We start from the raw sequence: 57,671 nt of genomic DNA on the forward strand, positions 1-57,671 counted from the left end.
TTTTTAGCAAAGTAATTTTTAAATCAAATTTTATATCACTTCAATTTATTGTAAGGTTTCTTAAGTTGATGACATTGCTTGGGCGGTAGCCCATGTGATTCATGAACTGTATACTATAGATGTGGGGGTAAAACTTATACTAATAAATTGAATTTTACTGCATAAAAAAAGTGCGAATAACCCGCACTTTTTTTATTTAAAACCTATTTTAATTTAATTAATAACTCTCTTGCTTGAACTTGCTTTCCTTCTTTAACAAGTATTGATTCAACAGTACCATCAACACTCGCTACTACATTTGTTTCCATTTTCATAGCCTCTATTATCATTAAGCTCTGACCTTTTTTTACTTCATCGCCTTCACTTACAAGTACCTTAACCACATTCCCGGGAATACTTGCTCCTATTTCCTTTTTATTTTCAGGGTTTGCCATAATAGTTTCTTCAAAGGCCTCTTGTTTAACAGAACTTATTTTATCTTTGATTTTAATTTCTCTTCTATTTCCATTAACTTCAAACACAAGGGTTCTATTGCCTTGCTTATCTAGTTTGCCTATAGCTAAAAGTTGAACAACCATTGTCTTTCCTTCAGCTATTTCAAGTTCACAAATTTCACCTTCAGAAAGTCCATGGAAGAATACATCGCTTCCTATTCTACTTAAATCACCATATTCATCTTTATATTTCAGATAACTTTCAAAGACTTCAGGATACAATGCATAGCTTATTACATCTTTATCTGTAGGTTCAATTTTAGACTCTTCCTTAAGATGAGTTCTTATAGCGTGAAAATCCTCTGGAGGTAAAAGTTCTCCTGGTCTACATGTAATTGGCTCTTCTCCCTTTAGAACAATTTCCTGAAGCTCTTTTGGAAATCCTCCCATAGGCTGCCCCATCATACCTTTAAAGAAAGAAACAACTGAATCAGGGAAAGGCATATCCTTAGCCTTTTCAATTATGTTTTCAGGGGTAAGATTATTTTTAACCATGAATATAGCTAAGTCCCCTACCATTTTTGAAGATGGAGTAACCTTAACTATATCTCCAACCATCAAGTTTACTTTTCTATACATTTCTTTTACCTGCTCAAATCTATGGCCTAAGCCAAAGCTTTCAACTTGAGGTTTTAAATTAGAATATTGACCACCAGGTATTTCGTATTTATATATTTCTGCCGAAACAGCTTTAAGTCCAGATTCAAATTTTCCATATACAGGTCTTACCGTGCTCCAGTAATCCGATATCTGCTGTAAATCTCCTATATCCATTCCTGTATCTCTATCAGTATTTTTAAGTGCTGCAACTACTGAGTTTAAAGCTGGCTGACTTGTAAGTCCTGACATACTGTTAAAGGCAGTATCAGCTATGTCTACTCCTGCATGAGCTGCCATAAGCACTGTAGCCACTCCATTTCCTGTTGTATCATGAGTATGAAGATGGATAGGTATGGATATTTCATTTTTAAGAGCTCTTATGAGCTTTAATGCTGCATATGGTTTTAATAATGCTGACATATCCTTTATTCCAAGTATATGTGCACCAGATTTCTCTATTTCCTTTGCAAATTTCACATAATAGTCTAAAGTATATTTATCCCTATTAGTATCTAATATATCTCCTGTATAGCACATGCATGCTTCTGCTACTTTTCCCTGATTTAAAACTTCATCAATAGCAACTTCCATGCCTTTTAGCCAATTTAAAGAATCAAATATTCTAAATACATCAATTCCAGATTTTGCAGATTGCTTTATAAATTCTCTTACTACATTATCAGGATAGTTTTTATATCCTACTGCATTTGCTCCTCTTAGTAACATTTGAAATAGTATATTAGGGACTCTTTTTCTAAGCCTTTCAAGCCTTTCCCATGGAGATTCCTTTAAAAATCTGTAGGCTGTATCAAAAGTAGCTCCTCCCCACATTTCCATAGAAAATAAATCCTTTGCTAGTGCAGATTCTGCCCTTGCTATTTTAATCATATCCACTGTTCTAAGTCTTGTAGCCATTAAGGATTGATGTGCATCCCTCATAGTTGTATCTGTGAGCAATAATTTATCTTGCTTTTTAATCCATTCAACAAGTCCCTTTGGTCCCTTTTCATCTAATATTTGTTTTGTTCCAACCAAAGGCTCCTTTATTTCATACTTAGGCACTACTGGCACATCAAATTCAGTTTTGTTTCCGTGAGTTTCGTTTACTACCTTTTCTCCTATAAATTTAAGTATTCTAAGTTCATCATCTACCCTAGGAGTTATGGCGAAAAGTTCTGGATTATTAGCTATAAAATTAGTATCGCATAAACCTTTCCTAAAAGTATCATGATTAAGCACATTGATAAGAAAATCTATGTTGGTTTTTACACCAGATATATAAGTTTCCTTTATAGCACGAATTGCCTTTCTTATTGCATCCTCAAATGTTCTTGACCAAGATGTTGATTTTACAAGTAAGCTATCATAATATGGACTAATTACTGCTCCTGTAAAACCATTTCCTCCATCAAGTCTTATTCCAAAACCAGAACCAGTTCTATATACATCAATTCTTCCAGTATCAGGTGCAAAACTGTTAGAAGGATCCTCTGTAGTTATTCTACATTGCACGGCATATCCGTTTAGATGTATATCCTTTTGACTCTCTATTCCAACCTCGTCGGAAGCAAGTTTGTATCCCTCTGCAACTAAAATTTGGCTTTGAACTATATCTATCCCTGTAACCATTTCTGTTATTGTATGTTCTACCTGTATTCTTGGATTCATTTCAATAAAATAATGATTACCATTCTTATCTAATAAAAACTCTAAAGTTCCAGCACTTCTATATCCTATAGATCCAGCTATTTTAAGTGCATCCTCGCATATTTCAAGCCTCTTTTCCTCTGAAAGGGCTACTGCTGGAGTAATTTCAATTACCTTTTGATGCCTTCTTTGAACGGAGCAATCTCTTTCATACAAGTGAACTATATTTCCATATTTATCACCAAGCACTTGAACTTCTATATGCTTTGGATTTTCAAGATACTTTTCTATAAAAATATCATCTATTCCAAAAGCCTTCTTAGCCTCATTTTTAGCACTTCTGCAGGCTGCTATAAGATCTTCTTCTGATGCAACTATTCTCATGCCTCTTCCGCCGCCGCCTGCTGCTGCTTTAACCATAACTGGATATCCGCAGCTTCTTGCAAATTCTAAAGCCTGCTCCTCTGATTCTATGGGTTTTTCAACTCCTGGTATAGTTGCAACTCCTGCTGCTTTAGCAGTTATCTTGGAATTTATCTTGTCTCCAAGTTTATCCATCATATCACCAGTTGGCCCTATAAACTCTATACCAGCCTCAGTACATCTTCTAGCAAAATCTGCATTTTCAGACAGGAAGCCATATCCTGGATGTATTGCATCTACACCCTTTTTCAAAGCTAGACTTATTATTTCATCAATATTTAAATAAGCTTCTACTGGTCCTTTATTTTTACCTATTAAGTAGGATTCATCTGCTTTTGTTCTAAATAAAGCCAATTTGTCCTCTTCAGAATATATTGCAACCGTTCTTATTCCAAGTTCATGGCAAGCTCTAAAAACTCTTATGGCAATTTCGCCTCTATTGGCTACCAGAACTCTTTTAAACTTTTTTATCACTTTTTAGCCCCCTCCAGAAATCAAAATTATGTATATTTATTTTGTACAATAATATTATTATATATAAGGTATAAAATTTTTTCAATTGAATTTTTCATTTTTTGTGACTTGCATTAAATTAAATTTTTTTTTATAGAGTGCCTATTCTATGTACTAGCCTTGCTTCAATATGAAATTTCATTTCTCCTGCAAAATCATTTTAACCTAAAAATCATTTCCTTAAATCATTATAAACTCTTTCTATATTCTTATTATGTATAAGCTGCTGATTCATCAAAATAAGCTTTTCTTTTTCTTCCTCATCATTCAGCATTTTAGAAAACATATATGCCATTATAAATACGGATATTGGCATATATAGGAAAATCAAAAGCAAACTATAATAAACCTATGTAAATATATGAAAGAGAAAATAATTAGAATTATTTATTTTTACCTTTTGAATAGCAAAAATACAAGAGATATTCCATAAATAGATATATTCGGAATCAACAAATATAAAGCCTTATATACGCTTATATCTATATATATCTCTTGCACTTAGAACGTGGCAGATACATCTTAAAAATAAAAAGGTTATAAAAAAGTTTCTCATATCACACAAATTTATAATTAAACAGTTTAATATTTTATAATTGCTATAATTAACATTCAGCAATTTATTTAATACAGGTGTAAATTTAATATCAATCACTAAAAACATGAGACTAACCAATAATTCAGTTATGTTGCTAACAATTACAGCATAAAGCTTAACCAAAACTTTACCATTACATAATAAGCATACTGCCCCAAACTCTACTACAAAAAGACTAGTATACCACTTAAATTTCCCAGCAAATTCGACGTAGAGGCATCAACAAAAGTTATTATAAATTGAACTATAAAAAATATGTACTTTCTATTTTTAAAGCCTAGAAATTTATTATAAAAATAATAATTCACATAGTATAAAAATGGCAAGTTTAAATTATTAAAAAATTGAGACACTAAATTAATATTTAAATACGTATTCATAGAAATTATATTTCACCTTTCAAATAGTACATAAATGCTTTAGAAAAATCACTATACCTATACTTAGACATATATATCTTTTCTAAATTTTTTAGCATTATAGAAGAATTATCATAGGCTTGTACATAGTCTAAATTTACAATAAAACTCTTGTGACATCTAAAAAAGCTGCTATTTTCAAGTTCCTTTTCTATTTCTTATATTTTTTTATAATATTCTATAATGCTATACTCAGTATGGATATTTTATATTCCATTAATATATTGCTGCTACTATCTTAATTTTTATAAACACAAGACCGTTTATTTTTAAACTTTTTTAACTTCTATTAGCGCCATAAAGCTTTTTTAAAACATAGCCTAATTTACTATAAATTAAATATATTTATTTCAATTTATTTTTTAAAAAATATGTTAATTTATTAACTACAAACTTTATTTTATGTTATAATAACCAAGTATGGGTTTTGCTAAAGGAATACTGAACAAAAGTTAGATGTTTAAAACAGTATATCCTTAAATTAATCATAATAACAATTCATAATATTAAAGGAAGGCGATCAATTTTATGGAAAAAAAATTAATACTTGTTGGCTCACCACCAGCTTGCGGCAAAAGTTACGTTTCTATGGAACTATGTAAAAGTTTAAACAATCCTGTTTATTTGGACAAGGATTCAATAATTCCATTATCTAAAAAGGTATTCGAAGCAGCTAATGAACCAGTAAATAGAAGTTCAGCTTTTTTTGAAAAGTATGTAAGAGATGCTGAATATGTTGCAATTATGGAAGTGGCATTTGAAAGTCTTAAATTTAATGATCATGTAGTAGTAAATGCACCATTTTCAAAAGAATATAGAAATAAAGAATATATACAAAATTTAAGAGAAAAACTCAAGGATTATGAGGCAGACCTTGTACCAGTTTGGGTAAGCTGCGATGTTGAAGTTTGTCATGAAAGAATGATAAAAAGAAATTCTGAAAGAGATACATGGAAACTTGAGCATTGGGATGAATACATAAAAGGCAGAGATTATTCGGTGCCAGATCTTGATGGAGTTTATGTTATAAACAACTCATCAGCAGAAAGCTTCAAAAAGGATTTAGAAGGACTATTAAAGGTTTTATAATACACCTTATCCTTTAAAGCCTTTTGATTTATAAAAAAGGTTTTCTATATAACAACTCATCATCTGAGTTGCTGTCTTCAACATAAACTTTTAAAATTTTCATGCAAAAACTTCCATAAATTTAAGTACCTATAAGCTTAAATTTTACGGAAGTTTTATTTAAATAATTTATAAATTTATTTTCAAGTTAAATCTCGAAAATAATAAGCTCTATTAAAATTATTTATTTTCTGCCCTTGATATCATGCCTTTGATAATACTTATGTACTCTTTAGAAACTTGAGGACATGCTTTTAGCATATTATCTACGACATAGTCTATATTGGTATCATTTATAACTTTTAAATTCTTACCTTCCTCACAAATCATGTCTTTGTCTGACAAAGTATTATATATCTCATCTACTACATAAGATTTAATAATTTCATCATTTTCAACGCAATCCTTAGAAAAATATAAATCACCTTCTACTACTACAAGCTGACCGTATACATACTCTTTTTCACATTCTTTTAAGCTATCAACAATCTTATGCTTTATGTGTTCAACATGCTTTATGTCAAGCACATTATATTTATCGCTTCTGGTTAACAGAGTTCTTACATCAAGCTCCATAAGCCTTGTTTTTATATGCTCAGAAAATTTCTCTCCAAATTCTTCTATAAACATCTTTACAGATATCCTCTTTTTTCTTCTATTATTAATTCTCAATATAAACGCACTCCTTTTACTGAATTTTTAAAAAATTAAATTTAAAGCACATACGCTATAAAAAACCACCTATATTAGGTGGCATATAACTGTTGACAAATATAATTAACTTTTTATAAAATAAAATTTTTAATCATAATATTTGTTCTTTATTAATAGTATATCACAAATTCTGTTAAGCAACAAATTATACTAAGATATCATTTTAAAATAACAAAATTCAAGAGCAATATAAAGTAGTACCGCAAAACCAATTTTTAATAATTTTGCGGTACTATTATCCTTTGAGAGTACTTATATATTTATATTACTTTTTAATTGATAATTCCGAATCATTATACTATTGACCATTCTTTATTTCGAAATTAAAACTATTATACCCTTTTGACCATAATTAAAAGATCTTAAATTTTATATTATAAAAAAGTTTAATATCCTCCTCTCCATAACTTAATTCATCAAACCCCTTTTAATTTTCAAGTAAATTTATAAAATTAATAGTTATGTTTTGGAAAGTTTTAAAAAATAAAGCCAACAATTAATTAACATGCTAATTAATTGTTGGCCGGTTGCACAAGTAACTCCAAATCTCTAAAGTGCCCACATAAAAGAGATCTATCATAGTTTCCAACTTTTCTAAAAAAAAACTATTAATAATAATATAATAATACCACACGAGGATAAAAAGTCAATATTTAACTTGATAATTATAAAACTTTAGCCATTAATGTAAATTATGGTTTTTAAATTAAATGTTATCTTGTTTTTGTTTTCTTTCAAGCTGCGAAAATATGCACCCACAATAATCCTGCCTGTATAAGTTATATTCTCTTGAAAGCTCTATAGACCTCTTATAACCATTTTTCTTTTTAAAATCAGAATACAAATATTGCATGTCATGTTCACTACCGACCTTTTCTCCTATTTCATTCAACTTTTGGGCATTTTTATACGGACTTATTGACAAGGTTGTTGTAAAATAATCATACCCTTTATTTTTAGCAACAGAAGCAGTTTCCTTAAGTCTTAATTCGTAGCACCTAAAGCATCTTTCTCCTCCCTCTTTTTCACCTTCAAAGCCTTTAGCAACAGAATAAAATTTATTAGTGTCATAATCTCCTTCTATAAAATCCACTTTATACTTAGTTTTAAATTTTGATATAAAATCCTTTTCTTCCTTAACCCTTTTTAAATACTCCTCTTTAGGATATATATTGGGATTATAATAAAAAACTGTTATATTAAAATAATTTGATAAATATTCTATTACATAACTGCTGCACGGCGCACAACAGCTATGAAGTAAAAGTGAAGGCACCTTATCTTGCTTTAGAATTTCCTCAATAATCTCATCAAGTTTATTTTGATAATTTATTTTCATTTTTTCACCTCTAATTTAAATAACTTTATTAAATTCACTTAAACTTTTTCTTTACTTAAGCTTTTACTTAAACTCTTCAAAACCCAATCCAAAATATTCTATGTATTTCAGCCTATTATATCATGTTTAATTTTATTTTAAAATGTATATACTACTTATATAAAATACAGAAAGGAAGATTTTTAAATGGAAAAACAAAAGAAATCAAGTACAAATAATCAATGGACTTCACTACCTGAAGAAGAGGCTAAAAATACTTGTAATGATAAGAAAGAGAAAACTGCTACTGATAATCAATGGACATCAACTTTAAAAAATAATGTGAAGTAAGTGCATCACAGGATATTAAATAAAATTAGTAAATCTAAGACAAAAAACTCTAAAAGTCTAAGAAGTTTCAATAACTCGCTGAAAAAATGCTCAGACAATTGAAACATCTATGGCTTTTAAAGTTTTTTACCTAAGATTTATAAAATTTTATTTAAATCATCCTGCAATACACTTACCTCTCATTACACAGTGTTTAAGGAAAATTTTCCTTGCACTACCGTTGGAGCGAAGTAACAATGCTGAAGGAGCAGTTTAAAAAAATCCTAAAATACTTAGATATTTCAATCTGTTGAGCAACGCGAGTAAACATACACGGGGCTTGGGCTAATATATAGATGACTAATACAAGTTAAAGAAGGATAATGGGATTACATCCCAAACCCCGTATATGATCGTTATCCTTCTATACCTCAAGCAAACACTCGCTTAGAATCACCACTTAGCTTTATAGAATTTTTTTAATGCGACGAAGCATTGTTACTTCGTATTATTTAAAAATTCTACGCTAAATTTCTTCCCCTTATTGCTATTTTTATTGCATTGAATAGTACAACTGAAGCAGCTGTGTTAATAGCACATGCTGGTATTACAATTGATAAAAATAAAACTTTAAAACTTCCTGGAAGACCTACCATAATAGCTGCAGAAGATAAAAATACAAACCCACTTATTAACGTTCCTATAGCAGTTATAGCTATTACCTTTATTTGATTATTCAATATTTTTCTAAAAGGTATTAAAATTAAAAATATTATATTAGTAGTAACAAATTTATCTATTATATTAGGAAGCTGTCCCCCTGGAAATGTTGTACTGACAGCACTTAATATTCCTGCAACAATTCCACAACAAAGACAAGTTTTGTAATCATCATTAAGAACTATTATTATAAATAATAACGCTAAATAAAAATCAGGCTTCATACCTAAAACTAGAGGCGGCGTAATTTGATGCAATATGGCACCTATAGCTAAAAGTAAGGAATTAATAACTATCTTTTTTATATTCATAATACTTCTCCCCTTATATTTTTTAGTTTGTAACAAGCATTTTTATTATTTAACTAAGCCGGCCTCTCATTAAATAATATTTAAAAATAAAAAACTCCGTCCAAATACATATTATAAACTATGCATTAGGACGGAGATACTTCCGCGGTACCACCTAATTTGTGTTAAAAAACACCTCTTTTTCGAATACTAACATATTCTATCCGTTATAACGTACGGCAAACGTTAACTACTACTCTTCTTTAATTAAAAGAATTTCGGTTTACTCTTCAAGGGTCCATTCACCACTAGTTATCGCACTGAGATTCCACCACCCCCAGCTCTCTTTAGCTAAACGAAATGCTTACTCTTCCCTATCACCAGATTTATTATTACTTTATTATATAATAACATTTTTATAAGATTTGTCAATAAAAAATATATTAAATACAAACTTAAATTTAAATAAAAAATTTTTTCAAAAAAATCGAAATTAATCCAAAAAACTATTTAGAACTAAATTATTACTCCGATAATACATACATAGATATTATATATTGAGTAAATATATAACAATTCAGTTATATAAATTGTACTAATTCAATAAATTATTAGATAGTTAAATATTATTTATGAGGTGAGCTATATGTTATCTAAAAGTAAATCATTACCAATTAATGAACTAAAGGCAGGAATGATATCTGCAAGCGATATAAAATTTGAAAACAACCTGCTCTTGGCAAAAGGGAACCCTATATCAGAAACAGCCATAAATATATTAAGTGAAAACTACATTGTTGATAAAGTAGAAGTTTATGAAGATGATGACTATAAACAAAAATTAGAAATAAAAGCCAAAACAGTAGAAGAACTAGAAAAAACCTTTAATGAATTATCTGCAAACCTAGAAGATATTTTTAATAATATATATTCTTTGCAGGTTAACGGAATTGATGAAATAAGAGTTTTCTCGAAAAAGATTCAAGAAGAATTTAAATCCACTGGTTTGGTAATTAGAGATATTGTATCGCATGGAAGCAGCGAAAACATATATAGACATAGTGTAAATGTATCAGCCATTAGCTTTATACTTGCAAAATGGCTTGGCTTTAGCGAAAAAGAAATAAATTTATTAACTTATTCTGCAATATTACATGATTTTGGAAAAACTCAAATAGATCCAAACATATTAAATAAAAAAGGAACTCTAACAAAAGAAGATGTAGAAACTATAAAAACACATCCCGTAATAGGATATCATTTTGTTAAAAAGATTCCATTTATTGATCCTTCTGTGGGCCTAGGAATATTAATGCATCATGAAAAAGCCGATGGATCTGGATATCCAATGCATTTAAAGGAGGAAAAGATTCATAAGTTTGCTAAAATAATTGCAATAGCCGATTTATTTGATAATGTAAGTTCTAACAGATATTCTAAAGAAATAGCAGGTCCTTTCGATGGATTAAAGATAATTCAAGAGGAAAGCCTCGGAAAACTTGATAACAAATATTGTACTATGTTTTTGAATCATATAGTTAATTACTATATGGGAGAAAACGTAATTCTTAACGATAAGAGATCCTGTAAGATAATTCAAGTCGATATAAATGATATTACAAAACCTCTTTTACTTGATGATAATGGTTTTCTAGATCTTAGAAAAGAAAAAGATTTATATGTAACAAAATTAGTTGTTTAATTAAAATATTAAAGATGCACTGCTTTAATGTAGTGCATCTTTAATATTTTCACATGTTCCTATATATTACTTAATACTTCATCGAGAGCTTTACATACAAAATCACACTGAGCTTTTTCTATTGTCAAGGGTGGTTCTATTCTTATAGTTTTTGCATTTATAAGAGTACCTGCAACTAATATTCCTTTATCAAATAATCCTTTTGATACTTTATAGCCAGTTTTATCATTTTCAAATTCAATTCCTATCATAAGTCCCATTCCTCTTACTTCTTTAACTATGTTTTTATATTTTCTGGTTACTTTTCTAAGTTCAGATATAAAATACGTTCCCATTTTTGCCGCTCTCTCTGGCATGTTATCCTCAAGTAATACATTTATTGTAGCAATTGCTGCTGCACAAGATAGTGGATTTCCTCCAAAGGTAGTAGTATGAATAAATGGATTAGGAAAAAACTCTGAAAATACATCCTCTGTTGCAATTACAGCTCCAATTGGCATTATTCCTCCTCCTAATGCCTTTGCAAGACACATTATATCAGGCTCTACTCCATAGTGTTCAACACAAAACATTTTCCCTGTACGCCCCATTCCAGTTTGCACTTCATCGGCAATAAGTAAAATATCAAAATCCTCGCATATTTGTTTTACCTTTGCAAAGTAATCGTGAGGAGGAACTATAACACCCCCTTCACCTTGAATTGGCTCTAAGATAATCGCGGCAATATCTTCACCAACCATACTAGATGCCCTTACTGTTTTATACATCATATCTACATCACCATAAAACACACGTTTAAATCCTGAAACAAGAGGCATAAAAGGTTTTCTAAACATTCCTTTTGATGTAGCTGATAGAGAACCTAAACTTTTTCCGTGAAATGCTCCAACCGTAGATATAAAATAATTTTTTCCTTTTTTCTTTTGATGAATTTTAGCAAGCTTTATTGCTCCTTCTACAGCCTCTGTACCGCTATTTCCAAAGAAAGAATACTGAAGCTTTCCAGGAGTTATTTCTGCAAGAAGTTTTGCAAGTATTCCTCTTAAAGGATCAAGCAAATCCTGACTATGAAGTGCCTGATGCTTTAGTTGAGCATTTACCGCTTTTAAAACTCTTGGATTTCTATGCCCTACATTATAAATCCCAAAACCTCCAAGACAATCAATATACTCCTTGCCGCTTACATCAATAAAGCTGTTAAGTCCTGCATCTTTCCACTCTACTGACGCATATTGCCCACCATTAGTAACAGATTTTCTATATTCAAGAAAACCAGGATTAACAAAATTTTTAAAATCATCAACCGTTTCTTTTGTTATGAATTTTTTATCATCTTCATTTAGTGTATCTTTTGATATAAAATTCAATACCTTATGGGTATATTCAATTAAAGAAGCTTTGTCCTCTTCTTCTAATTGATACTTATCTTTCAAGTCCTCTTCCATAATTTCAGCATTATTGCTTATCATAAAATCACACTCCTTAATTTTTATTTAGTTTTAATTGAAGTAATTCTGAAATAATAGCAATACTTAATGTTATTACTATCATTACAGTTGATAGCGCATTAATTTCTGGTGTAACCCCAACTCTTACCATTGAATATATTTTCAGAGGTAAAGTTTCGTAACTTGGTCCAGAAACAAAAAAACTTATTATTACATCATCAAGAGAAAGAGTAATTGCCATAAGAGCACCTGCAGCTATTCCTGGCAATATTATTGGCAAAGTAATCTTAGAAAAAGTTTGAAATTCATTTGCATAAAGATCCATCGCTGCATCCTCAAGATTCCTATCAAATCCACTTAGCTTTGCCCTTACAACTACTACCACATAAGATATGCTAAAAGTCACATGAGCAAGTATAAGTGTTATAATTCCAAGAGTTATTTTAGTTTGGGAAAAGAATACTAAAAGAGAAATTCCCATTACAATTTCAGGTATTATTATTGGCACATACAACAGGCCATCCAAGACTGTTTTTCCTTTAAACTTATATTTATACATTCCAACTGCTGCAAGTGTACCTATGATAGTTGATATCAGCGTACTTAGAAAAGCTACCAAAAGACTATTTTTAAGTGCTGTAAGTATATCTCCATCACTAGCAAGCTGATAATACCATTTGGTTGTAAATCCCATCCACACTGCATTAACCTTAGAATCGTTAAAAGAATATACTATAAGAATTATTATTGGAGCATATAGAAATAAATAGATAAGAAAAGAGTATGAAGCTAATACGCTTTTGGAAACTCTATTTCTCCTCATTTAAAACACCTCCAATTTTTTATTGCCTTTTTTAAAGTAAATTACTATAAATACTACAGTTATGCCTATAAGGAATATTGAAATAGCAGAACCAAAAGGCCAATTTCTAGCAGTTAAAAATTGATTTTGTATCAAATTACTTATAAGCATCACTTTGCTTCCTCCAAGGAGATCTGGAATAAAAAACAGGCCCAAAGCTGGTATAAAAACAAGTAAACAACCTGCTGATATTCCTGGAAGTGTAAGCGGAAAAATCACTCTTAAGAATGTCTGAACTGGATATGCACCAAGATCGCTTGATGCTTCTATATAACTTTTATCTATATTATTAATTGAAGTATACAAAGGGAGAACCATGAACGGAAATAATGTGTATACAAGTCCAAGAAGTACCGAACCATTTGTATAGAGCATCTGAAGTGGATTTTTTATAATGCCAAAACCAGTCAAATATGAATTTATGACCCCGCTAGTTCTCAATATAACAATCCATGCATAGGTTCTTACTAAAGAATTTGTCCAAAATGGTATCATAATAAGTATAAACATAATCGTTTTATATTTTTTAGGTAAACTTACTACAAAATACGCAAATGGGTATCCTAAAACAAGACATATTGATGTGGTTAGAAATGAAATCCAAAGCGAATACAGTAATATTTTAATATACATTGGCTGAACTAAAGTCTTATAATTTTCAAGTGTAAATTTATATTCAATTTGACCATAGCTTCCCCTTGTCAAAAATCCCATAATTAAAACTATAATAAGTGGAACAGCAACCAAAATAAGCATCCAAAACATTACAGGTGATATAGTAAATATATGTCCATATTTCTTTTTTCTTTTTATGCTTTTTTCTTTAACATAGACAGCTCCTTTAGAAATTGCCTTATCCATTAACTTATCACCACCCCATCTTCAGATTTCCAGCAAACAAAAATTTCTCTTTTTTCGTCTTTAAGTTTAAAAGTATCTGCTGCTGATTCATTTACTATAATTTCTCTTCCATTGTTTAACGTAACAACAGTTCTATTTACAGCTCCTACAAATATTCTTTCTTTTATTTTTCCTTCCATAACATTATCAAATTTGTTTTTATCATAACTTAATTTCATTCTTTCAGGTCTTATAGCAATATAAATAGAATTATCCTTTTTAAGCTTAGCTATACTTTCTTTCTTGTCTACAATCTTTACTACTTCACTATCGCCTATCAAAGCCTGCGCTTCTACACCGCTGCTTTCTTTAACCTTTCCTTCAAATATATTTGTATCCCCTATAAAATCAGCAACAAACTTTGTTTTTGGCCTTTCATAAATCTCATCTGGAGTCCCTATCTGCTCAATTTTGCCGTTATTCATTACAGCAATTCTGTCTGACATAGTAAGAGCTTCTTCTTGATCATGAGTTACATATATAAAGGTAATTCCAAGTTTTCTTTGAAGATGCTTTAGCTCAAATTGCATCTGTTTTCTAAGTTTTAGATCTAGTGCTCCAAGAGGTTCATCTAAAAGTAAAACCTTTGGATTATTTACGATAGCCCTTGCAATAGCTATTCTCTGCTTCTGTCCACCACTTAATTTATTAGGATATCTTTTTTCAAAACCATTAAGCTCAACAAGATTTAAAACTCCTGTAACTTTTTCTTTTATTTTTTCTTTTGAAAACTTCTTTATTTTAAGTCCAAAGGCTATATTGTCAAATATATTCATGTGAGGGAAAAGTGCATAATTTTGAAATACTGTATTTACATCTCTCTCATATGGATTTTTACTTGAAACATCTTCTCCATCAAGTAATATTTTGCCTGAGGTAGGTTCCTCAAATCCTGCAATCATCCTAAGAGTAGTTGTTTTTCCACATCCACTTGGTCCAAGAAGAGTTAAAAATTCGCCTTTTGTTATGCTTGCACTTATATTGTCAACTGCTTTTTGAGATGAAAATGCCTTCACAACATTTAAGAGTTGAATCATATATTCCATAATACTTGCCTCCTTTTTTACTGTTTAAATTGTGTCCATATAGAATCATATATTTTTGTAGTATCACCTACATCCTTTATGTGTTCATCCTTATCAGAAACCTCCTTATCTGGATAAAGAGTTTTATTGTTTAAACATTCATTTCCAATATATTTACGTGCTGCTTCATTTGGATTAGTATATGGATATGCCTTTGATATTTCTGCACTTACTTTTGGCTGTAATATAAAGTTTATAAACAGTTCTGCATTTTCCTTATTTTTTGCACCTTTTGGAATTACAAAATTATCTTCAAAAGCATACATCCCTTCCTTTGGGAAAAAGGTTTTAAGATCCTTATTGTCCTTTTCTGCCAAATAAGCTTCTGCTGTCCAGCAATATCCAACTGCTGCCTCTCCATTAATTAATGCCGTTTTAGGACTATCGCTGTCGAATATCTTTATATTGGGTTTTAGCTTTTGAAGCTCACTTTTTGCCTCATCAAGTCTACTTTTATTTGTTTCATTAAACGAATACCCAAGTTTCTTAAGTGTCATACCTATAAGTGCTCTTTCATCATTTAGAACTACCATAGACCCTTTAAATTTGCTATTCCAAAGATCACTGTAGCTGCTTATACCTTGAGGAAACTTCTTCGTATTTACAACTGTAACTACATTTCCACATAAATACGGAACACTATATTCATTTTTAGGATCAAAGGATAAATTTTTATATTGATCTCCTATATTTTTTAAATTAGTTACCTTATCCTTATCAACCTTCTCAAGTAAATCCTGTTTTTTCATAATATCAACCATATAGTCACTTGCAACTGCTATATCATATTGACCTCCACTGGCCTGAATTTTAGCAAGCATTTCTTCATTTGATGAATAAGTTGTATAATTAACCTTAATGTTGTACTTTTTTTCAAACTCATTGATTACTGATTTAGGCAAATATTCTGTCCAATTAAAAACATTAAGTATTCCACCTCCAGAACTGGAGCCTGCACCACTTGATCTGCCACATCCCGTCAATACTGTTCCTATTATAACAGCTGATAAAGTTGTACTTAAAACTCTCTTTATTATTTTGTATTTCATTTTTATCACCTTCCTTTAACCTATCATCTCGACTTTATCTTCTTTATTCTCATTTAATATTTTATTTTCAAAATATAATTTATATAAAACAATACCAAGTATAACAAGAATTATTGTAAGCAAAGCAATCATATGGTAATCATGCGGCAAAGTCAAAATTCCAAGTTCAAAAATTAACCATACTATGGAACCTATAAAAACAGGTTTTGCAGCTTTGCCAAGATTGAAACATTTATCCTTCACCTTAATCTTCTTTCTAACTAATGCATAACATACAATTGTAATTAAATATATGAGTGCAGGAAGAACAGACGTAACACCAACAAGTGTTGTAAGTGAATTTGAAAAGAGAGCTGTTATTATACTAAGAATCAATATTAAAACTGTTGCCAAAACAGGTGAATCAGTTTTAGGGGAAATTTTTTTAAAAACTTCGCTTGCAAAAAAAGCATTGTCTCTTGACATAGCATATATAAGTCGTGAACCAGATGTCATAACAACAAGTCCACAAGCAAAAATAGAAACTGATATCATTACTAAAAATAACTTTCCAATTACAGTCCCAAGATTGCTTTGGATAACATACGGTAACGCATTATTAGAAGCCAAAACTTTATTCAAATTTCCAATTGAAAATACTGCTGAAATTAAAAACAACATTCCAAATACTCCAGCAAGAAGCATGGATGTAATTATTGCTTTAGGAACAGTTTTATGTGCATTAATAGTTTCTTCACTTAAATTTGCAGCAGATTCAAATCCAACAAGTGTAAATGACCCCATAAGCATGCTCATTATAAATGACTTAATATATGAAGTTCCCTTTGGCGCACTCCCAGTGTTAATTATCATAGACGCATGAACTCCATTTTTCATAGCAGCTATAAAAAGTACAATTGTAAGTATTATTATTCCAAAGCTTTCTGTAAAAACGGCTGCATTATTAATAATTGAGCAAAGCTTAACTCCCACTATATTAAGTAACGCTTGAATTACTAAAATGCCTATAACAATAGCTGTAGTCTGTCCATTAGTAACTTTTATTCCAAGAAGTGACTCAATAATTGGTGCTAGCCCCACATCTATGGCAGTTGGAAGTAAAACTAAATACAAAAAACATATCCATCCCGTTATCCAACTCATAAATGGTGTAGATAATCTTTTTATCCATTGGTATGAATATCCTGATACAGGTATAGCTCCCGACAATTCGGCAAATATAAGGCAAACTAAAAATTGACCTACTGCTGTAATGGGCCAAGATAGTATAAAAGCTGGTCCCGCAGTGGAAAGAGCAAATTGAAAATTAGTAAAAATCCCCGTTGTCAGTGAAATAAATGAAAACGCTACAGCAAACGAACTAAAAAATTTAAGATTTCTATTAAGTTCCTGCTTATAATTATATTTTTTCAAAATATCTTCTTCGGTAAGATTGCCTTTAATTAGTTCTCTATTTTTCTCCATAATCTCACCTCCCAATTAATATAAAGATTTATTCTTTAAACCAATTTATAGGCTTAACATCTAAATTAATATTTATTTGCTTAACCTCTGTATACTCTTCATATCCAAATACGCCCAGTTCTCTTCCAATACCGCTTTGTTTATATCCACCCCAAGGTGCCTCATTATATGTCGGATTATATGTGTTTATCCAAGTTATCCCAGCACGCAATTTCTTTATAACTCTATGAGCTTTTGCAATATCATTTGTAAAAACTCCTCCTGCAAGACCATAAGGCGTATTGTTAGCAAGATATACAGCTTCCTTTTCATCTTTAAACTTTTGTACTGCTAAAACCGGCCCAAAAATTTCCTCTCTAACGATTTTCATATCTGGTGTAGTATCTATAAATATAGTAGGCTCAACAAAATACCCATTTTTAAGTTCATCCGTTAGAATTCTATTTCCACCACAAACTAATTTAGCTCCTTCTTCTTTACCGTATTTAATATACTCAAGCACCTTATTCATATGCTCTTCTGAAATCAAGGGCCCCATCTCAACGCCTTCGTCTGTACCCTTACCTATTTTTATTCTTTTAGCTCTAGCTGCAAGTCTTTCTATAAATCTATCATAAATGCCTTCTTGCAAAATAAGTCTCGAACCAGCAGAACAAACCTGCCCTTGATTACAAAATATGGCAAACAATGCATAATCAACTGCTGTTTCAAAATCAGCATCATCAAAAACTATATTTGGTGATTTTCCTCCAAGTTCAAGTGAGATATTTTTTATATTTGAACTTGCCGCTTTCATTATGCTTCTTCCCGTAGATGTTCCACCTGTAAATGCAACCTTATCCACTTCCATATTTACTGCTATTTCATGACCAACTGTTTCCCCTGCTCCTAAAACCAAATTAACTACACCTTTTGGAAAACCAACTTCTTCAAATATTTCAAAAAGTTTAATAGCAGATAAAGGTGTTAATTCTGAAGGCTTAAAAACAATAGTATTACCAGCTGCAAGTGCAGGCGCAATTTTCCATATTGACATCAAAAGTGGATAATTCCACGGAACTATCATTCCACAAACACCTATAGGTTCCCTTACAACCATTGCTTGCACATCATCTGGAACTTCATAAGTCATACCATGTGGTTTTGTAGTAAACCCTGCATAATATCTAAGACAAGCAGCAGAATCACTTAAATCACATTTCGTCTCTCTTAAGGTTTTACCATTATCCATAGTTTCTAAGTATGCAAGCTCCTCTGATCTTTTTTCTATTATATCTGCCACATTAAATAATAATCTTGCTCTTTCCACTGATGATGTATTCATCCATTCATCATTATAAAAAGCTCTCTTTGCTGCCTTTACTGCTAAATTCACATCCTCTTTATTTCCTTCTGTAACTACAGCTATGATTTCTCCGTTTGCTGGGTTTATTATATTTCTTGTTTCACCGCTTGTTGAAAGCTTCCATTCTCCGTTAATATACATTTTCAAAACATCTTTCACTTGAGCCACTCCTTTTTCACATTCTTACAATATATAAGTGTATTAATTATTAACAATTCATAATTTTGTTATTATTTTTAATAAATTATTATTTATATTGTATATAATTTACCACTTTGTTAACATTTTTTCTATAGCTAAACTATACAAATATGTTCCTATCCTTATGTGCTTTCATGACAAATGCATACTAATATGTAAATAAAATCATATTCAACATAAATAAAAAAGTAGCATTAGAATAATGTTTTCTAATACTACCTTTTTATTTATGTTCAATTATAGTGCACATGAATTTCAATAGTTTAAGCGATTTATGTGTGTAATATTAACACTTTATTTCCCAAGGGTTTTCTTTTCCTTCATTAAATAAGATGCAGCTCAATATAGAGTTTTCTACCATATCACTTACTGCTTGATCCGTATAAAAAGCTGTATGTGGTGTAACAATTACATTAGGATAAGATTTTAAGATTGCAAGTTCTCTATTATCTAGTACCTCACATTTCAAATCTTTATAATAAAGGTTTGTTTCATGCTCAATAACATCTAAAGCTGCGCCACCAATCTTTTTACTTTCAATAGCATCGATAAAATCATCTGTATTTATAAGAGATCCTCTAGCCGTATTTATTATAAATACCCCATCTTTCATCTTTTTTATTGACTCTTTATTTATAAGATGATAATTTTCTTCTGTTGCAGGTGCATGCATAGTTATAACATCACTATTTTTTAACAATTCATCTAACGAAACGTATTTAACATATTTTTTCATTTCTTCATTTTCGTATATGTCATAAGCTATTATTTTGCAATCAAAACCACTTAAATTTTTAATTACAGTTCGTCCAATTCTTCCCGTACCAATAACTCCTACAGTTAAATTGTGTAATTCCCTGCCCTGGACACCTATCAAAGAATAATCTTGAACTCTACTTCTTTCCAAAATAGGCTTCATTTTTCTTGTAGCCATAAGAATCAGCATAGTTGTGTAATCAGCAACACTCCTTGGAGAATATGTAACATTTCCAATATGCATCCCCAATTCTTTAGCTTTTTTAATATCAATATGATCGTATCCTATAGTTCTTGTAGATATGAATTTAACCCCAACTTCATAAAATTTTTGCATTAATTCAGCATTAATAGGTGTAGTTATAATACTTACAGCATCAAACCCCTTTGCCAAATTTACAGTTTCTAAATTTGGTGCTTCTTCTGTAAGTACCAAATCTACATTGTACTTTTCTTTGAACTTTTCAAAATATTCTGTTTCATCTGATCTATGGCTATACGCCAATATTTTCATGTTCTAAGCCCCCTTCTTATAAATATAACTAATATGTAATAATTATCAATTCTATTATATCACCTTTTTAATAAATAAATCTTAATTTATTATATTAAGGACAAGGTTTTAAATAAGTGTAAAAATAAACATTTATTTAAAACAATACCTCAATATATACTCTCAACCAAAACCTTAAATTTTAAACTTTAGCAATGCTACCCTTAGTTTTTCAGCACTTTCTTTAGCTTTAAGTGCTTCTTTCAAAGTGCTATTTGATTTTTCACTAATCTTCATAGTACTGTTTGCAATATCTACAGTCCCCTGTGCTTCTTCTTCTGATGCTCTAGCAACTCCTTCTATAGTTTTAATCATACCCTCTATAGAAATCAAAAGGTCTTTTGCCGTTACACTAAATCCTGTTATAGTTTTGCCCATAAGCTTAGCATCATTACTATAGTTTTCAGCAATTTTAATCATATAATTGTAATCTTCTTCTACATCTGTTGACATAAAATTCAAGAAATCATTGGAGCTGTTTGAAAGATTCTCAACACTCCCTATAACCTTGGCTGTTACATCTTGTATTTTTTGGGCTTCATTTTTTGATTGCTTAGAAAGTTTTCTTATTTCATCTGCTACTACAGAAAATCCTTTTCCCTGTTCTCCAGCTCTAGCTGCCTCTATAGATGCATTTAAAGCTAAAAGATTTGTTTTTTCCATTATACCCATAATAGTTTGAGAAAGTATACTAATTTGTTTTACTATCTTTGCACTTTCTATTGCTTTTTCAAGTTTTTTCTTTGTATCAATAAAAATTTTATAGTTCCTTTCTTGAGATTCTTCCACGCTTCCCTTAATATCTATTGCTTTTTTGCTTATTTTCTCGGTTTTACTTGAAGCTTCTTCTGCCTTTTCTGAAATATTTTGAATTGACTTTCCTATTTTTTTAGATACTGCTAACATTTCACCTGCAGAAGCTGCAGTTTCCTCGGAACTCGCTGATAATTCCTCTGTTGCAGCAGATACCTGTTCAATATTTTCATTTAGCACTTCAACATTCTTCCCTACATTTACGGATATATTTTCAACATTAAGAATCTCTTTATCTATATTTTCAATAAGTCCTTTTGTACAATCCTTCATAGATATAATACCATCAATAATTTGACCAATCTCATCCTGTCTTAACTTATAAACATATGGTATATTTTCAGTAAAATCACCTTTTGAAATTACCTTTAAATATTTTACCGCATTAATTAACGGCTTCACTACAGTTAACTTTAAGACGATTATCACAAACAAACATAAAATAATTAAAACTATTACACATAAAATTACAATAACCTTAATGCTGTTATAAGCTAATTCATTTTTTTCAGCTACTTCTTTCGCTTCCTTCATATTAATTTGTCTTCCTTGTTCAAGTATACTAAGCATTTTCTTTTCAGTCGGAGATATTTTTCCATAAAACAACTTTGATGCTTCATTATATTTATTTGCTTCCAATAATACAATAGCTTGCTTTTTGTTTTTCACATATACACCTAAATTACTCTTCAAATTTTTAAAAACTGTATCTTCTTCCCCTTCAGCTCCTACTTCACCATAATCTTTTATTGCTCTATTGCTTCTTTCATCCATTGTGTTTACTTTTGTAACATAACCTTTTAAACTATATGAATTCTTTGAATTTATTGCTTCCAGTATAATTTTATTTTCTTCTTTAATATCTTCTTTAATATCTACTAAATAATGAACAGACATTATATTATATTTATAAATACTTTCTGCTCCATTTAATATTTTTTTTGAATATACAATATCTACAAAGCCCAAAATTGATACGCAGATAAATAAAACTAGAAATATAATAGTGAGTTTTGTATTAATCTTGATGGTATTAATAAACTTCATAGTTCTTCCCCCAATATACCTTAGTTACCTTCATTTTTTTCTTTAATACACAGTATATTTTATGCATATGCTGATTAACTTGGTAGTTTAAATCTTTGCTTCTCTACAAAATAAAAGCTTCCATAAGCAAATTATACTTATGAAAGCTTTTTATAAAATATATGTGGAATTAAATAAGATTCTCTGTTTTAATGTACATCATTCTTTATACTTTTTACACTCAAAATTATACCCAAAACAAAAACTACAATTAAATTAATTTCTCCAAATAAATAATTAGTGTAAGTTCGACCATCTATATGCGGACTTAATACACTTGGAACTGTCCATGGAAATACAGTATTAAAAGGAGTATTTAATATTATAATATTAACACAAACCGCAGAAATCCCAAGTATTAAAGAAGGAATCATATTTTTATTATAAATACTTAAAAATGCCATTATAGGAACCAATGCAAAATGCATAATAATCATAAGCACATACGATTTACCATATGTAAGTAGCATATTGGCAGTAAGCGGTTCATGTTTTATAATAATTCCCGAAGTCATCAATAAAATGAATGAAGTCATAGTAGTAATTGAAATCAAAATTAACATTACAATCAATTTTCCAGCAAAAAATTGAACTCTGCTTATTGGATATGTAAACATAGTATTTATTGTATTTTCCTGATATTCTCTTGAGAATATAAATCCAGCTATAAGAGTAAAAAATCCAACTGCCATAAATAAATTAAAAACCGAAGCCGCAATTGATACATAATCGTTCCAATCAACTACTGGATATTTTTTATTAAATGCATACATAGAAAATACTAAGGCATCCGGCAAAATAACACAAAATGGAATGCACCATAAAATCTTACATTTTTTTAATTTTATAAATTCTGTACTGATAACAGCTGGCAAACTCCAAACCTTATTCATTCTTGTCACCTCCAACCAAGTTAAGGAAATAACTTTCAAGACTATCTCTCATTAATGATATTTCTTTGACCTCTATATTATTATTTATAAGTGCTTTATTTATATTTGAAGTTTCATTAAGCTTCTCATAAATTTTAATTTCTCCAGCCTTCGATATTAAATAATCTTTTATGCCTAGTTTTTGCTCCAATATAACAACGGTCTCTCTATCGTTACCAACTTTTAAATCTATGTAATGCCTATTTTTCTTCTTTAAATCCTCCGAATCTACCTCTTCTAAAAGTTTCCCTTTATGCATTATGCCAAGTCTTGTGGCAAGCTGCTGAACCTCACTTAAAATATGACTTGATATTAAAACAGTTATGTGCCTTTTTTTAGATAAATCAAGTATAAGATTTCGTATTTCCATTATTCCCATTGGATCTAATCCATTGGTAGGTTCATCCAATACTAAAAATTCGGGATTATGCAAAAGTGCTCTTGCAATTCCAAGCCTTTGCTTCATTCCGAGAGAAAAATCCTTTGCCATTTTATTTGCTACTTCTGTAAGCCCTACAATTTCAAGCACTTCTCTTATGCGACTTTCATCTGGAATACCCATAAGTTTTCTATGAATATTTAAATTTTCTACAGCAGTTAAATTGCCATAAAATCCAGGAAACTCTATTATTGATCCAACTCTTGCTAAAATATGCTTTTTGTCTTCCGTTAATTCCTCACCAAATAGTTCAACGCTTCCGTTTGTTGGTTTTATAAGTCCCAAAATCATTCTCATTATAGTTGTTTTGCCTGCACCATTTTCACCCAAAAGTCCATAAATGTCACCCTTTAATATGTTCATGTTTAAACTATCAACTGCTGTGTTTTCTTTATACTGCTTAGTTAAATTACAAGTTTTAAGTACACTCTCCAACTTTAAAGCCTCCTATATAATTTTTATTAGTAAATAGCCAATTTACTTAAAAATTTGTATAACTTTAATTCTTTTGCCTTATTACATAAAGATAATACAACTTAACTTTTAAGCAGCTTTTACAAAAACCTTACAAAAGTCTTAAATCTAATATAGTGGCAGTGAAAAGGAAAAAGTAGTCCTTTCATTCTTATTGCTGCAAACCGAAACCTCTCCATTTAACTTTTCTACAAGACTCTTAACTATAGCAAGTCCTAATCCACTTCCTTTAACTTCTTCATTTCTTGAAGATTCTGCTGTATAAAGTCTATCAAAAACATATGGTATATCTTTTTCTGGAATATTTTTTCCCATATTCCATACCTCAACCCAAGCATTAAGTTTTTCCTTTCGTATTTTTATACCAATAACTTTTCCATCTGTCCCGTATCTAAATGCATTGCTCAAAAGATTAAAAAGTATTCTATCAACGGCCTTTACATCCGCCAAAACAAATAAATCCTCTTTAGGCAGCTCAATACTAGGTTCAATTCCTTTATTTACAAATTCATTATAGAAACTAGCTATGGCTTCTTTAACTGTATCTGTCAAATTAACTTTTTCTTTCTTAATAGCTATGTCTCCAGCATCCAGCTTTGACATTTGAAAAAAGTCTTCAAGAAGCAAATATAATTTTTTAGCTTTTGAATATGCTATCCCCCAATATTTGTTTTTCTCTTCTAAGCTTAAGTTCTCATCTTTTTTTACAGCTTCTAAATATCCTAATACCGAAGTTAATGGTGTTCTTAAATCATGCGATATATTAGCTATCATTCTTTTTCTTGATTCTTCAAGATATTCTTTCTTATCATAGATTTCTTGAAATTCTTCCATAATTGCATTCATATTAATTCCTAGTTCTTTTATCCTCCTGTCACCCGAATAAAAACGCAGTCTGGCATTAAAATTTCCTTTCCTTATAAGGCTCAAGGTTTTATTAATCTCATTTATTTGACTTGAAATATAAATATCTCTTAAAATTAAAATAATACAAATAATTCCTATAAAAATTGGTATACATATATTCAAAATTTAAGATTCCTCCCCTTTTATATATAAACCGTTTGAAGGTGTTTTATCTTTAATCACTTAATTTATATCCTATACCCCATACCGTTTTTATATATTCATGCTTCTCTGTATTTTTATTTATTTTATTTCTAAGACGGCTTATATGAACCATAACCGTATTTTCATCAGTCATATATTCTTCCTGCCAAACAACATTAAAAATTTGTGATTTAGTAAATACTTTATCTGGATATTGCATAAAAAGCTTCAATATTTCAAATTCCTTTGCAGTAAGCGTAATATCTATACCCTTGACTGTTAACTTATATGTACTTAAATTCAATATAAGTTCTTCATACTCCAAAATTTCATTTTCTTTAACTTCACCCTTATTAAATTCTATATATCTTCTTAACTGTGCTTTAACCCTAGCTAACAATTCTCCTATTTCAAATGGTTTAGTCATATAGTCATCTGCTCCAAGTTCTAAACCAAATATTTTATCAGTTTGTTCATCTTTAGCTGAAAGTATAATAACTGGAATCGTATATTTACTTCTTATTTTTAAAAGAACCTCTCCACCACTTAGCTTTGGTAACATTAAATCCAAAATTACTAATTGATATTCTTCATTTTCTAATTTTTCTATAGCTTGTACCCCATCGAAGCTGCATTGTACATTGTAGCCCTCTTTTTTTAAATAACTTGAAATTAGATAATTGATTTCCTTATCATCCTCAACAACCAAAATATTAACTTTAATCACGTTATCCCTTCATTTCTTAAGTAAAATATTATATTTTATATTCTATTCTTACTTTGTATTACATTCAATACAAAAATATCGCAGGATAATAATATCTTCTAATACTATTATCCTGCGATTACTGTTATTATAAAAAACTAAAGTTAAAAAATACTATCACTCGGCAATTTTTCAATTCCAAGTCCAGGCCCTTCATTTAATGTAATGCTGCTGTTATTATAAATTGCTCCTCCCACAACATCATCCCTACTACATAAAACCGGTCCATCGAGGTCAATTTTTGTTATTACACTTTTAGCCGCCGCAAGATGAACCGCAGCAGTAACACTAACCTTTCCCTCAAGCATGCAGCCAAGCATACACTCCATTCCATAAACTTCAGCTAATGAACATATTTTTAATGCATTGTATATTCCTCCTGTTTTCATAAGCTTTATATTTATTAAATCCGCTGCTCTCATTTCCATTACCTTTGCTGCATCCTTTGGAGAAAATACGCTTTCATCTGCCATAACTGGAATGTCCACATTATCTGTAACCAGCTTTAGCCCTTCTAAATTTGAGGCTATTACAGGCTGCTCCACAAGTTCTATATCCACACCTGCATCTTCAATTTTTCTTAAGGTTCTTACAGCTTCTTTAGGCTCCCAGCCTTGATTTGCATCTATTCTAAGCTTAACATCATAACCAACAGCCTTTCTTATAGCTTTCATTCTTTCTATATCAAGCCTTGAATCTTTACCAACTTTTATTTTCAAAGTTTTATAACCAAGCTTTACAGCCTCTATACTATCTTGAGTCATCTCTTCCGGAGAGTTAACGCTTATTGTAATATCAGTTTCAAGTTTATTTCTGTAGCCTCCAAGAAGCTTATATAATGGTGCTTTATAAAGTTGTCCATATAAATCGTAAATTGCAATATCTACTGCCGCTTTAGCACTCGTATTTCTTATAATACAGGAATTTAATTTTAAAAGTACATTTTCTAAATTTTCAATATCCATTCCAACTATGCTTTTCTTTATGTAATTTTTTATAGCACCCTCTATAGATTCTGTTGTATCACCAGTTACAAGTGCTGTAGATGCTGCACTTCCAAAACCAATATTTCCTGTATCCGTAATTACCTTCACAATTACATCATCTACGCTATTCACACTTCTGATGGCAGTTTTAAACGGCTTTTTTAAAGGCACAGACATATGTCCTATAATTATATCTTTAATAATCATACTATGCACACTTCCCTCTAAATTAATATAAACTACTTTATTCTTTTTATTCTTGTAGACATTCTCGTATTCTCAAGAAACTTTTTCACATCTCCAAACATACGCCCAGCCACCGAAGTAAATAGTATGTCTACAACATTTAACTGTGCTATTCTAGAAGACATGGCTCCGCTTCTAAATGTAATTTCTGGAGATAAAACAAATAAATTTATATCACACAAATTACTTATAGAATTACTTCCAAACTTAGTTATGCTTATTGTAGTTGCCCCTGCATTTTTAGCAACCTCAATAGATTCAAAAGTATCTTTTGTTTCACCAGAATATGAAATAGCAACAGCAACATCACCCTTTTTTAAATTAGAGGCAAATTCTATTTGAAGGTGTGTATCAGAAGTTGCTCTTACATTTTTATTTATTCTTGTAAACTTTTGAAACGCATCTAAAGCTATTAGATAAGATGCTCCCACTCCGTAAAAATCAACTTTATCAGCCTTTGAAATAACTTTAACAGCTTTCTCTAAAGCTTCCTTTGATAAAACCTCCACTGTATTGTCTATTGATTTCTTGTTGTTATAGCTTATATTTTTTATTATGGTGTCTATATCATCTTGTGGATTTATATCATTATACATATTTTCGTCTTTATTAGCTTTTGCAGTATCCTTAGCTATTGTTATTCTAAACTCCTTGTAGCCCTTATAGCCTAAAATCTTACAAAGTCTTACTACTGCCGATTGAGAAGAACCACTTTTATCTGCAAGATCTTTTATTGATAAATCAGATATTTCCTTTGGAGTCTTTAAAATATACTCAGCAATTTTCTTTTCTGATGGATTTAAATCATTAATTATTTCTTTTATACGGATCAGGCTTCCATACATAGTAATTACCCTCACTTTTGTTTTTATTTTTTACAACAATATATCATCTCTAAAGTACTTACTCAATATTCATATATACAAGCTTTGAAAGTTTTCCTATAACATCCTTTGAAATATAATTAAATTTTGAATTTCGTACAAATACACCTAATATATATTTCTCATTCTTAATACTAAAAATTCCAATATCATGATTTAAATTATTCAGATCACCAGTCTTATGAGCACACTTAATATCACTTGGCAAATATCTCAAAAGCATTTCATAATCTGTATTTCTGCTCAAAATTTTTATCATTAAATTACATAAGCTACTGTTTAATATTTTATAATTGCAAATTTTCTCAAATAAGCTAAGCATATCATAGGCAGTAGTCATATTTTCCCTGCCTTCCTCTGCTGCTTTTGCATCCATCATTTTTCTTCTTAATTTAGTATTCCCTAAGCCTATTTGGTCAGCATAACTATTTATATTTCTAATTCCAACTAAATCTATGAGTACATTAGCAGCAGTATTATCACTGGATATTATCATAAGAGTTAAAATATCAAGAAGCGTGTAAGCATTATTTTCAAGACATGTTATTATGCTGTAATCCACTTTATCTGAATCCCTTATCTCTATTTTCTCATGTAAATCATGCATTCCTTCCATCACTTCATTTAGTACTTCTGCCATTATTAATACTTTTATTGTACTTGCAGATGGAAAGCTTTCATTCTCATTTACGTATATGTAATTTGAAGTATTTTTAAGATCTAAAAAAACCAGAGAAATACATTCCTCTCTTGAAGCTATAAACCTTTGTATATTTTCCTTTAAAGTGTCAATTTCGTACAACTTACATCATCCTTTTTAATATAAATGATATTTTTTCTTTAATTCTTTAAACTTAAAAGAATCTTCCTGCCACTTCTCATACAACTTATTAATGTTCATACTCGCTTTTCTAAGACTGTTATCTCCAGCTAAATAATCAATTCCATAATTTACTTTCTTTCCTTTAAAGGTTATAAAATCAAACTTGTCTTTGCTTTCACCTTTTATAATTTCATAAAGAAAAATTCCTGTTTTGACAGGCCTATATACTTTTCTGTCCGTTACATGAATTTGTATTCCTTCACACAGCTTACCGGAATGCTTTGAAAAGGTTGGAGTAAAAAATATTGGTCTGAATTTAACACCACAAAGCTGAAGTTTATTCATCATATCTGCAATTTTAAAACCATCAAGCCATGGTGCTCCAATAATTTCAAAAGGCCTAGTTGTTCCTCTTCCTTCTGAAATATTTGTTCCCTCAAAAATACAGGTTCCGGGATAAACTACAGCCGTATCAACAGTTGGCATATTAGGAGATGGCATGATAAAGTTTAATCCTGTATCTTCATAGTACATTTCCCTATTCCAATTCTTCAAAGGAATAACCTTTAGTTTAGCGCCTATTGAAAATTCTTTATTAAATAAGCTCGCAACTTCTCCTATAGTAAGTCCGTATCTCTGTGGTATTGGATACCTGCCAACGAAGGAACTATAATTTTCATTTAAAATATTCCCCTCAACCTCATTTCCGTTAATGGGATTTGGCCTGTCAAACACTACAAATTCTTTATTAAATTTACTGCAGCTCTCCATAGCATATGACATAGTATAAAGATAAGTGTAAAATCTAGCACCAACATCCTGAATGTCAAAAGCAAGTATATCAACATTTTCTAAAATTTCTTTAGTTGGTCTTTTATTTTTCCCATACAAACTGTAAACTCTTATGCCAGTTTTTAAGTCAATATAGCTTTCAACCATTTCTCCTGCTTGAATATCACCCCTTATCCCATGTTCGGGAGAATAAAGAGCAGTTAAATTTGTTCTCTCGCTTAAAATATCTATTGTACTTTTAAATTCGCTGTTATATCCAGTATTGTTAGTTATAAGTCCAACTCTTTTTCCCTCAAAAATATCCATATACTCATCTATATTATCTATACCAGTTTTAACTTTTTCCATCTATAAAACCTCTTTAACTGCCTTTTTATATTCCTTCCAGGGCATAAAATTAAACTTTCCATAAAAATCAAGTATATCTACATCTGTCCAATCTATAACCATCTTATCTACATGTCTTCCCTGCAATATTTCAAGGGATTTATGAAGTATAAAAACACCAAGTCCACACTTTCTATAATCCTTATCTATACCTATAGGTCCTAAGCCTCCATAATTTTCGCCAAGAAGCCTTCTCCAATATATGGATGGGCCTATAAATTTGCTTTTGTTATCATATATGTGTGCAAAACCAATTACTGCATCCTCATCTTTTAAAACCACTACATCTCTATCTTCCATGCCTATATTAAAAAACTCCTCAAATTCTTCATACCATCTTCCTGGAAAGCTTTTGCATAAAAACTGCATAAGGCTCTTTCTGTCCTGTGATTTTAAAGTTTCTACTTTATATTTTTCTGTATTGCACTTCTCTTGTGGAAGTTTTTCAAATTTAATCTTAGAAATATCGCATATTAAATCATAAAAGCTGTCCTCTATTTTATAGTTTCTTTTTAAGAAAAATTGTCTGGAGCACAAGCATTCAAGTGGTATTCCAGGAAAAAAGTGATATGTGTCACTTCCTAAGCGAATTTTTTTAACTCCTAAGCCAATTAAATTTCCTTCTGCTATCTCTAAAAGTTTAGTACCTATGCCTCGGTTTCTATAATTTATATCAACTATAATAGAATTTATATACCCTATTTCATGATTTGGCTTTAAGTTGCCACTTTTATATGTCCATTGTTTATATATTACAAAACCCACTAAAATGCCATTTTCAAAAGCGCCCATTATACTTTTATTTTGCTTGTCATTTTCATAGTTTTGCCCAAGCAATTTTAAATCAATGGGATATACAACTTCTATATTTCTATTCCACAGCTTAACAATGCCTTCTAAATCACAAACCCTTTTAAACTCCATTTAATTAACCTCACTTCTTGCTATAATGACGGCTCCAAAAGCAGAATCATTTTTCATATGTAATATATTTACTCTAGGATAAAACTTGTTTACTTTATTTTTAAACTCATCATATAAATAGTTAATGTTGTTAATAGCCCCTCCTGTTGTTACTAAATATATATTTCTATCTCCTAAATCAAGCTTATCTACAACAGCTTTCACGCTTAAAAACAATTCATTTGCCGCAGCCTCAAGTATCCTTTTAGAGACAGCGTCACCCTTTTCACCTGCAGCATTTACAACCCTTGTAATACTAGCTATTTCTTTTTTACCTGCACCGCTTCTATATATATAGTTTATTAAATCTTCATGGCACTTTAAATCTAAATACTCTAAAATACTGTTTTCAAGTATAGTTTTTTCTCCTCTACCATCGTAGCTTTTAAGGGCTGCTTTTATAGCACTTATTCCTATGTCATACCCACTTCCTTCGTCACCTATAATGTGTCCCCAACCACCCGAGCGGCAGCTTTTTCCTTCTTCTGTTCTTCCGTAACAAATTGATCCGGTTCCACTTATGACTATAATACCTTCTCTTTTTCCAATACCTCCAGTCAAGGCTACTTCTGCATCATTTACCACTATAAGTTTACCTTTATAACCTACTGCACCCCTTATCATACTTTCTATTATAACTTTATCTTCAGCTCTATCCGCTCCTGCAGTACCAATGCAAATTGCACTACATTCATTTAGCTGAAGTCCTATAACTTTTATTCCTTCACATATTAAGTCTTTAAATACTTTTTTAACATCTTCTTCTGATGCTGAATTTATGTTTGATGGTCCTTTAACAGCTTCTGCAATGATATTTCCATTTAAATCAGCAATTTTCATATGGCTTTTAGTTCCACCACCATCTATTCCTATCACATATTTCATAAGCTCACCCCATTACATACATATTTTAACCGGTGATATACCTTCTGCTTTGATTTCTCCTTTTAAAACCTTAATAGTGCTTTTAATTGATAACTCAGTATACTCATAGGCATTTACATAGGTTGAAATTTCTTTAAAACTTAAAATATCATATGGATTTCTGAGAGATACCAATATTATATTAGGATTTACCTTGCTTATTTCTTCCACAAGCTTTATCTGATTTTTGTTTACAGAAGCATTGTAAATACCTATTACAATTCTATCTGCCTCTGAGCATTTTTCTAGTATACCTTTTATTAAGTCATCCCCTGGATTCATTGGAATTTCAAACTCGTGTCCTTTGCATACACTATTTAATCTGTGGCAAAATGAATTTTCCGTTTTAATCTTATCTTCAGCTCCTGTAAGTGCAACTGCCCTAGTAGATATTGAAACTACTTTTCCTTTAAGAGGTATTAAATTTCTATTATCCTTTAAAATAGTTATGCTCTTGCTGCTTATTTTTTCTGCAAAAGCTTTGTTGTCCTTACTGGAAGAATTTCTTTCTAAATTACAGTCAATATTGTACTTACCTTTTATCTGAAGTATCTTTTTAACAGATTGATCTATTCTCTCTTCTGAAATTTGTCCATTTAATACCGCAGCTTTGATAGCCTTCACACATTTTTTCTGAACCTCTTTGCTGTGAGATATACAAATTAAATCTGCTCCAGCAATAATAGCTTTAACCGCCGCCTTATCACTTCCATAAAAATCTGCTATGGCTTTCATTTCCATACAATCTGTAACGATAAGTCCCTTAAAGCCCATTTTATTCTTTAACAATCCTGTAAGAACTTTATTTGAAAGAGTCGCTGGAACTTTGTCTGGTTCTACCTTAGGAAAAAGAACGTGTGCCGACATTATTGCATCAGCCCCTTCTGCAATAGCATTTTTAAACGGCAAAAGTTCAACCTCCTGAAGTCTTTTAATATCATGATTAACTACTGGCAAGCTGAGATGCGAATCCATAGACGTATCTCCATGCCCCGGAAAATGCTTTGCAACTGCAATTACACCTTTTTCTTTAAGTCCTTTTATAAGCTCAATTCCAAGCTTAGAAACACTTTCAGGATCATCACCATAAGAACGGCAGCCAATAACAGGATTTTTAGGATTGCAGTTAACATCCATAACTGGAGCTATATTCATATTTATACCAAGGCTTCTAAGCTCTTCTCCTACTATTTTCCCCTCTTTAAAAGTACTTTTATATTCGTTTGCCGCTGCAAAAGCCATGTTTGAAGAAAACACAGTAACACCTTCCCGCACTCTTGTTACCATGCCACCTTCTTGATCAGTTGAAATAATGCCTGAGATTCCAATACACTCTTCAAGCTTCTTTTGAATACTTCTTGTAAGCTCCATAACTTCATTTTTATTTCCCATATTATCTGCAAACAATATAAAATTACCTATTTTCTCAGCTTCAATTAACTCTTCCATATTACCATCGTAATATTTTGATGGAAAACCAGCCATTATCATTTGTCCTATTTTTATATCCAAAGGAAGCTTTTTTACATCAACCATACAAATTCCTCCTTAACTGTCCTTTGAGTTAAATTCATCCCTACAAAATGGAATCTTAAGAAAAGTAGAGAGTAGAGTGAAGGATGATTTTTCTCAGTTATGCTTCGAAAAATCTAAAGCTTAATGCTTGAGCATGGCATAAAATACAGTGTTCAGCACAGCTGAACCAATTAAGTTCTAAGATTTACCTGAGAGAAACGAAAGGTAAATCCACATTCACTCTACTCCCTACTCTCTACTCTTTACTCTGCTTTTCAAATTCCAGTTTATCAGGATAGATTTTGTATTTGCAATCTTTAATTTCAAGTTATCTATCTATATATAAAGTGATCCAAGTACAGCATTACTAAAAATCCTTCTAAATCTTATTATATTATTATTATCTCTTGTAGGATGAACTCTATTTGTTAAAAGTATTGCATATACATCGCTTTCTACATCTATCCACAAGGAAGTCCCTGTAAATCCAGTATGTCCAAAAGCTTCTTTAAGCGCTATATCTCCTATAAAAGAGTTCTTATGTCCCTTAACACACCAGCCATAGCCTCTATTATCCTCAAGTCCTAAGGTATGATTAGTTACCATGGCTCTAAAGGAAGCATAGGAAATAAAATTATTGCCCTTATTTATAAGCATATTTGAAAACTTACACAAATCCTCAACATTTGAAAATAACCCTGCATGACCTGATATACCATCAAAAAATCTTCCATTTTCATCATGGCATATTCCAATAAAGGGTTTTTGAGTTTTACTATCTATTTCTGTTGCAGCTATATTACTGCTCTTAGGATTAAAAGAGGTATTTTCCATGTTAAGAGGATCAAAAATATATCTTCTGCACAAAACATCAAGCCTTGCACCACCTATTTTTTCAAGTATATATCCAAGCAAAATATAGCTAAAATCACTATATATACATCTTGTACCAGGTTTGTACTCAAGATCAAGTTTGCATATGTAACTTATAGCATCTTCATAACTTTTGCAAAGTTTATATAAATCCTTAAAAGGTACAAAACCAGCAGTGTGTGTAAGCAGATTAAATATAGTTATATTCTCCTTGTCTTTTCCTTTAAATTCACTTAGATAATAGCTTACATTATCATAAACTGAAATAAGTCCCTTTTCTAAAAAAATCATAAATAAAGTGTTAGTAGCCACAACCTTGGTTAAGGAAGCTAAATCAAACAGCGTGGCTTTAGTCATAGGTAACTTTTCTGGATACAAGCACCTATTTCCAAAGCTTTCTAGCTTTATTATGCCCTTCTTATTTCCCACTGCTGCCACTGCACCTGGAAAATCTCCCTTTAAAATTCCATCATTTATAAGTTGAAAAGCTTTATCAAGCTTATCCATATCGATAAACATAAAATTCACTTCTTTCTTCAAGTTTCAGAGTGGTTTATCTTTATTTGACCCAAAATTTCATAAGCAGAAAGGCCAATAGTGCAAACACTGCGAAAATAGCTAAAAAAATAGGTAATAGCACCTGAACTGCTGCAATAGTCAATGCTAAAAAATCCTTAAATCGAATTTTTCTTTTATCAACAGGTAAATCCTCAATAGATATATCCTTTTTAATATTTTGAAATTTAATAGTAAACACCCCCTTATCAGTGGACAGTTAGAGGTTTAGAGTTAATAATTAACAGTTTATAGTTATTGAGACTATTTTTCTGAATATCATTAAGTTTTAAGATTTATACGACGTAAGGATGGATAAATCAACCTTAACTGTCAATTGTCAATTGATAAAAAATATAATTACTTGTAACACTATGGTATTTGTAATTTTAAACTTTCATCCACTTTATTCATATAAATGGCATGCTACAAAATGATTTTTGTCAATTTCCTTATACTCTGGAACTTCCTTTGAGCATCTCTCTGTAGCATAATTACATCTTGTATGAAACTTACATCCTGACGGGGGATTTGCCGGACTTGGAATATCACCCTTTAGGATTATTCTATTTCTTTTAACTTTAGGATCTGGAACTGGGACTGCTGAAAGAAGGGCTTTAGTGTATGGATGCAGTGGATTTTTAAACAGCTCTTCCTTAAGTGCAAATTCCACCATACTTCCTAAGTACATAACTCCAACCTTCTGGCATATATATTCAACAACACTAAGATCATGTGATATAAAGAGACATGAAAATCCCTTTTCTCTTTGAAGCTTAACGAGCAAATTAATAATTTGTGCTTGTATTGAAACATCTAGTGCCGATACAGGCTCATCTGCAACTATAAATTTAGGATTCAATATAAGTGCGCGAGCTATTCCTATTCTCTGCCTTTGTCCACCAGAAAATTGATGAGGAAATCTCTTTATATGATAGGGTGCAAGCCCGCACGCTGTTATTACTTCTTTGACTCTTTCATCAACTTCCTCCTTTGTGCAAATACCATGATCTAAAGCCGCTTCTCCAACAATTTCTCCTACAGTCATTCTTGGATTTAATGAACTATATGGGTCTTGAAATATCATCTGAATTTCCGGCCTTATTTTAAGCATGCTGTTTTTATCCATACTAAAAATGTCCTTGCCATTATACAAAACTTCTCCAGAGGTTTTATTCATAAGTCTTAATATAGTTCTACCTGTAGTTGTTTTACCACAGCCAGATTCACCAACTAGTCCCATAATTTCATTTTTCCCAATATCAAAGGATACATCATCAACACTCTTTACATATCCCGTAGTTTTTCTAAAAAATCCACTTTTGATTGGAAAATATTTTTTTAAGTGTCTAACCTTTAAAACAGCCTCTTCCACTTATTTTCCCTCCTCATAAAGCCAGCATGAAACATAGTGTCCTTCTCCAACTTCCTTTAAGCTTGGTCTCTTATTTTTGCATACGTCCTTTGCCCTTTTACACCTTGGATTAAAATAACATCCCTCAGGCATATCCAGTGGATTAGGTACTTGTCCTTTAATAGAATATAATTCATCTTGAAATTTATTTATCACAGGTTTTGATTTTAAAAGTCCTATAGTATATGGATGTTTTGGATTTTCATAAAGCTCAATAACAGGTGCCTTCTCAACTATTTTTCCAGAATACATTACAACTACATAATCCGCCATTTCAGCAACTACCCCTAGGTCATGAGTTATTAGTAAAATGGATGTACTCATCTTTTCCTTAAGTTCTCTCATAATATCTAGTATCTGTGCTTGAATAGTAACGTCTAAAGCTGTAGTAGGTTCATCTGCTATTAAAAGTTTAGGATTACAAGCTATAGCCATAGCGATTACAACTCTTTGCCTCATACCACCACTCAATTCATATGGATAACAGCGAACTATTTCTTCCGGTCTTGGTACTTTTACCATTGCAAGAAGTTTTATAGCTTCTTCCAAGGCTTTCTTTTTACTCATTTTTTTATGCAGTATTAAAACCTCTCCTATTTGATATCCTATAGTAAAAACTGGATTTAGTGAGGTCATAGGTTCCTGAAATATTAAAGCAATTTCATTTCCCCTTATATCTCTTATTTCATTATTATTCATAGAAAGTAAGTTTTGGCCTTTAAATATTATTTCCCCGCCTTCTATCTTGCCTATAGGCTTTGGTACTAATCCCATTATGGACATGGCAGTTATGCTTTTACCACAGCCAGATTCCCCAACCACTGCTACGGTTTCTTTTTCTTTAATTTTAAAACTCACATCATCAACAGCCTTTACTGTACCTTCATCCGTATTAAAGTATGTTTTAAGTTTCCTAACTTCAAGCAAGTCCTTCGCCATTTTATGCCCTCCTATCTCTTTGATTTTGGATCTAAAGCATCTCTAAGCCCATCACCAAAAATATTTATAGCTACAACTGTAAAGAGTATACATATACCCGCTGGAACCCAAAGCCATGGATAGTGCTGAAGCTTATATAAATCACTTACTGATTGGACCATATTTCCCCAAGATGGCGTTGGTGGAACAACTCCCAATCCCAAAAAACTAAGTGAAGATTCTATTAAGATTGCACTACCTATATTAAGAGTAGCCGATACAATAATTGACGGAATTGTATTTGGAAGAAGATGTTTAAATATCTTTTTTCTATCCTTAAGTCCCAAGCAATTTGTAGCAAGCATAAATTCCTGTTCCCTTAAAGTAAGTATTTGTCCCCTTACAATACGGCTTAATCCTGGCCACGACAATATTCCTATTATAAACATCAAAAAAGGAACTTTATATTGAGACTGAATTTTTAAATCACTAAACAATGCTGAAAGAGTAATTAATATTGGAAAAAATGGAACGCATAAAAAAATATCAGCTATTCTCATAATTATGCTGTCAACTATTCCACCATAAAATCCAGAAACGGCACCAAGTACACTTCCAACAAGGATTTCAACCACAACAGCAGAAACTCCAACTGCTAAAGAAATTCTTCCTGCACACATGAGTCTTGTGAGTACATCTCTACCAAGTTCATCCGTTCCAAGTAAATGCTTAAGACTTGGCCCTATAGTTGGATTATTATAATCCATGGTTTCAGCACTATATGGAGATATTATAGGACCCAGAACTGAAAATAAAATCATGAATATAAGTATGAACATTCCTGCAAGTGCAAGTTTATTCTTTTTTAGTCTATTAAAGGCCATCCTTGAAGGGCTTATAATTCTCTCCTCTGCATTTACTACTTTTATATTAGTATTAACTTTACTTTCCACTATAATCCCTCCTTATTCTTCAAGCCTAATTCTAGGATCAACAATTGCATAAGCAATATCTGCAACTAAATTTCCAAGAAGAGTAAGTATTGCAATTAGCATATTAAAGCCCATAAGAAGTTCATAATCTCTATGGCTTACTGCCTGAAGTGCTACTCTACCAATTCCCGGCCATGAAAATATTTGTTCTGTAATTATAGCTCCACAAAACAATCCTGGAATCCACATTCCAAGTATTGTTATTACCGGAATTAAACTATTTTTAAGTGCATGTTTATATATAACAACACTTTCTTTTAGCCCTTTTGCCCTAGCTGTTACTATATAATCCTGTCTTATAACCTCAAGCATACTAGTTCTCATATACCTCATAAGACTTGCAACACTTTCAAAGGTTAATACAACAAATGGTAAAAACATATGATAAGCTATATCTCCTATCCTCTTTATGCCTGTAGCATTACTACCAGAGGTTGTCATTCCCGATACTGGAAATAACTTAAGGTCTACGCATAGCCATTTTATGAGAAGTAAGCCTGTAAAAAACGCTGGTATTGATATTCCTACGAGTGCTATTACTGTAAAAACAGAGTCGAAAATGGAATATTGCTTTGTGGCAGATATAATTCCTATAGGTATTGCAATAAGTATTGCCGCTATAAATGCTGCAAAGGAAAGAGCAAATGAGTTCCATATATAATTTTTTATAACTACACTTACTGGCTCCCTGTAATCTAGTGAATATCCAAAGTTCCCTGTTAGCGCATTCTTAAGCCAGTTTAAATACTGCATAGGTTTTGACTGGTCTAGATGGTATAAGTGCCTTAATTGAGCTGCCTTAGCTGCGCTCATATGACTGTTTACGCCCATATTATCAACTATATCTCCTGGTGCAAGTGAAAATACTAAAAATATAACTATTGACACACCCAAAAGTATAGGAATCATTTGCAGCAGTCTTTTCACTATATAACGTAACATTTATAATTCTCCTCCTTGTTTCATATCTATTCTTTAAACAAGATACCGTAAATATGTAAACCAAATTTTATAAAAACAACTCAAACCAAATCAATTCACAAAACATAATGCACACTTTACAATAATCATATAAATTGCTGTAACAATAAATCATCATTAATGCACATTGTGAATTGTGAATCGATATATTACTTCATACCCTAATTTAAATTTAATAAGAGGTTTATTTTATTTCTGCTTTAAATAAACTATGAGGATAAGAGTTATAAGGTAAGAATTTAACTCCATTTACTCTAGAACTGCTTGCCCATACAGTTTGTGGTTGATAAGTAAATATAAACGGCAAATCCTCGTTAATAATTTTATATATTTTTTGCTCTATAGCTGTCTTTTTACTTTCATCCTTTTCTGCATAAGCTTGTGCTATAAGATCATCTACCTTTGAATTTGAATACGACATATTATTACTTGGAGCACCCGTTTTAAAGTTTGCTGCTAAGTTTGAAGATAGGGCATCAGCTCCTAAAGATGTTCCCATTAAATATGCTTCAAAATCTTTTTTATCTGTCTTACTTAAAAGGGTATTAAGATCCATAAGCTCAGGTTCAACATCTATTCCAATAAGCTTGTAATTTGCTTTTATAATTGGTATTTCTAGTTTATGAGCTGCATTAGTTGATGAAGACATTAGATGAATTACAAATTTCTTGCCATCTTTTTCTCTTATTCCATCAGAACCCTTTTTCCAACCTGCTTCATCAAGAAGCTTGTTTGCTTTAGAAACATTATATTTATATTGATTAACATCATTTGTATAAGATGCATGTGCCTTAGATTGTGGTTCATTAATTATATATGCATTTCCTTTGAATACGGATTTAGCCATTTGCTCTCTGTTCAAACCATATTCAAGAGCCTGACGCACTTTTTTATCACTAAATTTAGGATCCTTACAATTTACACCTATATAGAAAATACTTGATGAAGGGAATGTAGTATAGTCAACAAATCCCATTGACTTTAATTGATCTATATTTTCAGGGGTACCATCAAATGTGTCTATGTCCGTTGCTCCAGAAGTTAAATTCTGCATTTTATTTTCCTCAGTTGTAGCCTTAAATATTAAGTTTTTGATCTTAGGTGTACCTTTCCAATAATAGCTATTAGCTGTAAGATCAACTTCTTGCCCAGGTATATATTTAGTAACCTCATATGCCCCGCACCCTATTGGCTTTTGAAGTTTTGCCTCTACTCCCTTAGTATTTCCTGGAGTGTAATCATTTCCAAAGTAATCCTTTGAAATAATAGTTGTACCTATAAGATATAATATTGAAGAGTTAGCCTTTTCAAGCGTTACTGATATTGTATGGGCATCTTTAACCTTTATGCCTTCAATATCCTTAGCACTTCCTGATTTGAAAGCTTCTCCACCTTTAATAGGTATTGATTTACAATCTACTGCTCCTGAAAAACTAGGATCAAATACTAACTCTAGTGAAAATTTAACATCATCAGCAGTAAGAGGTTTGCCATTACTAAATTTAACATCATCTCTCAAATGGAAAGTATATGTTAAGCCATCGCTTGATATATCCCAACTTTTAGCTATGCCTGGAATTGGCTTTCCATTATCATCCCAGTCTACAAGTCCATCACTAACCGCATCACTAACATAAGCATCTGTGAGTGTTTGAGCATAGAAACTCACAAAATTCCCTCCAGGTACACCATTACCTATTATCAAGGTATCCTTTCTTTTTTGAGCTGAATCAGGAACTTTGCTCTTATCTGAAGCCTTAGTTACCTTTACAACATTCTCTACCTTAGGTTCAGCATTATCCTTTGCAGTAGAATTGCTGGAAGTGCTGCTTCCACACCCTGTAAGAGCTATTGAAGAAAACATGGCAGTTATCACAGAAAAGATAATTAATTTTTTTTTCATATTTTTTCCCCCTTAAATGATTTTTTATTATTAGCTTGTCTGTACTGATGTCGATTTAAAATAATAAATTTTATTTAAAATATGCTTTTATAGCTTGTGTTACAAATCCATTTGCTTTTTTTAACAATTCCTCAGCTTCATCCTTTTTTGTGCCGGTTTTTAGCATTACAATAGAAACTTTAGGATTAAAGTCTGACTTTTCTAAATATTCTTTAGCTGTATCTTTATTTACATTGGCAGCATACTCAATTATTCTAACTGCTCTATCTATTAACTTTTTATTACTAAGCTGAAGATCAACCATAAGATTTCCATATACTTTACCAAGCTTTATCATTGATGCAGTAGTTATCATGTTAAGAATAAGTTTTTGTGAAGTTCCCGCTTTCATTCTTGTTGACCCCATAATAACTTCCGGTCCTACAATAGGATTAATTTTAATGTCAACTTCTTTATTTATTACTGAATTCTTATTATTACTTATTCCTATAGTCACAATTCCATTCTTTTTAGCTTCTTTAATCGCCCCAATTACAAAAGGAGTTCGTCCGCTCGCTGTTATTCCTATTACAACATCCTTTGGATTCATGCCTTTTTCTTTTATAAGGTTTCTCCCCTTTTCTTCATCATCTTCAGCACCTTCAATTGATGTAAAAATCGCTTTATTTCCACCAGCTATAATTCCTTGTACTATTTCCGGATCAGTACTATATGTTGCCGGGCATTCTGAAGCATCTAATATTCCAAGCCTTCCACTCGTTCCAGCTCCAACATAAAAAAGTCTTCCATTATTTTTTAATTTTTCACTAACAACATCTACAGCCTTGGCAATACCGGGAATTTCTTCTTTAACAGCATAAGCAACTTTAATATCCTCGTTATTTATAGAATTAAGTATCTCAACTGTACTCATCGTATCGATATTCTTGGTATTGACATTTACTTGCTCGGTGATAAGACTTTCTAAATATGAACTCATTTTCACACCCCAAACTTGTTTATGTATTTTTAAAACTTTATTTCATAAATATATTATCATCTATAAAATAAATTGTCAACACTATTAATAAAATAGCTACTATTTTATTAATGATTTATTATTTATATATATGATTTATTAATAATATGTTATGTATCTATACCTTTTATGTAATTTATGTAAATATATTGAATTAAAAACATTCTAAATAATATTATTTTTTACGCAAAAAAATTACAGGTATAATTTTACCTGTAATTTATATTCAACATATTGCCTTCACCTTTTATTTTAATTCTGCAACTACCTAAAATTCCATAGGTACGGAGGAATTTTTTCCTTGCACTACCGTAAGAGCGAAGGAACAATGCTGAAGGAACAGTTTAAAAAAGTCCTAATAAATCTTGGTTCAAAAATTGTAAAATACTTAGATATTTCAATTGTCTGAGCATCCTCTCAGCGAGTATAAACATACACGAGGTTTGGGCTTTGCCCATTATCCTTCTTGAACTCAAAGCAAGCACTATTTTAAAATAGTCACCAAGATTTATAGGACTTTTTTAATGTGACGAAGCATTGTTACTTCGCATTATTTTTATTTTGTTTCCATTGCTAAAAGTAAACAACCAGTAATCCCTGCATTATCCCCAAGTGCTGGAGGTACTATATATTCATCCAAATTAGGCATAGATACATACTTTGCCATGAGTTTTTCTAATTCTTTTCTTATAAGAGGGAAAAGCTGAAGTTGTTTCATTACTCCTCCTCCTAATACAATTCTCTCTGGGCTCAAGGTTAAAGTATATGTCATAAGACCCTGAGCAATGTAATAGGCTTCCATTTCCCATACTTCTTCCTTGTCTGCTAAATCATATCCTTTTTTACCCCATCTTGCTTCTATTGCTGGACCAGCAGCAAGACCTTCTAAACAAGTTTTATGAAATGGACAATTTCCTTCATATTTATCTGCTTCATGCTTTCTAACCAATATATGACCCATTTCTGGATGTCCATATCCTTCAAGGAGCTTACCATTAACAACTGCTCCTCCTCCTATTCCAGTTCCAACAGTTAAATAAACACAGCTGTCTAAACCAACAGCAGCGCCCTTTTTTAACTCTCCTAAAGCTGCAGCATTTACATCTGTAGTAAAACCAACTGGAATATTATATCTCTCCTTTATAGCTCCTACAAAATCATAATTAGCCCATCCTTTTTTAGGAGTATTAGTTATGTAGCCATAAGTTTTGGATTTCTTATTTATGTCAATAGGACCAAAAGAACCTACTCCTATTGCCTCTAATTTAAATTTATCGAAGAATTTAAATACTAAATTCATAGTTTCAGCTGGAACTGTTGTTTTAATGCTCTCTCTTTCCAAAATGTTTAGGTTTTCATCACTTACAGCACAAACAAATTTTGTTCCACCTGCTTCAATAGCTCCATACATCAAATTAATTCCTTCTTTCGTTAAGTTTTCGTTTTTGTGCGTTATCGAGTAAATATGTTCACTTTTAAAATACCATTTAGATAAAATATTGTCAATAAAATTTGAAAATTTTCATTTTATAATAATTAATGATATAATTATTTATCGTCATTTATTAATGACTAATAAAAAAATGTAAGGTGAGGACATTAAAATGCGAAATGAGAAATTAGAACGTTCTATAATTAAACTAGATACTGATATTGCTGCCCTAAACATCGCTAAAAAATATTTATCAAATGAAGAAGAAATAAATGAAGTAAGGGATACTCTAAATAACAAAAGACAATTATTAGCTAATGAAATATATTTTGAAGATCATAAATCCTATTCGGAATGTCACGAAGCTATAGAAAAACTTCTAAATAAAGAATTGGGAAAAGAAGAACAAGTAGAGCTGCTTGAAATGATAAGAGAAAGCTTTGGAAGAAAGTCACCAAATGTAAGTAAAAAAAGCAGTGGTCTTAATGCTTGGTTAAAGGAACTTAACATTGAGCATAATTGGATTACTGATGAAGCCACTGGTTGGGATAAATTAGTTATAACTGGTTTTGGATTATATAAGCAAAACTAAAATAAAGATGACCTTGTACACTAGATTCAGTTAAATTCGTGCCTAAAATTCCGTAGGTACGAAGGAATTTTTTCCTTGTACCACCGTAGGAGCGAAGTAACAATGCTGAAGGAGCAGTTTAAAAAAATTCTAATAAAACTTGACTCAAAAATCCTAAAATACTTAGATATTTCAATCTGTTTGAGCATCCTTTCAGCGAGTTATTGAAACATCTTAGAATTTTAGGATTTTTGAGTCTTAGCCTTATAGAATTTTTTTAATGCGACAAAGCATTATTACTTCACATTATTTAAATTTTAATTCCGTAGGCTTATATCCTTTAAGAATAAGTTCAGTTACATTTTGCTTTATTAAATCATAAGTGCTAAAAATTACTTTAGCTCTTTCTTCATTATAATAAACCTTCCAATATCCTGTTAATTTACATTTTATATTAGGATAATCAACAAATGCTATTACATCTTCTATAGGATAGCCTAGAAAAACACCAATTTCATGTGGACACATATTTTGATATCTTTTACTTAATAGACATAAACACTCGTAAACATTCATGCAGTCATTGTATCCAAATCTCTCTAAAAACCTTATATTTCTTTTGTCTTTTATACTAAGTTTAAGTAGTTTATCATCGTAAAACAGCACCACAACACTATTTTTATTCTTTTTCAACTCAAAAAAGTTAATCTTCAGTTCTCTTCTTACTCTATCCTTGTACTGCTCCCATAATAAATTTAACTCTCGTACATTATTGGTAAAATTAATTAAGGAGGCTGTTTTCTGCTTCTTTAAAGTTGGTGCACAATTACTTATTATTACTAATAATAAATATTCAAAATCATCATAACGATTAATAATATTGAAAAATTCAGCTGCCTCCTCTTTACTCATGAAACATCCTCCCGCTGCATTTTAAATTTTTATTCTGCTGCTAGTATTTTACCTAATCTTTCGCATTGCTCAAGTCCACTATCATCTGGTTCATTATTTATTATAAGGCTTTCTTCTACAAGATTTGCTCCATAATCCTCCATTTGCTTTTCCCAGCTATTCATCCAGTCTCCACTGCCCCAGCCATATGAACCAAATAAAACAATATTCTTTCCTTTAACAGCTTCAGAAGCAGCTGATATAAATGGTTCCATTTCAGTCTCCTCAAGCTGTTCATCACCCATAGCTGGACAGCCAAAAGCTACTAAATCAGCATTTAATACATCATCAATTGATGCATCACTTACACTAATAATTTTTACATCTGTATTTTCTCCTTCTGCTCCTTTTTTTATTCCTTTTGCCATAGCTTCTGTATTACCTGTACCACTCCAATAAATAATTGATATTTTTTTCATAACTTAATCCCTCCTAATTTATTTTATTTTTGATATGTGACCAAGCCCGTTTAGAAAAAACAAGCTTTATACCCTGCTTTCTTGTTTCTTTTTTTATAAGATTCATAAGTGGATGCTCTATATAATCTACTAAAACCAAAACTAAATCTATTTGATTTGGTATTTTAAATTTTCTATCTCCACGTTTTCTTCCCGTTATATGAAATATATCAGAAAATCCATTTTGAGCTAATTTGTCTTCGATATTTCCAAGCCTATCTCCTCCAACAACTAAAACACTCATTCACATCTTTCCTTTATTTACTGATTATCATTCTCAATAAAAGTTATACTCTTATACCGCCGCTCTTCCTTTTTCAGTAATCTTCCATAAATCAATGTTTACATTATCTTTCCCACTGCAACAACTTTTGCTTTTTTTAGTACTACAACAGCTGCAATCACAGCCTGACGAAGCATTCATGTTATCCTTTTTTATATATCCGAGTCTTTCAAGCTGTGATATCATTTGTTCTACTATACTCTCATCTACTCCAAGCTCTTTAGCCATTATCTTATTTGAATATAATCCACCTTCTGAAAGTCTTTTTAAAATTTTCATCATCATAAAAATCATCCTTTCTATTATGCTTTACATTTTTCACATAAAACTGATAATATTATACTCACGCCTTCAATTGAAATATTATCATAACCTTGTAATTTAGAAACAAATTCATTTAAATAATTTTTAATATACTTGTAATCTAAATCCATAATTTTATTGCATTTAACACATTTACCGTGAATATGAATTTTGTATTTTCCTAAAGGTTCTAACTCATAATAACCAACCTTAGAAACACATATCTTTTTTAAAACTCCAACCTTCTCAAATATTAAAATATTTCTATATACCGTGCTAAGCCCAATGTTTTTTTCTTTAACTTTATCATAAATTTCATAAGCATCCATGTGTTTTTTACTATCACATATAATATTTAACATTTCAAATCTTGGATAAGTAAGCTTGTATCCTCTAGCCTTCAATTTTATTTTCGCAGCTTCAATATAATCTGATTTATCCATATATCACTATCCCTTTGCTTTAAAACTGTTTATAATCTTTTCAAATTCAAAAACATTATCTAAAACACAATCCACTATTAATGGATCAAACATAATCCCACGATTAGCATATATTTCGTTTATACATTTTTCAAAGCTTAAAGCCTCTCTATATGATCTTGTGGAAGTCATTGCATCTATTGAATCGCATACTGAAATTATTCTTGAACCAAAAGGTATTTCAAATTTTGATAATCCATCAGGATATCCTTTTCCATTCCAGCTTTCATGATGGTGCAGAACCATTTTACTTATATTTTTCAGCTTATTTGATTTACTTAATATATCATATCCTATTTGTGGATGAGCCTTAATATAGCTCCATTCATTTGAATTAAGTTTTTCATTTTTATTTAAAATTTTATCTGGTATACCTATCTTGCCGATATCATGCAAGTGTGCTGCTATATGAATATCCTCAAATTCTTTTCCTTTAACTCCAAGTTTTTTAGATAATTCACACACCATAGAAGCTACTCTTTTAGAGTGACCACAGGTATAATAATCCTTAGCTTCAAGTGCAGCAACAAGACTTTCACTCATATCATGATAGCTGTTTTTGTATAATAATCTAAAAATATTATTTAGCAGCACACACATAACTCCTCTCAGCTTAATCGCAACGCAATGATACTAATATTCATTCTCAATGCAAGCTGTAATTTAAACGAATCCTATAAGTCTTCCTACTTGATATACTATTACTGCACATATCCAGCCAATCGCACAGGTATATGCTACTGCTCCCCATGCCCATTTACTTGAATTAGTTTCACTCTTTATTGCTCCTATTGTTGCAACGCATGGAACATATAAAAGGCACATTACCATAAATGACATTGCTGTAAGTGGTGTAAAGGTATTTTGTATAGCATGGAAAAGATGTACTCCTTGATCTACTCCATAAATTGTTCCAAAGGTACCAACAACAGCTTCCTTAGCTGCAAATCCTGTTATAAGAGCAACTCCTGCCTGCCAAGTTCCAAAACCTGCTGGTTTAAATATAGGCGCTATTAATGCTCCCAATCTTGCTAGTATTGTTTTATCCTGCTGAGCACCTGCTGGTAAATTAGTAAGTACCCAAACAACTATGCATACAACGAGAATAACTGTTCCTGCTTTCTTTAAGAAGTGACTTGATTTTTCCCACATGTGAATTAAAATTCCTTTAAGAGTTGGTATACGATAAGGAGGTAATTCCATAACAAAATATGAGTTTTCACCTTTAAATACTTTTGAACTTAAAAATTTACCCATTAATATTGCAACTGTAATACCTAAAGCATAAAGTATAAATACTATAAGTCCACCTTCACTAAATATTCCTATTTTTTTATTTGCAAAGAATGCCCCAATAAACAGTCCGTAAATTTCCAGTCTTGCTGGACATGACATAAACGGGCTTATTAAAATAGCTATCATTCTATCCTTTTTATTTTCAAGTGTTCTTGCTGACATTATTCCTGCAACATTACAGCCTGATCCAACTATAAGCGATACTGCTGTTTTACCGTGAAGCCCAACTGCATGCATAAGTCTATCCATTACATATGCTGCTCTTGCCATGTACCCGCTGTCTTCAAGAAGTGATATCAAGAAAAACATTATGAGAATCATAGGGAAAAATCCAAGAACTGAACCAACGCCGCCAAAAATACCATCACGAACAAAATCTCCTATAAGATCTGGAACTCCTATCTGCCTAAGGGTAAAATCAACATTAGTACCAAGCTGTCCTATTAAATCATTGACTAAATCCGAAAGTGTTCCATTACCTAGTCCTATAGAAACTTGATAAACTCCAAACATTATGATTGCAAATATTGGTATGCCAAGCCATTTGTTAGTAACAACTTTATCTATTTTATCTGAAGCTGTTTCTTTAATAACAACATCTTTTTTAACACTGCCTTTAACTACCTCACTTATTTTTTCATATCTCTTATCAATTATAAAAGCATCCGGTTCATATCCAATTGCTTTGGTAAGACTTTCTATGCTATTTTGAACCTGATTTTTCACAGCATTTGATTTTGCTTTTTCATTTACATACTTATTTATATATTCATCATTTTCTATAAGCTTTAATGCTGTCCATGAGCTTGGATACTCTAATGCTGCAGCACTTTCTGAAAAAGCACTTTCAATTTCTTTGATTTCTTGTTCAACTTTAGAACCATAATTAATTTTATATAAATCACTATTAGAGGAATCTCCAAGTTCAACTGCTGCACTTACAAGTTCATTTATTCCCTGTTTCTTTGGTGCTACTGTTGGAACTGCTGGGATTCCAATGGCTGATGATAGTTTTTTTACATCAATTTCTATATTTTTATTCTTAGCTTCATCCATCATATTTAGTGCCAAAACAACTTTAGCTCCAGTTTCAAGAATCTGCATTGTAAGATATAAATTTCTTTCAAGGTTGCATGAATCCACAACATTGATAACCACATCTGGTTTTTCCTTAAGTATAAAATCACGAGCTACTACTTCATCTTCTGAATATGCGCCTAAGCTATATGTTCCTGGTAAATCAACTATAGTTATGTCTCTACCTTGAAACTTTAATTTACCCTCTTTTTTCTCAACTGTAACACCAGGCCAGTTTCCTACATGCTGTCTTGACCCTGTAAGTTCATTAAACAAGCTAGTTTTACCACAGTTAGGATTACCAGCTAAAGCAATTACTAAATCTTTACTCATTATCAGCCCTCCATTTAATATTTCTAAACTTCTCTAACCATAACTTTTTGTGCCATTGACCTTCCAAGTACAAGTCTTGTTTCGCCAAGCTTTACTACTAAATGGCCTATATCATTATTCATTATCTCAATTATTGTTCCTTTGCTAAGTCCCATTTCCATTAATTTTTTACACATGTTTTCTCCGCCAACTACATCTTTTATTTCTGCACTTCTTCCCATTGATACTGCATTTAATGGCATACTTTTTTCATTCATACAAATACCCCCTTCAATATAATTTTTATATTAGTTCTACTAAAATGTCCTTTGCTTCATTTTTTCTTAAACTTAAATTGTACCCTCTAAGCTGAATAGCTATTGGATCACCCATTGGTGCTTTTCCGGCCACAAAAATTTCAGTTCCTCTAACAATGCCCATGTCCATAATCTTTCTTCTTACCTTGCTTTCTGGAACTATGCCAACAACTTTAACTTTAGATTTAATTTCAACTTCATTTAAACCTATACCATTTAACATAACATCACACTCCTAAAAAAATAACAAAAGTAAATATTATAAATTATTTCGTTGATTTTGATTATCATTAATGATTGATAATCATTATCACGTGTTTATTCTATTACTTTCCAAGTGATATGTCAATAGGTAATTTATTTTTTATCACCTTGATTTGAATTAACAGGAAATAATAATTGCGATATAACAAAAATGTTATATAATTCGCGCCATGATAACATTAATTATTTATTATCAATAAAGTAGAAAGATGAACTTATGAGTGAAATTACAAAAAGATTAAATCAATGTAAAAAGACAACTGATGAATTAAGGCATTTTGAACTAACTGATTAAAAGATGCTGGATTTAATAATATAACTATAGACTTAATAGAGGAAAAAACTGGCTGTGCTGTACCTGTAAAAAAATTGCGAAGTAACAATGCTTCGTCGCATTAAAAAAATCCTATAAATCTAAGGTTCCAAAATCATAAAATACTAAGATTCGAGAGTAACTCGCTAAAAAAATGCTCAGACAATTGAAATATCTAAGCATTTTACAATTTTTGAACCAAGATTTATTAGGATTTTTTAGACATCTGAAAGAAAATAACAAGTCCATATTGTGAGCTAATTTTGTGTAATACAAGAAAAAAATTCCTCCGTGCCTACGGAATTTTAGGCATGAATCTTTGCATCCCTTTTATTGCAAAAAAACAATTTAATTGGCTTTGAGCATTTCCGCATACTCTTCTGGACACGATAGTAAATAGCCGCAATGGCTAAAGCCTCTCTTTTTAATAATACGACTATATTTATACTTTCTTAGCCTAAAAATGCATAAACGTGCTGATTCTTTAGTACCATATAAAAATACAACAGATTTTTGTGCCTCAATATTTAAATCAGGTAATTTAAAGCTATAACAAGCACGTGCCAAATTTTTAACGCTATCTTCTGTTATATGGCTGCATACATCAAACATTTGATTGCCTAATCCAGGGAATAAAATATCTAATTTATTAACAGCTTTTTCAGGATTTTGTTGTATCCTACTACAAATATCCAAGAATTTTTTTGTTAAAATTTTCTGTACCAATGGTCCAAATTTAAAGAATGGTCCCCCATCCAAATATACTTTATTTATATTAATTTTGTTTCGCTTATATATCTCAAATGCAATGATAGCACCTAAGGATGTGCCCAATACAAAATCTAATTCTTTAATATCATTATCTTCCAAATAATCAAGTATTTTATCTGCCTCATCTTCAACTGATAAAAATATAGAATTTTCACTTATATCATGTCCATCTAATGTCGGTGTAATTATTAAATAGTCCTTTTTTAGGTATTCTGTTAAAGCCCCAAAACTTTCTGAGGTTACAAACATAGCATGTATAAGCAAAATTTTGTGGCCATTATGATTACCAATAGTTTTAAATTTCATACAATAATCATCCCTTTTATCAAAAATAACTTTATCAACAATAAGTATAATGCTATTCAATTAAAACTTTAATTTACCTTCTTTTCTAGCCTCTGCAATATATCTGCCGCAAATTCATCTGGAAACTTCAAGCAATATTCTCCATGTCCAGCATCCATAATTTTTATTGATTTCTCATACATATCCCATGTCATACACGAGCCATGAAACATTAAAAATATTTTCTCATTTTTGCATCCAAACTCATAAAATTTCATCTTCATATTCCGTCCCCTTTAATACTACATAAGTACCATAATAATATGCATTCACACAAACACCCTGTTTACTTTATTATAATAAACTTATACATTTCTTAATTACTTCTACCCATTCATTTGGTCTACATGCTAACAGTTCTTCATGCTTCAAATCATGCTTAACAATATGAGGATTTTTAAAATGCTGCTTATATCTTTTTAAATATATTTCTCCCATTTTTGCTGCATACAAACAATGTACACTAGTACCAGTAACATCTATTCCATCTTCCATTTTCGTTATAAGGTCAGAATAAAACTGATTTTCCATACTTCGTTTCGTTACAAAATCCAGCTTTTGCCCTCCTACTCCCAGCATAATATGCATGAATTCTTTCATATATTGTTCATCAACACGCTTTTTCATATACCAAGCAGTTAACCTATTAATTTTCCCTTTATGAATAATATGATATACAATTGGTACAAATATTTTTGTCTGCATCTTTGCCTTCCATTTATCTTCTTGATCTAGATCAGAACTACCCAAAATTCCATGCTTCATATGAATTTGTTTTCTTTGTATAAGTAATCCTACAAGTGATCCTCCCAGTGAACATCCATATACAGCATGAACTCTTCCATTAAATTTGTCATTTATATACTCCTCTATTTTTTCAGTTTCTGTAATCATATCACAAAATTCTGTTTGCTCCGTTTCATCAAAGCCATCATAGGATACACACACCACATAAAATGACTCTGTAAGTAAATCTAAAACATGATCATAATTATTTTTCCAATGACAGCATGTCCCTGGAAGCAAAATAATAACCGGATTATTTATATTACCAAACTCATAAAATTTCATATTTTGTTCTCCCTATTTATAAATTAATTTAACCTCTGCAAACTATTTATTTAGCTATAAGCATTGGCACTTTTACCCTATGTCTTACTTTATCTATTGTTGTGCCAAAAAGTAAATCGTAAATTCCGCGGTGTCCATGAGTTCCAAATATAATAATATCAGCATTATTTTTATTAACAATTTTTGATAAGACTGCAGCTGATTTTCCATAACCAATTTCTGTAACCACATTATTAATACCAATACTTTTTAAAGCTTCCACATAATTTTGAAGCATTTCCTCATCTTTCATTGTCTCACTATCCTCAATATTTGCTCCATATATATTTGCCCCAACACTCTCTACTACATGAATAAGAATTAAAGTAGAATCATTATTTGCTATGTTAACAGCATGAGATAATATTGCCTTATCATTTGCACTAAAATCGAGAGCAAGAGCAATTTTTTTATATGCTTTAACTTCATCAATATCTGGCATAGCAAAGTCTTCATGTATACTTTTATTTTCTCTATAAGACACTTTCTTAACAAAAGGTTCTACCATAATGTACATTAGCAAGGTTCCTAGTATTATACATAAAATTAATATAGGGATATATAGAAATACACTGGCACCACCATTTATCCAATCACTCAATATATCTATTACAAGTTTCACATTTAATACTATAATTATAATAGCTAAAATCCAAGATAATATTTTTGTCTTAACAGTTATGACAAAGTTTTTCATTAGAAATTTGCTACTTACAAAGTGTATAAGGGGAATTATAGCAAATGCTAATTGAAGACTTAATATTACTTGACTCAAAACTAGAAGTGAACCTGCTGCATTCTCTCCATAATATAAAATAGTGAATACTGCTGGAATTATAGCTAAAATTCTAGTTATAAGACGCCTTACCCAAGGCTGTAATCTTAAATTTATAAAGCCTTCCATTACAATCTGCCCTGCATATGTTCCTGTAATAGTTGATGACTGACCTGCTGCAAGCAAAGCTATTCCAAAAAGTATTGGCGCTAATTTGCTTCCTAATATTGGCTGCAATAGCTTATATGCTTGTAAAATATTATCCACACCATAATTTCCGCTTCTATAAAATACCGCTGCTGATAAAATTAAAATACCTGCATTAACAAAGAAAGCTAAATTTAAAGCAACTATAGAATCTATAAAATTGAACTTTATAGCTTGTCTAATTCCCGAATTTGTTCTTTCTATATCTCTTGTTTGAACTAATGATGAATGTAAGTATAAATTATGCGGCATAATAGTAGCTCCTATTATACCTATTCCTATGAATAATGCATCTTTATTAGGAATACTAGGAACAAAGCCTAATGCAATACCATGAAAGTCAGGTTTTGAAATTAAAATCTCAACTAGAAAACTTGCACCTATGATAAATATAAGCATTACTATGAAGGCTTCCATCTTCCTAACACCAAGATTGTTTATAAGAAGTAATACTAGCGTATCAAAACCAGTTATTATTACACCATAAATTAATGGTATACCAAAAACTAAATATAATCCAATAGCAGAGCCTAAAACTTCAGCTATATCAGTAGCTATAATAGCTATTTCGCACAAAATCCAAAGCACTACATTTATTCCTTTATTATAATGACTGCTGCAAGCCTGTGCCAAATCCTTTCCAGTTACAATACCAAGCTTTGCACTTAAACTTTGAAAAATAATTGCCATTATATTAGATAATAAAATCACCCATATAAGTTTATATCCAAATTTGCTTCCTCCAGCAATATCTGTAGCCCAATTTCCCGGATCCATATATCCAACACTAACAAGATATGCTGGACCAATAAAAGCAAATAACCTTTTAAAAAATCCATATTCTTTTGATATCTTTACAGTAGAATTACTATTTTCTTTCATACACTCCCCTCCTATCTCTGTTATTGTAATCGATAATGATAATCATCTTCATTTATATTTTACTACTTATCGGTAAATTCTTCAAGTTAATTTGTATTATGGGTTTACCGGCTCAACTATTAAGTTATACATGTATCATAATGAGTAGAATATGGCGTTCTGAAACATATATAACTTAAATTTAGGTACAGTAGTTCTTTAATTATCACATACAAAAAGGCACAATCGCTATAATAACGAATATGCCTAATGCTTTTTGCATTATCTATTATTTATCATTTAGAAACCTTCCAGGAAGCGGCTTCCTTTCTCTCACTTACAAAGTTTTTATAAATTCCTTCCTGCAAAATTAATTCTTCATGCCTTCCTATTTGAACAATCCTTCCACCATCTACTACTAATATCTGGTCAGCATGACGAACTGTCTTCAGCCTATGTGCAATCATAATAATTGTTTTATTTTTAGTAAGTTCTTCAAAAGCCTTCTGTAAATGTTCTTCATTTTCTGGATCAATACTAGCGGTTGCTTCATCAAATATAATTATTGGTGCATCCTTTAAAATCGCTCTAGCTATAGATATTCTTTGCTTTTCTCCTCCTGAAAGTGAAAAACCATTTTCTCCTATTACTGTATCATAATTCTGTGGAAGTGACATGATAAAGTCATGTGAACTGGCTTTCTTTGCCGCCTCAATAACCTCCTGCCTTGTTGCCTTTGGATTACCAAAACGAATATTGTTTTCAATGGTATCATGAAATAGATATACATTTTGAAAAACCATACTAATTTGATCCATAAGTGATTCCAGTGTATATTTTCTAATATCTATTCCTCCTATTAAAACTTTTCCGTTATCTACATCCCAAAATCTAGCTATAAGATTGCAAATTGTAGTCTTTCCAGAACCACTTGGTCCAATAATAGCTGTCATAGTTTTATCTTTCATATGAATATTAATATCCTTTAAAATCTGACGCTTTTCATAGGAAAAATCAACATGTTCTAAAACAATATCATGTTTTTGTGGCTTTTCTTCATGACCTTTTTCATCCATAACAGGAGTATTATCCATTTGATTTGACTGCTCAATGGAACTGCCGCATACACGAAGTATAGACACTCCATGCCCTGCTGATTCTATCTGCTCAAAGATAATAAAAGAAACAACAATAAACATCAGTGAATATGTAAGTTCCATTGTCCCTTGAAAATAAAATAGTAATGAAGCTGCTATTATAATTATACTAAAAATACGTAAAACTACCTGCTGCATAATAGTATATGGTGTAATCACTTCTTCCATAGCAAGGTTTGTATCTCTATTTTTTTCAATGGCAAGATCAACTTTTTTGTTGTCAATTTTCGTAAGATTAAATGACTTTACAATGCCCATTCCCTGAATGGTTTCCAAAATGTTTTCTACAAGCTCTGCCTGTGCCTTCTGCCTCTTAGGTGCAGCATTTCTTGATTTTTTCTCCATCAAAGAAGTGATAAGACAAAATAAAAATATTCCACTTGCCATAATGAGCCCCATTCTCCAATCAAAAAACAACATATAAATCGTAAATACAATAGTCGTAATAAATCCACCTAAAGTAGTAACCATAACCGTAGGAGCTGTGGTTTCTACATCACCGAGAACTGTCGTGCAGATGCCAGTGATATTTCCGAGGCTGCTTTGATTAAAAAAACCCATAGGTATAAGCTTCATTTTGTTACCAATAAAAATTCTTTTATTTGCAGCCATAAAATACCCTGCATGTGTTTGCTCAAGCTGTGAAAAGTAATTCGTCACTATTTTTCCTACAATGCTAATTAACATTAATATCAAAATATACAATATTGTTTTTACCTCTACTTCTTTTTTTACAAGTTCCTGAATTGTGAGAAATATAGCACCTATTTGAAGCATATAAAATATCGCATTTATAAAATTAAGTATAATAGAATTCCTGATGTCCTTTTGTTCTTTCCCAGCAAATGTCCATATTTTACGAAAAGTTTCTATCATGCCTGTTCACCATCCTTTACTCCCATATGGGCATTCCACATATTTTTATATAATTCGGACTCTTTTAATAACTGTTCATGAGTTCCTGCTGCATCAATTTTGCCATTATTAACAAGAAAAATCTGATCAGCACCACTAATTGTAGATAATCGATGTGCAATCATAATAAGCGTTTTTCCCTGTACTAATTTAGAAATTGCCTTTTGAAGGATGGCTTCATTCTCTGGATCAATATAGGCAGTTGCCTCATCTAATATAACTATTGGTGCATTCTTTAACATAGCTCTTGCAATGGCAATTCTTTGTCTCTCTCCACCAGATAAATGAGCTCCACCGCCTCCAACTCTAGTATCATACCCATGTTCTAGTTTTCTAATAAATGCATCGCAGCCTGCTTTTTTTGCAACTTCTTCCACTTCTTTATCAGTTGCATTTTCTTTTCCCATACGGATATTTTCACGAATTGTATCATTAAATAAGAAATTATCCTGAGATACATATGCTATGTTGTCAGCTATCTGAGCAAGTGGAATATCTTTTATATCTTTTCCTCCAATACTAATTGTCCCTTTATTAATGTCCAAAAAACCAGCAATAAGCTTTGTAATAGTAGATTTTCCGCTTCCACTTGGTCCAACAAAAGCATTAACAGTTCCCGTGCATATTTTTAAACTGACATCACTTAATACACTTCCCTTATCCTCTTCATAAGCAAAAGATACATGTTTCATCTCAATATCTGTTTTGGAAAGTTTTTGATATTCTTTTGGATGATGTTGTTCCTTTGCTTCTAAAATAGCTTCAACAGACTCAATAATCGTACCTGCCTGGGCCAATGAATCAATAAAATTTGAGGCAGCAATAATTGGTCCTACAATTCCCATAGATAAAATCATTACCATAATAAACCTTGAAGAAGATATGCTTCCATTCAAGTAAAATGCCAAACCTACTGGAAGTACGCCAACTAAAACAGCTGGACTAACATTGCGATAACATGCCATAGCAAACTGAGCACTCTTCATCCATCCATAAAAGAAATCAGCATTTGCATTCACCGCAGAGGCATAGCCAGCATATGCTTCTTTTCCCTGATTAAAAGCCTTTATAACTTCAATTCCGTTTACATATTCTACAATGGAGTCATTCATCTTTTTACCTATTTGAACGGACTTTGCATATTTTGCAGGATAAGTTTTCATTGTAGTCATCATAAA

51 protein-coding genes, 2 pseudogenes, 1 riboswitch and 1 other annotated feature (1 of these 55 running past the window's edge) are annotated in these 57,671 nt (G+C 31.1%); of the genes and pseudogenes, 4 read left to right on the forward strand and 49 right to left on the reverse strand.

Annotated features, from left to right (window positions below):
* Positions 1-203: 203 nt before the first annotated feature.
* The 3 genes and pseudogenes from ACJDT4_RS15495 to ACJDT4_RS15505 form a co-directional block, all read right to left on the reverse strand.
* The gene (locus ACJDT4_RS15495) at positions 204-3,635 is read right to left on the reverse strand and encodes a pyruvate carboxylase (RefSeq protein ID WP_406788622.1); all 3,432 of its coding nucleotides are present in this window, start codon (positions 3,633-3,635) and stop codon (positions 204-206) included.
* A 214-nt stretch (positions 3,636-3,849) separates the two neighbouring features.
* Positions 3,850-4,014: a hypothetical protein gene (locus tag ACJDT4_RS15500; protein ID WP_406788485.1), complete on the reverse strand. Its 165-nt coding sequence runs from the start codon at positions 4,012-4,014 to the stop codon at positions 3,850-3,852.
* Positions 4,015-4,660: 646 nt separating this feature from the next.
* Positions 4,661-4,897, reverse strand: a pseudogene (locus ACJDT4_RS15505) (LytTR family transcriptional regulator DNA-binding domain-containing protein); the annotation flags it as partial.
* Between the two features lie 325 nt (positions 4,898-5,222).
* On the opposite strand from ACJDT4_RS15505, the gene ACJDT4_RS15510 reads away from it, so the two are divergent.
* Positions 5,223-5,783, forward strand: coding sequence for a P-loop nucleotide/nucleoside kinase family protein (locus ACJDT4_RS15510; protein ID WP_406788486.1), 561 nt, complete (start codon positions 5,223-5,225; stop codon positions 5,781-5,783).
* Positions 5,784-6,002: 219 nt separating this feature from the next.
* Here ACJDT4_RS15510 and ACJDT4_RS15515 read toward each other — a convergent pair whose 3' ends face one another.
* A complete protein-coding gene (locus ACJDT4_RS15515; protein WP_406788487.1) occupies positions 6,003-6,494 on the reverse strand; it encodes a hypothetical protein in 492 nt (163 codons plus the stop codon).
* Positions 6,495-7,048: 554 nt separating this feature from the next.
* Positions 7,049-7,132: riboswitch (cyclic di-GMP riboswitch) on the reverse strand.
* A gap of 110 nt (positions 7,133-7,242) precedes the next feature.
* Positions 7,243-7,875: an epoxyqueuosine reductase QueH gene (locus ACJDT4_RS15520; RefSeq protein ID WP_406788488.1), complete on the reverse strand. Its 633-nt coding sequence runs from the start codon at positions 7,873-7,875 to the stop codon at positions 7,243-7,245.
* A 186-nt stretch (positions 7,876-8,061) separates the two neighbouring features.
* On the opposite strand from ACJDT4_RS15520, the gene ACJDT4_RS15525 reads away from it, so the two are divergent.
* Positions 8,062-8,205, forward strand: a complete 144-nt coding sequence (locus ACJDT4_RS15525) for a hypothetical protein (RefSeq protein ID WP_406788489.1) — start codon at positions 8,062-8,064, stop codon at positions 8,203-8,205.
* A gap of 500 nt (positions 8,206-8,705) precedes the next feature.
* Here the strand turns inward: ACJDT4_RS15525 and ACJDT4_RS15530 are convergent, their stop codons facing one another.
* Positions 8,706-9,215, reverse strand: a complete 510-nt coding sequence (locus ACJDT4_RS15530) for a tryptophan transporter (RefSeq protein ID WP_406788490.1) — start codon at positions 9,213-9,215, stop codon at positions 8,706-8,708.
* A 123-nt stretch (positions 9,216-9,338) separates the two neighbouring features.
* Positions 9,339-9,584 (reverse strand) — a binding site (T-box leader).
* A gap of 256 nt (positions 9,585-9,840) precedes the next feature.
* Between ACJDT4_RS15530 and ACJDT4_RS15535 the strand changes: the two genes are divergently transcribed.
* Positions 9,841-10,896 (forward strand): HD-GYP domain-containing protein, encoded by a 1,056-nt coding sequence (locus ACJDT4_RS15535; protein WP_406788491.1) that lies wholly within the window; start codon positions 9,841-9,843, stop codon positions 10,894-10,896.
* Between the two features lie 59 nt (positions 10,897-10,955).
* Here ACJDT4_RS15535 and ACJDT4_RS15540 read toward each other — a convergent pair whose 3' ends face one another.
* From ACJDT4_RS15540 to ACJDT4_RS15675, 28 genes and pseudogenes are all read right to left on the reverse strand, one after another.
* The gene (locus ACJDT4_RS15540) at positions 10,956-12,365 is read right to left on the reverse strand and encodes a putrescine aminotransferase (protein ID WP_406788492.1); all 1,410 of its coding nucleotides are present in this window, start codon (positions 12,363-12,365) and stop codon (positions 10,956-10,958) included.
* A 16-nt stretch (positions 12,366-12,381) separates the two neighbouring features.
* Positions 12,382-13,167: pseudogene (locus tag ACJDT4_RS15545) on the reverse strand (ABC transporter permease); the annotation flags it as partial.
* The gene (locus tag ACJDT4_RS15550; protein WP_406788493.1) at positions 13,168-14,067 is read right to left on the reverse strand and encodes an ABC transporter permease; all 900 of its coding nucleotides are present in this window, start codon (positions 14,065-14,067) and stop codon (positions 13,168-13,170) included.
* Positions 14,067-15,155, reverse strand: coding sequence for an ABC transporter ATP-binding protein (locus tag ACJDT4_RS15555; protein WP_406788623.1), 1,089 nt, complete (start codon positions 15,153-15,155; stop codon positions 14,067-14,069). The genes ACJDT4_RS15550 and ACJDT4_RS15555 overlap by 1 nt, the downstream gene beginning before the upstream one ends.
* 14 nt (positions 15,156-15,169) lie before the next feature.
* The gene (locus ACJDT4_RS15560) at positions 15,170-16,240 is read right to left on the reverse strand and encodes a polyamine ABC transporter substrate-binding protein (RefSeq protein ID WP_406788494.1); all 1,071 of its coding nucleotides are present in this window, start codon (positions 16,238-16,240) and stop codon (positions 15,170-15,172) included.
* Between the two features lie 15 nt (positions 16,241-16,255).
* Positions 16,256-17,704, reverse strand: coding sequence for an APC family permease (locus ACJDT4_RS15565; RefSeq protein WP_406788495.1), 1,449 nt, complete (start codon positions 17,702-17,704; stop codon positions 16,256-16,258).
* A 28-nt stretch (positions 17,705-17,732) separates the two neighbouring features.
* Positions 17,733-19,190 (reverse strand): aldehyde dehydrogenase family protein, encoded by a 1,458-nt coding sequence (locus ACJDT4_RS15570; RefSeq protein ID WP_406788624.1) that lies wholly within the window; start codon positions 19,188-19,190, stop codon positions 17,733-17,735.
* Positions 19,191-19,536: 346 nt separating this feature from the next.
* Positions 19,537-20,520 carry a D-isomer specific 2-hydroxyacid dehydrogenase family protein gene (locus ACJDT4_RS15575; protein WP_406788496.1) on the reverse strand — a complete coding sequence of 328 codons (984 nt, stop codon included), beginning with the start codon at positions 20,518-20,520 and terminating at the stop codon, positions 19,537-19,539.
* Between the two features lie 174 nt (positions 20,521-20,694).
* On the reverse strand, positions 20,695-22,419 hold the full coding sequence (locus ACJDT4_RS15580) for a methyl-accepting chemotaxis protein (protein WP_406788497.1): 1,725 nt from the start codon (positions 22,417-22,419) through the stop codon (positions 20,695-20,697).
* 188 nt (positions 22,420-22,607) lie between these two features.
* Positions 22,608-23,351 (reverse strand): ABC transporter permease, encoded by a 744-nt coding sequence (locus ACJDT4_RS15585; protein WP_406788498.1) that lies wholly within the window; start codon positions 23,349-23,351, stop codon positions 22,608-22,610.
* Complete coding sequence (locus tag ACJDT4_RS15590) at positions 23,344-24,264, reverse strand: ABC transporter ATP-binding protein (protein WP_406788499.1); 921 nt, start codon at positions 24,262-24,264, stop codon at positions 23,344-23,346. Before ACJDT4_RS15590 ends, ACJDT4_RS15585 begins: the two co-directional genes overlap by 8 nt.
* 147 nt (positions 24,265-24,411) lie before the next feature.
* Positions 24,412-25,332 (reverse strand): sensor histidine kinase, encoded by a 921-nt coding sequence (locus ACJDT4_RS15595; RefSeq protein WP_406788500.1) that lies wholly within the window; start codon positions 25,330-25,332, stop codon positions 24,412-24,414.
* 52 nt (positions 25,333-25,384) lie between these two features.
* The gene (locus ACJDT4_RS15600; RefSeq protein ID WP_406788501.1) at positions 25,385-26,080 is read right to left on the reverse strand and encodes a response regulator transcription factor; all 696 of its coding nucleotides are present in this window, start codon (positions 26,078-26,080) and stop codon (positions 25,385-25,387) included.
* 143 nt (positions 26,081-26,223) lie between these two features.
* Positions 26,224-27,312 (reverse strand): dipeptide epimerase, encoded by a 1,089-nt coding sequence (locus ACJDT4_RS15605; protein ID WP_406788502.1) that lies wholly within the window; start codon positions 27,310-27,312, stop codon positions 26,224-26,226.
* Between the two features lie 32 nt (positions 27,313-27,344).
* Positions 27,345-28,196: a MurR/RpiR family transcriptional regulator gene (locus ACJDT4_RS15610; RefSeq protein ID WP_406788503.1), complete on the reverse strand. Its 852-nt coding sequence runs from the start codon at positions 28,194-28,196 to the stop codon at positions 27,345-27,347.
* A 58-nt stretch (positions 28,197-28,254) separates the two neighbouring features.
* Entirely contained in the window at positions 28,255-29,037 is a 783-nt protein-coding gene (locus tag ACJDT4_RS15615) for a serine hydrolase (RefSeq protein ID WP_406788504.1), read from the reverse strand.
* A 15-nt stretch (positions 29,038-29,052) separates the two neighbouring features.
* Complete coding sequence (locus ACJDT4_RS15620) at positions 29,053-30,198, reverse strand: exo-beta-N-acetylmuramidase NamZ family protein (RefSeq protein WP_406788505.1); 1,146 nt, start codon at positions 30,196-30,198, stop codon at positions 29,053-29,055.
* Positions 30,199-31,161 carry a GNAT family N-acetyltransferase gene (locus ACJDT4_RS15625; RefSeq protein WP_406788506.1) on the reverse strand — a complete coding sequence of 321 codons (963 nt, stop codon included), beginning with the start codon at positions 31,159-31,161 and terminating at the stop codon, positions 30,199-30,201.
* Positions 31,162-32,085, reverse strand: a complete 924-nt coding sequence (locus ACJDT4_RS15630) for a BadF/BadG/BcrA/BcrD ATPase family protein (RefSeq protein WP_406788507.1) — start codon at positions 32,083-32,085, stop codon at positions 31,162-31,164.
* Between the two features lie 12 nt (positions 32,086-32,097).
* A complete protein-coding gene (gene nagZ / locus ACJDT4_RS15635) occupies positions 32,098-33,660 on the reverse strand; it encodes a beta-N-acetylhexosaminidase (RefSeq protein ID WP_406788508.1) in 1,563 nt (520 codons plus the stop codon).
* 315 nt (positions 33,661-33,975) lie between these two features.
* Complete coding sequence (locus tag ACJDT4_RS15640) at positions 33,976-35,031, reverse strand: serine hydrolase domain-containing protein (RefSeq protein WP_406788509.1); 1,056 nt, start codon at positions 35,029-35,031, stop codon at positions 33,976-33,978.
* Positions 35,032-35,473: 442 nt separating this feature from the next.
* The gene (locus ACJDT4_RS15645) at positions 35,474-36,442 is read right to left on the reverse strand and encodes an ABC transporter ATP-binding protein (RefSeq protein ID WP_406788510.1); all 969 of its coding nucleotides are present in this window, start codon (positions 36,440-36,442) and stop codon (positions 35,474-35,476) included.
* On the reverse strand, positions 36,443-37,420 hold the full coding sequence (locus ACJDT4_RS15650) for an ABC transporter ATP-binding protein (protein ID WP_406788511.1): 978 nt from the start codon (positions 37,418-37,420) through the stop codon (positions 36,443-36,445). It lies immediately after the preceding gene.
* 11 nt (positions 37,421-37,431) lie between these two features.
* On the reverse strand, positions 37,432-38,352 hold the full coding sequence (opp4C, locus tag ACJDT4_RS15655) for an oligopeptide ABC transporter permease (RefSeq protein ID WP_406788512.1): 921 nt from the start codon (positions 38,350-38,352) through the stop codon (positions 37,432-37,434).
* A gap of 12 nt (positions 38,353-38,364) precedes the next feature.
* Positions 38,365-39,333: an ABC transporter permease gene (locus ACJDT4_RS15660; RefSeq protein WP_406788513.1), complete on the reverse strand. Its 969-nt coding sequence runs from the start codon at positions 39,331-39,333 to the stop codon at positions 38,365-38,367.
* A gap of 223 nt (positions 39,334-39,556) precedes the next feature.
* Complete coding sequence (locus tag ACJDT4_RS15665) at positions 39,557-41,275, reverse strand: ABC transporter substrate-binding protein (RefSeq protein WP_406788514.1); 1,719 nt, start codon at positions 41,273-41,275, stop codon at positions 39,557-39,559.
* A gap of 70 nt (positions 41,276-41,345) precedes the next feature.
* Positions 41,346-42,254 (reverse strand): N-acetylmuramic acid 6-phosphate etherase, encoded by a 909-nt coding sequence (murQ, locus tag ACJDT4_RS15670; RefSeq protein ID WP_406788515.1) that lies wholly within the window; start codon positions 42,252-42,254, stop codon positions 41,346-41,348.
* A gap of 595 nt (positions 42,255-42,849) precedes the next feature.
* Positions 42,850-43,704, reverse strand: coding sequence for an ROK family protein (locus tag ACJDT4_RS15675; protein ID WP_479723306.1), 855 nt, complete (start codon positions 43,702-43,704; stop codon positions 42,850-42,852).
* Positions 43,705-43,897: 193 nt separating this feature from the next.
* Here ACJDT4_RS15675 and ACJDT4_RS15680 point away from each other — a divergent pair, with 193 nt between their 5' ends.
* A complete protein-coding gene (locus ACJDT4_RS15680; RefSeq protein WP_406788517.1) occupies positions 43,898-44,317 on the forward strand; it encodes a hypothetical protein in 420 nt (139 codons plus the stop codon).
* Positions 44,318-44,602: 285 nt separating this feature from the next.
* On the opposite strand, the gene ACJDT4_RS15685 is transcribed toward ACJDT4_RS15680, so the two are convergent.
* From ACJDT4_RS15685 to ACJDT4_RS15755, 15 genes are all read right to left on the reverse strand, one after another.
* Entirely contained in the window at positions 44,603-45,208 is a 606-nt protein-coding gene (locus ACJDT4_RS15685; protein WP_406788518.1) for a DUF3793 family protein, read from the reverse strand.
* A 29-nt stretch (positions 45,209-45,237) separates the two neighbouring features.
* Positions 45,238-45,666 (reverse strand): flavodoxin, encoded by a 429-nt coding sequence (locus ACJDT4_RS15690; protein WP_406788519.1) that lies wholly within the window; start codon positions 45,664-45,666, stop codon positions 45,238-45,240.
* 13 nt (positions 45,667-45,679) lie between these two features.
* Positions 45,680-45,949, reverse strand: a complete 270-nt coding sequence (locus ACJDT4_RS15695) for a DUF2325 domain-containing protein (RefSeq protein ID WP_406788520.1) — start codon at positions 45,947-45,949, stop codon at positions 45,680-45,682.
* A gap of 51 nt (positions 45,950-46,000) precedes the next feature.
* Positions 46,001-46,273 carry a transcriptional regulator gene (locus ACJDT4_RS15700; protein WP_406788521.1) on the reverse strand — a complete coding sequence of 91 codons (273 nt, stop codon included), beginning with the start codon at positions 46,271-46,273 and terminating at the stop codon, positions 46,001-46,003.
* A 17-nt stretch (positions 46,274-46,290) separates the two neighbouring features.
* Entirely contained in the window at positions 46,291-46,734 is a 444-nt protein-coding gene (locus ACJDT4_RS15705; protein WP_406788522.1) for a Fur family transcriptional regulator, read from the reverse strand.
* Positions 46,735-46,740: 6 nt separating this feature from the next.
* Positions 46,741-47,367, reverse strand: coding sequence for an HD-GYP domain-containing protein (locus tag ACJDT4_RS15710; RefSeq protein ID WP_406788523.1), 627 nt, complete (start codon positions 47,365-47,367; stop codon positions 46,741-46,743).
* Positions 47,368-47,436: 69 nt separating this feature from the next.
* Entirely contained in the window at positions 47,437-49,479 is a 2,043-nt protein-coding gene (feoB, locus tag ACJDT4_RS15715) for a ferrous iron transport protein B (RefSeq protein ID WP_406788524.1), read from the reverse strand.
* A gap of 23 nt (positions 49,480-49,502) precedes the next feature.
* A complete protein-coding gene (locus ACJDT4_RS15720) occupies positions 49,503-49,736 on the reverse strand; it encodes a FeoA family protein (protein ID WP_406788525.1) in 234 nt (77 codons plus the stop codon).
* Between the two features lie 25 nt (positions 49,737-49,761).
* A complete protein-coding gene (locus ACJDT4_RS15725) occupies positions 49,762-49,998 on the reverse strand; it encodes a FeoA family protein (RefSeq protein WP_406788526.1) in 237 nt (78 codons plus the stop codon).
* Positions 49,999-50,700: 702 nt separating this feature from the next.
* The gene (locus tag ACJDT4_RS15730; RefSeq protein WP_406788527.1) at positions 50,701-51,429 is read right to left on the reverse strand and encodes an alpha/beta fold hydrolase; all 729 of its coding nucleotides are present in this window, start codon (positions 51,427-51,429) and stop codon (positions 50,701-50,703) included.
* Positions 51,430-51,497: 68 nt separating this feature from the next.
* On the reverse strand, positions 51,498-51,692 hold the full coding sequence (locus ACJDT4_RS15735; RefSeq protein ID WP_406788528.1) for a hypothetical protein: 195 nt from the start codon (positions 51,690-51,692) through the stop codon (positions 51,498-51,500).
* 70 nt (positions 51,693-51,762) lie between these two features.
* Positions 51,763-52,539, reverse strand: coding sequence for an alpha/beta fold hydrolase (locus ACJDT4_RS15740; RefSeq protein WP_406788529.1), 777 nt, complete (start codon positions 52,537-52,539; stop codon positions 51,763-51,765).
* Between the two features lie 46 nt (positions 52,540-52,585).
* The gene (locus ACJDT4_RS15745; RefSeq protein WP_406788530.1) at positions 52,586-54,442 is read right to left on the reverse strand and encodes an Nramp family divalent metal transporter; all 1,857 of its coding nucleotides are present in this window, start codon (positions 54,440-54,442) and stop codon (positions 52,586-52,588) included.
* A gap of 275 nt (positions 54,443-54,717) precedes the next feature.
* A complete protein-coding gene (locus tag ACJDT4_RS15750) occupies positions 54,718-56,454 on the reverse strand; it encodes an ABC transporter ATP-binding protein (RefSeq protein ID WP_406788531.1) in 1,737 nt (578 codons plus the stop codon).
* A protein-coding gene (locus tag ACJDT4_RS15755; protein ID WP_406788532.1) for an ABC transporter ATP-binding protein crosses the window boundary here: on the reverse strand, positions 56,451-57,671 show its 3' portion. Its footprint extends 531 nt past the window's final position; only the last 1,221 of its 1,752 coding nucleotides appear in the window; its start codon lies beyond the right edge, outside the window; the stop codon is at positions 56,451-56,453. The genes ACJDT4_RS15750 and ACJDT4_RS15755 overlap by 4 nt, the downstream gene beginning before the upstream one ends.

The sequence above is a fragment of the Clostridium neuense genome, from assembly GCF_045310695.1.
Classification (GTDB): domain Bacteria; phylum Bacillota; class Clostridia; order Clostridiales; family Clostridiaceae; genus Clostridium_S; species Clostridium_S neuense.

Excerpts from the sequence above, each read along its gene's own strand:
- ACJDT4_RS15725 (WP_406788526.1), bottom strand. The coding sequence starts at position 49,998 with ATGTTAAATGGTATAGGTTTAAATGAAGTTGAAATTAAATCTAAAGTT.
- ACJDT4_RS15510 (WP_406788486.1), top strand. The coding sequence starts at position 5,223 with ATGGAAAAAAAATTAATACTTGTTGGCTCACCACCAGCTTGCGGCAAA.
- ACJDT4_RS15690 (WP_406788519.1), bottom strand. The coding sequence starts at position 45,666 with ATGAAAAAAATATCAATTATTTATTGGAGTGGTACAGGTAATACAGAA.
- ACJDT4_RS15720 (WP_406788525.1), bottom strand. The coding sequence starts at position 49,736 with ATGAATGAAAAAAGTATGCCATTAAATGCAGTATCAATGGGAAGAAGT.
- ACJDT4_RS15660 (WP_406788513.1), bottom strand. The coding sequence starts at position 39,333 with ATGTTACGTTATATAGTGAAAAGACTGCTGCAAATGATTCCTATACTT.
- ACJDT4_RS15750 (WP_406788531.1), bottom strand. The coding sequence starts at position 56,454 with ATGATAGAAACTTTTCGTAAAATATGGACATTTGCTGGGAAAGAACAA.
- ACJDT4_RS15695 (WP_406788520.1), bottom strand. The coding sequence starts at position 45,949 with ATGAGTGTTTTAGTTGTTGGAGGAGATAGGCTTGGAAATATCGAAGAC.
- ACJDT4_RS15580 (WP_406788497.1), bottom strand. The coding sequence starts at position 22,419 with ATGAAGTTTATTAATACCATCAAGATTAATACAAAACTCACTATTATA.
- ACJDT4_RS15665 (WP_406788514.1), bottom strand. The coding sequence starts at position 41,275 with ATGAAAAAAAAATTAATTATCTTTTCTGTGATAACTGCCATGTTTTCT.
- ACJDT4_RS15740 (WP_406788529.1), bottom strand. The coding sequence starts at position 52,539 with ATGAAATTTTATGAGTTTGGTAATATAAATAATCCGGTTATTATTTTG.
- ACJDT4_RS15585 (WP_406788498.1), bottom strand. The coding sequence starts at position 23,351 with ATGAATAAGGTTTGGAGTTTGCCAGCTGTTATCAGTACAGAATTTATA.
- ACJDT4_RS15730 (WP_406788527.1), bottom strand. The coding sequence starts at position 51,429 with ATGAAATTTAAAACTATTGGTAATCATAATGGCCACAAAATTTTGCTT.
- ACJDT4_RS15610 (WP_406788503.1), bottom strand. The coding sequence starts at position 28,196 with ATGTATGGAAGCCTGATCCGTATAAAAGAAATAATTAATGATTTAAAT.
- ACJDT4_RS15575 (WP_406788496.1), bottom strand. The coding sequence starts at position 20,520 with ATGAAAATATTGGCGTATAGCCATAGATCAGATGAAACAGAATATTTT.
- ACJDT4_RS15565 (WP_406788495.1), bottom strand. The coding sequence starts at position 17,704 with ATGGAGAAAAATAGAGAACTAATTAAAGGCAATCTTACCGAAGAAGAT.
- ACJDT4_RS15625 (WP_406788506.1), bottom strand. The coding sequence starts at position 31,161 with ATGGAGTTTAAAAGGGTTTGTGATTTAGAAGGCATTGTTAAGCTGTGG.
- ACJDT4_RS15650 (WP_406788511.1), bottom strand. The coding sequence starts at position 37,420 with ATGGCGAAGGACTTGCTTGAAGTTAGGAAACTTAAAACATACTTTAAT.
- ACJDT4_RS15640 (WP_406788509.1), bottom strand. The coding sequence starts at position 35,031 with ATGTTTATCGATATGGATAAGCTTGATAAAGCTTTTCAACTTATAAAT.
- ACJDT4_RS15705 (WP_406788522.1), bottom strand. The coding sequence starts at position 46,734 with ATGGATAAATCAGATTATATTGAAGCTGCGAAAATAAAATTGAAGGCT.
- ACJDT4_RS15680 (WP_406788517.1), top strand. The coding sequence starts at position 43,898 with ATGCGAAATGAGAAATTAGAACGTTCTATAATTAAACTAGATACTGAT.
- ACJDT4_RS15520 (WP_406788488.1), bottom strand. The coding sequence starts at position 7,875 with ATGAAAATAAATTATCAAAATAAACTTGATGAGATTATTGAGGAAATT.
- ACJDT4_RS15620 (WP_406788505.1), bottom strand. The coding sequence starts at position 30,198 with ATGGAAAAAGTTAAAACTGGTATAGATAATATAGATGAGTATATGGAT.
- ACJDT4_RS15745 (WP_406788530.1), bottom strand. The coding sequence starts at position 54,442 with ATGAAAGAAAATAGTAATTCTACTGTAAAGATATCAAAAGAATATGGA.
- ACJDT4_RS15675 (WP_479723306.1), bottom strand. The coding sequence starts at position 43,704 with ATGTATGGAGCTATTGAAGCAGGTGGAACAAAATTTGTTTGTGCTGTA.
- ACJDT4_RS15530 (WP_406788490.1), bottom strand. The coding sequence starts at position 9,215 with ATGAATATAAAAAAGATAGTTATTAATTCCTTACTTTTAGCTATAGGT.
- ACJDT4_RS15525 (WP_406788489.1), top strand. The coding sequence starts at position 8,062 with ATGGAAAAACAAAAGAAATCAAGTACAAATAATCAATGGACTTCACTA.
- murQ (WP_406788515.1), bottom strand. The coding sequence starts at position 42,254 with ATGAGTTCATATTTAGAAAGTCTTATCACCGAGCAAGTAAATGTCAAT.
- ACJDT4_RS15630 (WP_406788507.1), bottom strand. The coding sequence starts at position 32,085 with ATGAAATATGTGATAGGAATAGATGGTGGTGGAACTAAAAGCCATATG.
- ACJDT4_RS15540 (WP_406788492.1), bottom strand. The coding sequence starts at position 12,365 with ATGATAAGCAATAATGCTGAAATTATGGAAGAGGACTTGAAAGATAAG.
- ACJDT4_RS15560 (WP_406788494.1), bottom strand. The coding sequence starts at position 16,240 with ATGAAATACAAAATAATAAAGAGAGTTTTAAGTACAACTTTATCAGCT.
- ACJDT4_RS15735 (WP_406788528.1), bottom strand. The coding sequence starts at position 51,692 with ATGAAGATGAAATTTTATGAGTTTGGATGCAAAAATGAGAAAATATTT.
- ACJDT4_RS15605 (WP_406788502.1), bottom strand. The coding sequence starts at position 27,312 with ATGATTATTAAAGATATAATTATAGGACATATGTCTGTGCCTTTAAAA.
- ACJDT4_RS15700 (WP_406788521.1), bottom strand. The coding sequence starts at position 46,273 with ATGATGATGAAAATTTTAAAAAGACTTTCAGAAGGTGGATTATATTCA.
- ACJDT4_RS15570 (WP_406788624.1), bottom strand. The coding sequence starts at position 19,190 with ATGTATATTAACGGAGAATGGAAGCTTTCAACAAGCGGTGAAACAAGA.
- feoB (WP_406788524.1), bottom strand. The coding sequence starts at position 49,479 with ATGAGTAAAGATTTAGTAATTGCTTTAGCTGGTAATCCTAACTGTGGT.
- ACJDT4_RS15685 (WP_406788518.1), bottom strand. The coding sequence starts at position 45,208 with ATGAGTAAAGAGGAGGCAGCTGAATTTTTCAATATTATTAATCGTTAT.
- ACJDT4_RS15550 (WP_406788493.1), bottom strand. The coding sequence starts at position 14,067 with ATGGATAAGGCAATTTCTAAAGGAGCTGTCTATGTTAAAGAAAAAAGC.
- nagZ (WP_406788508.1), bottom strand. The coding sequence starts at position 33,660 with ATGGTTGATGTAAAAAAGCTTCCTTTGGATATAAAAATAGGACAAATG.
- ACJDT4_RS15535 (WP_406788491.1), top strand. The coding sequence starts at position 9,841 with ATGTTATCTAAAAGTAAATCATTACCAATTAATGAACTAAAGGCAGGA.